A 50520-nucleotide genomic window follows, 5' to 3' on the forward strand; every position below is an offset into this window, starting at 1 on the left:
ACTGCGGACCATTGTTTATATACAGACTGTTGGGTTGAGTCGCACTGAAGTACCAACCTTCACCAGTTGCCCAGCTGAGCCCGTTCGCGGCATCGAACAGCGGACCGCGATTGATTACCTCGTCGGTGACCTTGTTGTATTCAAGCAATGAGGGGCCAACACCGCCGCGGCTTCTGTCCATACCCATGAAGATCAGCATCGTATCTTGACCGACATGGTTGTTGATATTGTTCCAGTAGGAATAGCCAACATAATTGACACAATCGGCGCCGTTACAGTCACTGGCGTTGGTCAAGCGTACGCCTACTGTGTTGTAAGGTTCAGGAAAAGTAAATTTGCCTCTTTCTGGCAGAAAAGCCTCGATCTGCGAGCGCGTCAATTGGGCGCGCGCCTGGGCAGTGCTAGGCTGCTCCAGAAACCCACCAGGAAATTCCTCCGCAGCCACCGGCATTGAAAGCTGGTAGCCCAGGGTCATTACACAAGCGTACAATGAATGTTTTGTGTGTAGTTGCAATCGCATCGGGTACTCCGCTGTATTCATAAGTTGCTTATGGATACTCCGCTCTCCCAGTTATGAGCCCGAATATCCGAAGACAGAACTGTTTATACAGGCGAAGTGCAACAGGCTCGTTTAGTTTATGCAACGGAAATGTAACGGCTTTGTAACGACTAGCGTCAACGTGATGCACGGCCATTAATAACGTGAACCGCAGCGAACAGCCTGTGCAGTTGCACCCTTTTAACCCGTGTTTATCAGTCAAAAATTGGGATGAATACCTGATGGGTAAGCTCAGTACAGAAAGCTAGTATTACAAAAGAGACGGAGAAAAAGTGCCACCCAAGGCATAGAACTTATCAATACTCAGCCGGCAAGGAGCATGCGATGAGAGCTGTCAATACCAATGATTCAACCCCCAGATCTGGACGCGGTCACGGCGCCATTCCTATTAGCAATCCTAAAGTTTTTGACCTTTTGTCGCAGGATAAACTTGCCCTGACGAACGTCAGAGAACCTGAACCCATGCTCATTCGGGAGACTGACGATATTGTGATAGCCCGACATGCTGGACGATGTCTGGGGAAGAGCCTGGGTTGCTCTGACAGCAAAATCGCGCTGTTAACGACGGCCATCTCAGAGTTAGCACGCAATATCATACTCTACGCCGAAAAGGGTGAAATCAGTGTCTCTGAAATACGCGTTGGCCCATCCAATGCTATTCTGATTATTGCAAACGACAATGGCCCTGGCATTGCCGATGTTGATTGCGCCCTCGCTGGCGGCTATTCCACATCAGGGGGACTGGGGCTCGGTCTTAGCGGTCTGCACCAAATAGCCGACCGGTTTGAGATTGAGAGTCATTACGGTGAAGGTACCTGTGTAAAAGTCATTATTCTGGCCGGTTAGTTATAAACAAATCGTCTTACTGGATTTCTCATTAAGCGATTTAAAGATACCCAATAATAAATTGCGCATATAGCACTGCGTTGTGTGTGTTATCGCACAGACGGAATAGTCAAAGAAACGTAACACTGGTGTACCGTAGCCGTAAGGTAGCAAGGCTGCGGTTCCTGTAGTCCACCGCAAGGACTGGTGTTATGCAGTGCAAGGATAATCCGCAGCAAGACCCCGAGGTGCCGCCAGGAAGTCCATCTGACAGCGCTATAGCCTCACGGATCGGTCAACCCACCGATGATTCACCCTGCGATCGTCGCGCCCCGCTAACCACAGAGACTCAGAAGCAGCAACCACGTTTTTTTCAGGTAAGTGTCGGGGAGCTCGACAGTATCCGTCGCGCGATAAAAACCTACGACATCCCCCCGCATGATGACGTTGGCTGCAATGCATTATTGAGCAGTCTGTACGAAGCTCAAGAAGAGTCCGCTCGACGCGTTGCACAACGACTGCATGATGATTCCGCACAGATGCTCGCCACTGTCTACCTGGAATTGGCCGAAATCAGGCGCGAGTGTCCTGAACAGATCGCAAAAAAAATAGATGGCGTCGGCCGTTTGCTTGACGTGGTCTGCGAACAGATCCGTGGGCTGTCCCATGAGCTTCGGCCACCAGTGTTAGACCAACTCGGCCTCATGCCGGCATTACGTTTCCTTGCTACAGGGTTCAGCCGCAGATCAGACATAAAAATAGGTATTGCTGGAAGTGCTCAAGGTCTCTCCAGCGCCATTGAAATCGCACTGTACCGCGTGGTTCAGGAGGCACTGTCCAATATTGTGCGACACGCTGGTGCCACCCAGGCAGAGGTCAGACTATGGATTGAAGCTGATACCGTACACTGCACAATTACCGACAATGGCGCAGGATTTACCGTCCCCGACGAAGCAGCTGACACCACACATGGGCTCGGTCTGCTTGGTATTTACGAACGCGTAACTGCCTTGGGCGGTGAATGCCGGATTGTTTCCTGCCGCCGCAAAGGCACCGAATTCACCGAATTTCAAGTGGAACTTCCGTTATGATGAGTATGAGTAGAGACGTTGTTGTCGCCGATGACCACCAGATGTTCCGACAGGGAATAAAGTCCCTACTGGAAGCCGAAGATTTCAATGTTGTAGGCGAAGCTGTAGACGGTCATGACGCCATTCGCCTGGTACGACAATTTAATCCAGCGGTCGCACTGCTCGACTTCAGAATGCCTCAGTTGAATGGCATAGATGCCGCCCACGAGATTCAGCGTCTGTCGCCTCAAACAAAAGTCGTGCTGTTAACAATGCATGATGAAGAGTCTTTCGCACTTGAAGCACTAAAAAGTGGCATTCGGGGCTATGTGCTCAAGAATCAGGCTGCATCAGAATTGATCTACGCTATCCACGAAGTGCTTAAAGGCGCAGTCTATCTAAGTCCGGGGATTTCGGAAGGTGTTGTAAACGCCTTATTATCCAAGAAAGATCAGCCAGAAGACGTACTGACCTGTCGAGAGAAGCAGGTACTGCAGCTTATTGCTGAAGGCAAGACGACAAAAGATATTGCAGAGTTACTGCACTTAAGCGTGAAAACAGCCGAATCTCACCGATCCCATATCATGCAGCGCTTGGATATCCACAATGTTGCCAGTTTGGTGCGCTACGCCATTCGGCAAGGTCTTATCGAAGCCTGATTGGCTATTCCCAAACAGCTGTTGTCGCCCAACAGCGAGCCGCCTAGTGCCTCAACCAGTCGGGCGATACCTTGATCCGGTACCCCACATTGCGCACCGTAACAATGTTTTCTGCAGACGCACCCAACTTGTGGCGCAAGCGACTCATATGAACATCGAGCGTGCGAGACTCTACCGTACAGGCACGCTTGTACCCCCAAACCCTTTCCAGTAAATCCTCACGGGTCAACACTCGCCCTTCCACCTCTAGTAATTCCTGCAGAAGACGATATTCCGTCTCCGTCAGGTCTACCGGACTCCCATCAACATAAACAACCCACTGCTCCGGAACCATTTGAATGGTACCGGCCTTTAGCACGTGTTGAAGTTGATCTACGCGTCGACGGTGTTGCAATCCAGTAATCTTGCTGAGTAATTGCTCCATGTCGACCGGGCTGACCAGATAATCATCGGCCCCAACGTTTAACGCCAAAACGCGTTCTGAGGGATCATCAACAGCACTGATAATAATGATCCGGAGCTCTCTCATATGCAGCTCTGTACGAATGAATTTGCACAATCGCATACCCCCCATCTCTGGAAGGGAACTATCCAGTACAATAAATGCAGGGCTCGCACTCGTCAGCAGTTTGATAGCTGAGTCAGTGCTAGGTGAGAGGAGGACGTCGAAGCCAGCCCCATCCAGGGCCGACTCAATGGAATGGCTCAACTCCTCGTCACAGACTGCAATAAGTACGGCTTGTGCCGATGCTTTATTCACTCGGAGTCCGCGCGTTGGCTGTCAGTATCTATATGGTAGCGACGCGATATAGCGCAAACAAACGGGTACATACCCCATGAGGCCACCGAGAACACCCTATTTAACGAACGACTAAGTAAAAGTACTTATAGATGACGACTGTCAGGTAGTTGGCGGGGGCAGCAGACTATCGGCCTTTTTCTTAACGACCCGATAGCATTCACAACAAAGCAGTTCGAGTTGAGGCCTGTCTAACAATTTTATATGGCCGCGGTGGTAGTCAATCACTCCGAGGTTTCTGAGTTTACCGGCAGCATCCGTGACACCCTCGCGACGCACACCCAACATGCCGGCTATCAGCTCCTGCGTCATAACGAGCTCGTCGCCGGAAACACGATCGAGCGATAACAATAGCCAGCGGCACAGCTGCTGAAGTATGGAGTGATGCCGATTACACGCCGCCGTCTGCGCCATCTGGATGAATACGGCTTGGGTGTAGCGCAACACGATCGCCATCAGTTCGGTATGACGATTAAACTCCCTTTCAAACTGTTTGCCGCTTAGCTGGTAAAATTGACCCGCACTTATAACCATGGCCTGACTGGTGCTCGGCTGTCCACCCATGATCCGTGATAGCCCGATCACGCCGTCGTTGCCCACCAGGGCGATCTCCGCTGACGAGCCGTCTTCCATCACATGCAACAATGAAACGATGCTATCGACAGGAAAATACACCATGTCTACCAAATCATCTGACTCATGCAACATTTGACCCGCAGAAAAACATACCAGCCCCAAATGAGGCTTTAACCGGCGCACAACGACCGACGGCAAGGCTGCCAGCAGATGATTCTGTTGTGGTAAAGGCTGAGTCTGCACCTTGAGCTCCCGTTAGCAAACGGTTGTCGTTACTGTATCTGTATTTGCGCGTGTATCAACATCACCTATTAGACGACAAAGGGCGCGTCACCAGACGCGCTCGTTGCAGGCCTTTCTATAAGTCTTAAGGTGCACTGCCACTTACCGCTCCCAAGCTTAGAGCCCCGGCGGGCAAGCGCCGTAAATCAAACAATGGAAGTTCAACACCAACAACGCTTACATCATAAGGATTCGGCGGATTCAGCACACTGTCTTGTTCGTTAATCGCCGAAGCGACAGGGTCGGGGTAAGTGGTACCTGCGGCGGTTTGAATCAAGGTAGTTGCGCCACTAGCGGAAGCTCCATTAATTATCGCGCTGAACTGAACATGGCGCTGATAGAAGAATAGTCCTACCTTGTCTCCAGGCTGAAGGCGCTCACCCACACCAGGTAATAGAAACCTGTCGTTGCCCACATTCGGGTTACTGGTGTACGGCTCAGCATTCTCAATCAGACCGGTGACTTCCGCGTCGACGAGGATTTTATCGCCGCTCGCCCGCTCGATACCGACACCAAAAAAGGCGATGGCGTCGCTGGGTGAGCCCACGCCAGTGACGGTGATAGCGTCAATACTGGGGATGCCTGCCAGCACAATATTATCGCCGGCATCGCTCGGTACGGTATACAGCTCCAAAAAGTTGGCACCCAGGTAACTGTCATCTGGTCCCTGACCTACACTGACCTCGGCCGCTTCTAGACGCACAGGCACACCGCCCTTGTCCACAGGCTGTGATCCCGCAGGGAAGTAATCGAGCAGCAGTCCCTGTGGCTGAGCGGTATGTGCGCTTTGCGTATTGGCAACAGAGATACAGACATTGGGTAGCGTGTCCAATAGCGGCGAAGACGCGCCTTTCAGGTGCACCTCAAACCAGGCCTTGATTACTTCGGTACCCACTAAACCACCGCAATCAGCAGAGCCTTCAAACAAGTGGTCAAGGGGATTCATGTGACCACCTTCATTGGTCAATACCGCCACTTTGGTGTTGGCATCCTTTATGGAATCGAAAAACTGGTAATTCCAATAGGCCTCGGTCAAGTGAAACAGCACGTCGCGGTTCCCCTGCAGCAAAAGTGTAGGTACCGGCCTCGCCACAAAAGTGCTCTGGTCATTACAGCCGGGGCGATCGCTGTCACACCACGGACCAACGCCGTTTTGCGCCTGAAAGTGACGCACTTGCCGATTGAACATCTGCAGCACAACATCGCGGTCGTAACCCTGCAATTCCAAAGTCCGCATAAGGTCATCTTTGGTGCGAATAAGGTTAGCCTGAGGGCTTCTGTAGCCGATCTGATTACACATCGCCTCCACTGCGGGGGTATTGGTCACCCCCGGGTCCGGCGGGCCATTTCCATCTGCGAACAGGCACAGAAGACCGTCAAAAGAGAGCTTAACGGCATCACCCGGCAGTAGACTGTTAATCAGACTATGCCAGGTACCCGAAGGCACAATCGTGTCCACTCGCCGATCCAATAACGCCAGAGGAAATTGCCAACCGCCACCGTAGCTATAGCCAATAAGGCCCACGCGGATATCTTTGGCAATGTCGGTTTCTTCGAGATAAATGGAAAAACGGTCTGCGTTTTCCGCGAGCCAATCCAGCAACCGAATGGCATCCTGCGTTTCCGCCTGGGGATCCATCACTCGCGCCAAGCCACCGCCGTTATCGGGCTGCGACTCACCGTGACCACGTTGATCGAAAGAAACCGCAACATAGCCATAATGTGGCAAAGCTTGGAATAGCTCGAGTATCTGAGGGAAAAAGGCTGTCTTATCTACCTCACCATTTTCATCCAGCGTGTTTGACACTTCCCCGCCATAGCCATGGCTGTGAATAACCACCGGAAAGCGATCACCGGGACAGCGTTCCGGCAGGGCGATACTCACATCAAAACTGGTTGAGGGCAGCACATCGCCCGAGTAATTTACGGTGTCGTAAACGTTGGGAAGTTGGCTGGTAACCTTTTCCAGCGCATCAGCAGTAATCAGTTCTGCCGGAAGACGCTCAGCTGCCGCGCACTGTAAAACCGGAGGCAGCGCAGAGACAACCGGGGTATTTGTGGTATTCGTGTCGGCAGCAGGGGAACTACTGCTAGAACTACTGCCATTACAAGCAGTTATGAGTAAAACACTGGTTATCAGCGCTTCCTTAGCGCCCACCGCAAAACTCCGCATACTACACCTCTATTGTTGACGGCGACCACTTTAGCACATAAGAAAAAGAACGACCTAGGGCATCACTTGGTACAACTGGAGCCCAAAGAAGACAACGCGCGTGCCGTCAATGTATCACTCGATCAGGTTGGAAACCCAACGTTGACGCATTAACCACTTAGTTCACACGGTAGAAAGGACATTCACAATACGGGAATGCCGAGGCTTTGATAGCGCCGCTTCTGAAAAACCAGCCTCACACGGCGAGCGGCATTGCGGTAGGACGCGACTTTCGCGCTGGGCGAAGCGCCATTTCATCTTCAACCACTCAGCTCATTGCAGCGTCTATCTTATTAAACAGTGCATTGAGATCTTCTATCCCCAACGCTTCCGCGTGATCGCGTACGCTGTTTACAAGCTTGTGTAAATGGCGACTGGTTTCGTCATCGAGTTGCCCCAGATCACTCAATCGCTTGGTGAGAACCCCAACCATCATTAGGGACAAAATAGCTATATGATCGGTCTGATTGACGGGCTGCATGATAGCGCCTCCTCGGATGTACGAAACATATCAACTTGAGTATAGATCACCAGGCGCGTCTTAGCGGCTGGTTGCCTTCACCGAAAATCCGGTAACAGGGCGCCAGCCGCAGGCGGGTTATGCAATTAATCGTACGCAGCCTTAGAAGAGCTTCGCGGTCACCGTAAGCCCCACCAGCTTATCCGGCCCGGGGATAAAGGTTGGCAAGCCAAAACTGTCACCGGTGTTGCCCGCGTCGAGCAGATAGTCTTTATCCTGCAGGTTCTTGCCATAGAGCTCGACAATAAAATGCCCAGCCACTGTTTCGTATCGCAAGGTCAGGTCCAACAGGCCATAACTGGGCTGGAATTCATCCTGCGTGTCGTCGGTTTCCTGCAGATCAGGTCGATCGTTGTCATCATCGAAGAAGAACTTCGATTTATAGCTGTAAGACGGTGTTATAGAGAATGTGCCAACATCAGTGATGTAGCTATAGGTGGCGCCAATGGCGGCGCTGTGATCCGGGCTTAGTCGGAAACGGTTACCCGCAAACTGCTGCGGCTGGCCTGAGTCGTCCTTACTGGCAAAACGCCCATAATTATAGCCATAACTCATAAACACCTTAAGATTATCGAGCGGCTGAGAATCAAGCTGCAACTCAACACCGTGCGATGTAGCCGAGCCCGCGTTCAGCACTTCCACAGCCGCCTCCCCCGGCACAAAAATGGTTGTCTGAAAATTGGTGTACTCATAGTAAAACACCGAACCGCTTAAATTAATGCGATCGTCCCAGAAACTGGCAAAGCCACCTATTTCATAGGAATCAACGATTTCTGCATCCAGGGTTTCGGCTTTGACAAAGTCTTCTTCGGGCGGCGTATTGAACGCAATCACTTCAGGTCGACGACCGCGCGCATAACTGCCCCACAAATTCACGTCCTCACTCAAATGGTACGACGCTACCATGCGCCAGGAGAGCCCACTGAAGGTGTCACTAGCCTGCTGCAGCTCACCCCCTTCACTGGCGGCAATAAACAGCGTGTTGCCCGGATCGTATACCGTGACACCTGGGATGCCAGGCAACAGCGTGTTGGCCTTGGAACGACCGAAATAACTGGTTTTCTTGTCATCTCGAGTCCAGCGAATACCCGCCGTCAATTCCACTTTCTCGTTCAGGTGATAGGTGGCATCGGCGAACAGGTCTGTCGACGTGGTATCACTGCGGTTGGCAAACTCCTCTTCGTAAAGAATGCCCGAGGATGGAGCCGAGGGCTCACTGCCCCGGCCGGTCGCTAAAAACTCAAGAAAGAACGGCAGCCCCACCCCCGTGTCGGTAGCGAGTGGGACATACTGCTGACCTTCCTCACTCAAATAGTTAGCGCCAAAAAACGCCGACAGGTTACCTCCGGCGTCGAAATTGATGCGCAACTCCTGACTGAACTGCTCGCCATCCGCAATCTCTGATGCCACCAGAATGTCATAGTGGGAACCGTCGCCATCGAAAATTTCCTCTGACTCAAACTCCCGGACGCCAGAAATTGACGTAAACGACCAGTTTTCGCTGAAATCCCAACTGACAATACCCGTTAAAGTATCAAGATCTCGCTCCAGACCCAGATCGCCATTGTCGCGAAAGCCACCAAAGCTGCGTAGCGCCGCACCCGTAAATGGGCTGGTATCACCCCCGGGGGGAGCAAAGCGATTATTCTTGAAGCCAGTGCCCGGTGGCGTGTCGTTCTGGTGATTGGCAATCAGATCAATGCGCAATGATTCCAGCAGATCCAGTCGCAAAGACACACGATACGCACGCAAGTCCGCACCGTTAAAACCGGTTCCTCCCAGCAGGTTTTCCACGTACGGGTCACGCTTTTTATCAATAAAGGCTATTCGACCTGCCAGCCTTTCATCCAGTATCGCTCCACCGAAGTGGCCACCCACTTCGGTGTACTGCGTATCGCGCACGCTTTCACCGTAGCCCAGTTTGAGTTGGCCTTCGGTCTCATAATCTGCCTTGCGCTGGATAACATTGATTCCCCCGATCAGTGCAGCGCGTCCAAACAGCGTGCTCTGAGGGCCCTTCACAACTTCCACTCGCTCCAGATCGTGCAGCTCAAAAAAAGACCCGCGCGATCGCGATGCCGGCACGCCATCCTGGAAAATTGCGATGCGCGGCTCAATATTGGCTTCACCGCTATCGGAGGTAATACCGCGAATGACAAAAGCTGGATTGTTGGCGCTTTGCTCTTGCACCTCCAGCCCCGGCACAAAATTGGCCAATTCATCAAACTGTTGAATATTCAGCTCGGCCAGTTTGTCCCCACTCATGGCATTGATATTGATAGGCACATCGCGCAGTGACTGCTCTCGCTTCTGGGCGGTGACGATGACTTCCTCTATCTGTGCATTAAGCGGCAGAGCCGTGATCCCGAAGATTGCTATCGAGCACCACCTTAGAATTGGCCGTGCAGCCTCGCACCACGATACAGGCGATAGATACTGAGATTTTAGCAAGGACATTTCCGCAGCTCCGCTTGTTGATAATTATTATTTTCCACTGCAACGTTTTCGGGCAGGGCGAGTGCAAAACACTGTTGCGACAATACTGTAAAACGACTCGTTGGTCTAAACCAAGTACAACTGACACCTTAGTCTGCATGGGAGAATGATCAAAGGATCTTGCACTCGTTCACCATTTCCGAAATTGATCCGCAAACACCATTTGGAATATTCAGACATAAATGCTCCAATAGCCTACAACAAAAGTGGCCTAACCGTTTGTAACTTCGCTAAAAAAGTTTGATAACACTATCGCGAACATATTAATTACCCGGATACGACATGAGCCACTCTTGTTACGCAGCACCCTGTGATCAAGGAGTTGATAATGATAAAAGCACTTTGTCGATTGACCGCATGCAGCCTTATATTTTCTGTGAACCCCGCACTGTCGCCCACCGCAGGCGCCCAGGCATTGGAGGAGGTGATTGTCACTGCCCAGCGACGCAGTGAAAGCACCCAGGATATACCGGTGGCCATCACCGGCTTCACGGGTAACTCCATCGAAAAATTCGGCATTGAGAGCACCAACGACGTGGGCGCACAGGTACCCAATATGCAAGTGAGCGGTCCCTATGGTGAGGTTCAGCCCATCTTCGCCATTCGCGGCGTGAGCATGTCGGACTACAACTCCAACCAGGCCAGCCCGATTGGCGTGTACGTGGACGAAGCCTACCAGCCAGCCGTGTACTCCCACGGCGCCAACTTCTTCGATCTGGAGCGCCTTGAGGTCTTGCGCGGTCCTCAGGGAACCCTCTACGGCAAAAACACGACCGGCGGCGCAATCAATATGATTACCCGCACCCCTCAGATAGACACCGAATTCAATGGCCGTATAAAGGTCGGAGTAGGCTCCTTTGACGCCACCATGGCCGAAGCGGCGATCGAGGGCACATTGATTCCCGGCACCTTGTCAGCGCGTTTTGCCACCTTGTTCAAAAAAGACGACGGCTACCAAGAAAACCCCCTCGGCGGTGCCAACGGCGCACAAACTGACACTCGCGGTGGCCGCCTGGCGCTAAACTGGGCAATCAACGACAACGCCACCGCCGTGCTGAAAGTAACGCGCACTGAAAACGACGCTAATACCGCGCAGGTGCGCAATGAACCGGGTGTGGATATCCGCAATACCAGCAGCACTGCCAATTCCAATGGATTTATTGACTACACCGGCTACTCGCGACCGGCACGCGATCTGGACTTCCACGAGATTGAATCCAACAAGGTGGGGCCGTTGATCACCCAGACCGATACCGCCGTGCTGACAGCCACGGTTGATTTTGAGGACTTTTCACTGGTATCAGTCAGTTCATATGGCGATGCACGTTATTTTCAGGACGCCAATACCGACGGCTCACCGCTGCGTCTGCTGGAAATCGACTGGTCGTCTGATACGGTCTACTACAGTCAGGACCTGCGCTTCGTCAGTGAATGGAACAGTCCTTTCCAGTTGATCGCCGGACTGTATTACGGCTTTGAAGATCTGGGCCTGAAAAACATCTACTGCATTTTCGAAGACTTGCCGGATACGCGGGTGGGCGAAGAAAACCCAGACACTATTGGTCTCGCGCCCTTTCTCGTGGGCTTCGGCTGCGTAGACCAGCGCCTGGCCACCGAGAAAGAAAGCCTTGCCGCTTACGGTCAACTCCGCTTTGAGCCCACCGACCGACTCGGCTTTGATCTCGGCCTGCGCCAAACCGAAGATCGCAACGACATGCCCTACTACAATACCTCGCGGCTTGACTACGATGGCACCCCAATCGGCACCTGGGTACCTGGTAATACGACTGGCCGCGACGAAGCATTCACGCCGGTCACGGCATCTCCCAACCAGATCGCCTACTGCCTGAGCAATCCCAGCGCCTGTACTGCGCCGCCCGGCTTTACCCACGGGCCGTACACGCTGGCGTCACAACAGCCACTGAGTGCTGTTGAGAACGAATGGACTGGCAAGCTCGGTGTCGATTACGCACTGACGCCCGACATTCTGCTGTATGCGGCCTACAGTCGCGGCTATCGCAGCGGCAGCTATAATGGCGGCGTGTACTATCTGGAGCGCGATATTGATGACGCGTACGCACGCCCGGAATTTATCGACGCGTATGAAGTCGGTGTAAAAGCGGATCTGCTGGACGGTCGCGCCCGGTTTAACGCCGCCGCCTTTTACTACGACTATACCGATCAGCAGTTTGTTAACGTGGTAGGGATTTCGGTCTTTCTGGAAAACGCGGGCGCTTCGGAAATTCAGGGCGTAGAAGCCGAGTTCCAGTATCAGATTAACGAACGGCTGTTCCTGAACACTGGCATCGGTTTACTGGATACCGCCTACAAAGAACTGATGTTGGCCGATACCACCACCCTCGCCAACCCGGAAGATCAGGTGGATCTGGCGGGCAACGATCTGATCTCAGCGCCCGACGTGAATTTCAGCATCTCGCTGGACTGGGACATGCTGGTCACCGAATACGGCTATCTGGCGCTCAACGTCAATGGCTCGTATCAGAGCAAACAATGGTACAGCGCCTACAACGACAAGGCTGAATACGAAGCCAGTAAGCAGGATGCCTACCACCTGATTAATGCACGCCTGGGCTGGTTCTCAGCTACCGATACCTACAGTGTATCGGCCTTTGTGAAAAACATTGAAGACGTAGAGTACGACTACTACGCCATCGACCTGCAGGCATCCTTCGGTTACACCTACTTTCTTTCCGGGCCACCGCGCAGCTGGGGCCTGGAAGCCAGTTATCGTTTCTAACGCGACAACATAGACGCGGCACCGTGACAGCCTACGCTGTCACGGCTCATTCAGAAAAGCGCGGCGATAATCGCATCCCGCGTTTGCTCCGGCTCGATAACCGCGTCAATCTCCAGATAGCTGGCCGCCTCGATGGCCTTACCTTTGTCGTAGGATTCGGCCAGCAAACGATCAAACAAGGCCTGCCGCTCGGCAGGGTCTGCCACCGCTTCAAGCTGCTTACGAAACCCCAGTTTCACTGCGCCCTCAAGCCCCATGGCACCAAACTCACCGGTGGGCCAGGCAGCCGCGTAGACCGGGCGCGCAAAGCTGCCCCCGGTGAGAGCCATAGCACCGAGGCCATATGCCCGACGCAGGAAAATGGCCGCCCAGGGAACCCTCGCCTTTGCTCCGGCTGCAAACAGGCGTGACATGCGACGCACCGCGCCCTCATTTTCGCTATCTGGCCCCACCATAAAGCCCGGGGTGTCCACCAACGACACCAGCGGCAAGTTGAACTGGTCACAGAGCTCGATAAAGTCGGCCAGTTTATCGGCGGCCTCGGAGTCGATAGCGCCGCCCAAATGCTTACAATTACTCGCTATAAGCCCTAGTGGGCGTCCCGCTATTCGCACCAGTGCGGTCAAGGTTGCAGCGCCGTAATTGGGCTTAAGTTCCAACACACTATCGCTATCGCACAGCTGCTCAATAATCTGACGAACGTTGTAGGCAAAACGGCGATCAACGGGCAGGTGCTCACCAATACCCTCTTGATCCGGCCCCTCGCCATCATCAGTGACACCCCGTTGAAAATAAGACAGAGCTTTGCGCGCCAGCACCGTCGCCTCGGCTTCGTTCTCTGCCACCACATCGATGACGCCATTGCGCGTCTGGCTTTCCACCGGACCAATCTGAGTAGGCAGAAAGCTGCCCAGCCCTCCCCCTTCGATCATTGCCGGACCGGCCATGCCAATCCAGGACGTTTTCGTTGCAATGCGAATATCGGCGGCACCGAATAGCGCTGCGTTACCGGCAAAACAATAGCCATTGTTCACCGCTACACGCGGCACGACGCCGCGAAGTCCGGCCCACTGGGCAAAAGACGGCACGTTCAAACCAGCAAACTGAGTGAGCACATCAGTATCTCCGGGACGACCGCCACCACCTTCGGTATACATCACCACTGGCAATGACTGCTGCTGGGCCAGGCTCAGGGCACGATCGAGCTTCTTGTGGTGAAAGTATCCCTGGGTGGCGGCCAGCACGCTATAGTCATTAACAATCACCACCGCCCGTTCACCGTTGAGGTGGGCAGTACCGGTAACGATGCCATCGCCAGAGGTGTTGCGTTTTAACTCATCGAGGTCCCGGTGCTGACGTTGCGCCGCCACTGCAAACTGGCCGTACTCCACAAAGCTGTCGGCATCACACAGTGCAGCAAGATTTTCACGGGCTGTCCGGTAGCCCTTTACGTGTCGTTTCGATACCGCTGCAGTACGGGATGCATCCTGGGTGAGTGCAACGCGCTCGCGCAATTCCAATAGCGCAGGGTGGTCGATATTTTTCCCGTCTGCTGCTGTCGTGCTCACATTTTCTCCCTGCAGCACAAACTCGCACAGGCCATAGCCCTTTTGCACAGTAGCCCCCGCAATAGCCAACCAGCGCTGCACAACGCCAGAGGCCGGCGCGGTCAAGGGTGTCTGGATTTTCATAGATTCGAGAATGGCCAGTTCCTGACCGGTGGTCACCGAGTCGCCTTCGGCAACCAGATGTCGCACCACCACACCAGCAACAGGCGAGGAGAGTATTTCCATTGGACTGATTCGCTTTGTGTAAAACGGCCACATAAGGTGCCAGCGCTAGAGCTGGCATTCAAGCCTAAATCTGCCGGTGTTTATTTACATCTAGAGCAATGGCTTTAACGCTTCAACCAGCTCTGGAGATGTCGGCCGCACCTGGGAAGGAAAACTTTTGACGAACTGACCGTTGCGATCAATCAAATATTTATAGAAGTTCCAGCGCGGTTCCGCTGCACCGCCACCTATCAGCGAGCGAAAGAATCCATTGGCCTCTGTCCCGGTGACACTGCTGCTTTCCAACATGGTGAAGGTCACCCCGTAATTGACATAGCACACCTTGGCGGTCTGTTCGGCGGCGGCGTATTCCTGTCGAAAATCATTTGAAGGAAAGCCCACAATTTCCAGCCCCTGTTCACGGTAGGTCTGATACAGGGCTTCGAGACCTTCAAACTGTGGCGTAAAGCCGCAGCGGCTAGCCGTATTCACCACCAGTAATACCTTGCCGGCAAAGCGTTCGCAAAAGGACACGCGCTGATCGCTGCGCAGCAAGGGGTGCTGATAATCGAGCAAACCTGTACAGTCCGCCCGCGCCAGTGAACCCACTAACAACGACAGCATCAGCGCGATACGCATCAATCAATTCTCCGTGGCGGCAGATCAGGTTTGGCATAGGCCATTCGGCACAGAGGCTGTGGAGCGTAGTAACTGTCTACGCCTGCCAGCGCTACCGAGCCACTGCGATAGAGGTCAATGGAACCGTCATCGCGCAGCGCATTGTCCGGCACCGATACCCACACAACTTCGCCAATAACCATGTGAGTGCCGTTAATCGCAAGTCGCTGCTCTTCCCGCAGAGACAGTCCCAGACTCAGGAACGCTTCTTTAACATAAGGAGCAGCAAAACCCTCGCGATAGGCAGGTGTCAGGCCGCAGGCGGTAAACTCCGATTGCTCTCGCGGATATCGAGCCGCCGTCTGATGGGCCGGTTCAATCAGGGTTTCATGCACGTGACTCAGAGTGTAATGCCCTGTCGCACGAATATTATCCAGCGTATGCCGGGGTGCAACATCCGGCCGCAGAACCAGCATGATCAGCGGTGGATGAGAACCAAGATGGACAGCAGAACTCATGATCGCCAAATTTTCCTGACCGCCAGCACTGCAGGTGCCCACCAGGTTCGCCGGTTTATAACCGGTAAGGGAGTTAACGAATGCGGCGCGATATTGTTTGTCCCAATCGGCCATCGCTTCGGCACTAATATACAAAGGCGTGTTCCTCTCTTTGTCTGGCCCTGTTACGCACGGGCACGGCTTATGGATCGCTCATCGCCACTCGAAACTGGGCCGGGGTGGTGCCGGACCAGCGCTTGAACGCTTTCACAAAGGCGCTTTCATCAGAGAAACCCAAGCGTTCGGCAGTTTGCGCAATGGTGCCACCATCACGCAGGCACTGCTCCGACAGATGCTGAAGCACGGAGGCACGCAGCAACCGAAAACTAGTGCCTTCATCCTGCAGCTTGCGCACCAGATGACGACCGCTAAGACCAAGCTGCTCGGCCACGCGCTCCTTGCCCCAGCGCGGATGCTGACGCAGCAGCTGCTGCACCTGAGCGCTCAGGCTCGCGCTGTCGAGCCCCGCGAGAATGGCGTCGGCCAGTCGCAACAAGTGATCGCGCATGGCGGCATTGGCCTGAATCAGCGGCGTGGCCTGCAAGCTTTCACTGAAACACAGGGCATCGTTTTGCCGGCCAAACAACACATCCACAGCCAACAGGGATTGATAAGTTTCAGGTGCCGCCGAGGGTTCGCTCACAAACTGAACATGACAGCCTTCAAACTTGCCACCGGACACCCAGCGCGCCAGATTTAGCACACAGGCCATAACGGCCTCCACCCGTTCGCGTCGACACCGGGTGTAATGGGGGCTGTAGACCAGATGACAGCGCGTGCCGTGAAATTCCAGGCTGAAATCCCCCCCTTCACCCACAATCGGGTGGTATTCCACCAGCATATCGAGCGCTTCCCCCAGGGTTTCGCAGCTCATCAACAGCATCCCCACCAGATCGAGATGGCCTACGTGCAGTGACAGACCGAGCCGAATTCCTACCAGCGGGTCTTGCGAGGCATGGCAATAGGCCTCCCATACCTCATCCTGCAGTGCCAGAGGAGTACGCCCATCGCCGGGCAGACGCGCCAACAGGCTGTCTGGCAGGGCAATGCCGGCGCGCTGGGCGCTCTGAAGAATCCCTTGGGTAAACTGTTGGGTTACGCTGGGCTGATCGGCCATGTCGTCCTTAATTAACCTGTGTTCGTCCCGAAAAAGCCATCACCTGCATGAACGGCTCTATTATGCTTATTGGCTAAGCATAACACTGCAAAGGATCTGGTATGTATGCTGTGATTGGCGCGGGCCCAATGGGGCTCGCTACTGCGCGCAACCTGCAGAAATATAATCTCCCCTTTGTGGGATTTGAACTGAATAAAGACGTCGGCGGGCTGTGGGATATCGACAACCCCCACAGTACCATGTACGAATCTGCCCACTTGATCTCGTCGCGGCACATGACCGAGTTCGCCGAGTTTCCCATGGCGAAAGACGGTGCGCCCTACCCCCACCACTCCGAGCTGCGCCGCTATTTCAGGGACTACGCCGCCCATTTTGGGCTCTATGACCACTACCGCTTTAACACCCGGGTGGTTTCTGTCGAGCCCGATGGCAACGGTGGCTGGGATGTGACCAGTGAAAAAGATGGTGTCGAGCACCGTGAAAACTTCCGTGGTGTACTGATTGCCAACGGTACCCTCAACCACCCCAACATGCCCGAGTTGCCTGGCGAATTCGCCGGTGAAGTGATGCACGCCTGCGACTATCGCAGCCCCGAGGTATTTGCCGACAAGCGGGTACTCATTGTGGGCTGTGGCAACTCAGCCTGCGACATCGCGGTAGATGCGGTACACCGCGCCCGTGCCGTCGACCTTTCAGTACGCCGTGGCTATTACTTTCTGCCCAAGTTTATCGGCGGCCGCCCTACCGATACCCTCGGTGGAGCCATCAAATTGCCGCGTCGACTGAAACAGCGTCTCGATGCGCTGCTGATTAAAATGGTCGTCGGCAAACCGTCTGACTATGGTTTGCCTGAGCCAGACTACCGCATGTACGAATCGCACCCGGTGATCAACTCACTGGTTTTGCACCATATCGGTCATGGCGATATCCAGCCACGCCGTGAAATCCAGTCGGTTGACGGTCATACCGTCACCTTCAGCACTGGCGAATCGGCTGACTATGACCTGATTCTGATGGCAACCGGTTACCACCTGCACTATCCCTTTATCGACCAGCAGCACCTGAACTGGAATCCTGGCGAGGGGGCCCCGTCGCTGTACCTCAATATCTTCAACCCGAAACAGGATTCTCTGTTTGTCATGGGTATGATTGAAGCGGCAGGGCTTGGCTGGGAAGGTCGCAACGAACAAGCAGAAATGGTGGCCCTGTATATCAAGCAACGCGAAGCCGGGCGCGATTCCGCAACAACCCTGCAAAACAAAATTCGACAATTTGGCGGCGAGCGGCTTGATGGCGGCTACGACTACCTCGATCTGGAACGGATGGCGTATTACGTCCATAAGGACACTTACAAGCAGGCCATACAGACCCATATTCGCGAACTGCGCCGCGATCTGCCCGCGAACGAGCGCCCCGTATGAGCGAATTCGCTCAGGTAGACGTCGCCTTCAGCGAACAAAGCCTGTTTGTCTTGAACGCCATTCTGGCCGGGATGATTTTCGGGGTTTCCCTGAAGCTGACCACCGCCGATTTCGTGCGAGTGATTCGTCAGCCCCGCGCCCCCATAGCCGGATTGCTGGCTCAATTTGTCGTTTTACCGGCTGCCACCTGCGTGTTTACCGCTCTACTGGGGGTGCAGCCGGAACTGGCGCTGGGCATGATTCTCGTGGCCTCCTGCCCAGGCGGGAGTTTTTCTAATGTAATGACCTTTCTCGCCAAAGCCAGTGTGCCGGTGTCAGTTAGCATGACTGCCATTTCCAGTCTCGCCGCGATTGTGATGACCCCGCTGAATTTCACCCTGTACGGCTGGCTCAATCCGCACACCCGGCCCCTGTTGCGGGAAATTTCCCTCGACCCGTTGGAATTGCTGGCTCTGGTCGGTCTGGTGCTGGTGCTACCCCTAATTCTTGGCATGGCGATAGGCCGTCGTCATCCGGCATTGGCTGAACGGGCCGACAAGCCGATGCGCATTATCACGCTACTGGTATTTCTGTTATTTGTGGCAATTGCCTTCTCGCAGAACTTCGACAATTTCGTCCAGTATGCAGGCGTTATTCTGGTGCTGGTCGCCGCGCATAACATCGGCGCACTGGCCATTGGCAACCTGTGCGGGCGCCTGCTGAAACTGCCACTGGCGGAGCGTCGCGCCGTCACCCTGGAAGTCGGCATTCAGAATACGGCACTAGGCCTGTCGATCATCTTTACCTTTTTCCCACAAGCGGGCGGCATGATGCTGATCGCCGGTTTCTGGAGCTTCTGGCATCTGATTGCCGGGCTGACGCTGGCTCTGATCTGGTCGCGCCACTCACCACCGAGCACGTCACTTACCACCACAACGGAGTCTGCCCATGAGCGCTAGCGACACCAGCGGCCATACAGTGTTGATCACCGGGGCTGCCGGCTATATTGGAGCCCGTCTCGCTGAACGCCTGAGCCACTCGATGACCGTTATCGGGGTCGATATCCGAGTGCCTGAACAACCACCGTGCCCCTTCATTCAGTGCGATATCCGCGACCCCAAACTGGCAGACATTGTTGCTGAAAATAACGTTAGCCACGTGGTGCACCTTGCCTCGGTACTGGAGAGCAAAGGCGATACCGAGCTGGATTACGATATTGATGTGAACGGCACCCGCAATGTCGTTTCGGCCTGTGTAAAACACGGTGTTAGGCACCTGACCGTAACCAGCTCCGGCGCGGCCTATGGCTATCATGCCGACAACCCGCTTTGGATTGACGAAAACGACACACTGCGCGGCAACCCGGAGTTCCCTTACTCACTCCACAAAACGCTGGTAGAGGAAGATCTTGCCAAAGCCCGACAAGAGCATCCGCAACTGCAACAGCTGATCTTACGCCCCGGCACGGTGCTCGGCCGGGAAACGCGGAATCAGATCACCAACCTGTTTGAAAAGTCCTATATTCTGGCCATCCGCGGCTCCGCCTCGCCCTTTGTTTTTATCTGGGATGAAGACGTGCTCGACATCGTCGAACTGGGTATTCGCGAATCAAAGACCGGCATCTACAACCTTGCTGGCGACGGTGCCTTGACCATTCAGGAAATCGCTGGCCGGCTCAAAAAGCGAACGCTGACCCTGCCCGCGGGTTTATTACGGCTGGCGCTGCGGATAGCCAAACCACTGGGGCTGACACGCTATTCACCTTCCCAAGTGGACTTTCTGCGCTATCGCCCGGTGCTGAGTAACCGGCGCTTGAAAGAGGAATTTGGCTACCATCCTCAGCTCACTTCCAGCGAAGTGTTCGAACTGTTTGTAGAAAATGCACTTAAGCGGAGTAAACAATGAAAACCGTGCTGATCACCGGCGCCGCCAGCGGACTGGGCTGGGAACTCAGCAAGGTGTTTCATGCCCGCGGCGACCAGCTGCTGCTTATAGACAGAGATGGGGACGGACTATCGCAACGCGCAGAGGAACTGGGCGAGCGAGTGACCACGCTGGCCTGCGACCTCGTTGCTGACACTGCCATCACCGATATCGTTCGCGCTGTCGAACACGCAGGTGCGCTAGATGTTCTCGTCAATAACGCAGGCATTACACAGCGCTCACTCGCCGCCGAAACCGATCCTGCTGTAATGAAAAAAGTGATGGCGGTTGACTGGCAAGCACCGATGGAACTGGCACTAGCACTGCTGCCCGCGCTCTACAAAACCCGCGGCAGTATCATCAATATAGGCTCAATGGCTGGCTGGATGCCGGTGCCCGGTCGAGCGGGCTATTGCAGCGCCAAGTCGGCGTTGGCTCAGTTTTTTGAAGTGCTGCGCATGGAGGAGGCTGCCAATGGGATCCACGTGCTGATGGTTTACCCATCATTTCTCGATACGCCCATTGAGAAAAACGCGTTGGGTGGCGACGGCAAGCCCGCCAAACACGCGCGCTCTACCGTAGGACGCATAGACAGTGCCGGCGCGCTGGCTCGCGATATTGTGTGCGCCCTGGACAAACGCAAGCCACGGCTGTTCCCAAACCGCTTTACGCTATTTGCCAGTATCCTGTGGCGAGTGGCGCCGGGCTTATTCCAGCACATGGCGGGTAAACGTTTTGCCGTAGAACTGGAGCAGCGCTGATGGCAATTGATCCCGCCGTATTCTTCACAAGCTCGTGGCTGGCTAATCCCTGGACATGGCTCGCCCTGTTTGTGTTTACTGCCTACACCATCGAAACGGTCACTGGGTTTGGCAGCATTGTCATCGCACTGTCTCTCGGCGCATTGTTATTGCCCATACATGAAATGTTGCCAGTACTGGTGCCCCTGAACATATGCATGACGGGCTATCTGGCCCTGCGTCACCGCAACAATATTCACTGGCCAACGCTGCTAAAACTGATTCTGCCGATGATGGGCCTGGGCACCCTGCTGGGCTACGGCCTGCGACCATGGCTGGGCGATGCCGCCCTGCGCGTGGCTTTCGCCGTGCTGATTATTTGGTTTGCCGCGCGAGAGCTCCATTTTATGCTGCGCGCCGGTGCTGGCGCTCAACAACGACAGCACAGCAGCTGGTGGACCCGCTGCTGGATGCTGCTCGCCGGCATCTCTCATGGCCTGTTCGCCTCCGGCGGTCCGCTACTGGTGTATTCACTGTCTGGCGTAGCGCTGGATAAAGCACGCTTTCGTGCGACGCTGATCTGCGTCTGGCTGTCACTGAACAGCCTGCTTACGCTAATCTTTGCTATCGACGGTACCCTGCTACCCGCGCTACCTCGCATCGCCGTCTTTCTACCTGTAGTAATCAGCGGCGTAATTATCGGCGAATGGTTGCACCACCGGATTAGCGAGCAGCGCTTTCGACTTGCGGTTTTCCTGCTACTCTTGGTAACCGGAGGCGCACTGCTCATCGCCAGCAGCGCATCGATAATGCAATCATAACGAGATAAAAACAGAAGCGCCCCGATTGATATCGGAGCAACAAAATATCGGCAACACACGGGTATCCAGTATGACTAACAACAATCGTGTAATCCCGCTCAGCCTCGCTCTGGCACTGCTTTGTTCTCCCGCGCTCGGCCAGCAACCCAGAGTTATCGAAGAGGTGGTGGTCACCGCCCAGAAAACCACTCAGAGCTTGCAGGACGTGCCCATTTCGGTAAGCGCGCTGTCAGGCGAATTCATGCAGGACAATGCGATTGGCGACTTGGTGGAAGTATCGACCTATGTACCCAACGTTCGGGTCGAGTTTACCAGCCCATCGTCGCCGCAGGTATTCATTCGCGGCTTTGGTACCAACACCTTCAACCCCAGCTTCGAGCCCGCCGTTGGCCTCGTTCAGGACGAGATATTCTTCGGCCGCGGCACGTATTTCACGGAATCGATGTTTGATCTCGAACGCGTCGAGGTCTTACGTGGACCACAGGGAACACTGTTTGGCAAAAACACGATTGCCGGTGTCTTCAGTGTGTCGAGTAAAGGCGCGCCCGCCGAAGAGGGCACCGAAGGCAATCTTGCCTACAAGCACGGCGATTTTGGCGATACCCGGCTGGAAGGCGCCATAGGTTACCGGTCCAGTCCCAGCTTCGGCATTCGGCTTGCAGCGATGCTGGCGGATAGGGATGGCCGTATGGAAAACACCAAACTCGATCGTAAGGAAGATACACGCGATCAAGATGCCTTTCGCGCCAAACTGGAATGGAACCCGAGCGACGCACTGGATCTTGAACTGGTGGCTCAGACTTCAGAGAGCAACCTCAACTTCTGGCCACGCCAGCTAATGAATCTCGATCAGGATACCCGTGACTATCTGTCGGCGTTCGATCCCGAGATCGAAGACGACCCTACAAACTTTCAGACCAGCTTTAACACCCCCGGTGAGATGTTTATTGGCTCCGATACGGTGCTTATGCGCGGCAACTATTCATTCGGCGAACTGCTAGGCTTGAATGAGCTTACCTCCACCGTGGTAGTCGGCGTTTCATGGCTGGATGTCGAACAGTTTCAGGATCTTGACGTTTCACCAGCCGACCTGCTGAACCTGGATGAAGTAGACGACTACCGCCAGGAATCGCTGGAGTGGCGTTTTGGCGGCCATGCCGACAGCCTGTTTGGGGTGGGCAATCACGTAGAATTTCTTGCCGGGGCTTATTACTTTCAATCGGATTTTCATATCATTGCCGATGTAATCATCGGTCAGGACATAGCGTCCTACGCCACCACCAAGGACGCCCAACAACTGCTCTCCGGTAGCAATACAGTGCCGGGCAATCCTTTGGGCGGTGCTATCGGTGGTTTTTTACCCCCGCTGACCGGCACTGTTAACCCGACCGACTTCTATCGCTTCGATTTCTTTCAGGATACCGAAGCACTGGCCCTGTTCGGACAGCTGGTGTGGGACCTCACTGAGAAGTGGACACTCACCCCCGGCATTCGCATCAACCGCGAAACAAAACTGTCTACACCTACGGGTACCAGCGTTTGCACAAACAAAGGTACTGCCCCCTGCATCACCTCAACCGTGATCAGCGCTAACGACTACGCGCCGGGCGAGATCGAGCGCACTGAGAACAATCTGTCGCCTAAAGTGGCGCTCACCTACTACATCAACAACGACATCTCAATGTACGGCTCGTGGTCAAAAGGCTTTAAAAGTGGCGGGGTAAATTCGATCTCATTTACCGGTGAGGAACTGGAATACGAACCGGAAAAAGCGCAGAGCTGGGAACTGGGTCTGCGCAGCCAGCTGATGAACAACACCCTCAAGTTCAATGCTACAGCCTACCGCATGGAGTTTGACGACTTGCAGGTGCTTGCCTTTAACGGTCTGTTTTTTGATGTTACCAATGCGGCATCAGCCATTTCGCAAGGTCTTGAGCTGGACATTCAGTGGCTGACTCCCTACGCCCCGTTGACCATCAACAGTTCTCTGGGTTATCTCGATGCGACGTATGATAAGTACCCATCAGCACCCGCCCCGATTGCCGAAGGCCAGGGCGCACAGCAAGATCTGGGAGGCAAGACACTCGCCTTCGCACCCGAATACAACGGCACCCTCAGCCCAGTACTGGAATACACGTTTGGTAATTTCCTGTTAAAAACGGCGCTTAACATTAACTATCAAAGCAGCCACTTTACCGATACGGACCTGGACCCCAACACAGAAATTCCCTCAACGGTCACCTATTCCGCGCACATATCGCTGAAGAGTCTCGACGGTGGGTGGGCCATCAGTATCGGCGGCAAGAACCTGACCGATGAGCGTGAACTCAATCAGGTCATTGATACCGCCATGTTCCCCGGCACCTACAATCCCAGCCAGAATCCAGGACGGGAATTGTTTACCAAAGTTAGCTTTCGCTGGTAGCCGTAGCCGATTGAAGAACCCGCAAAACCGGCGCTACCAGACAGCATCATCGGGTAGGCGCCGGGCTTGCGCCGAACGAGCCAACTACGCAGTGAAATACTGCCGCGCCGCCTGGTTTACTTTGGGCGCCAGCAGCAGGGCAGATATCATGGTGGGAATCGCCATCAGCGCGTACATGGAATCCACCACGCTAACGATTACCTTAAGCGACGCCACGGCTCCCAACACGACTAACACTGCATACAACCACACATAGTGCTTTTGATACTCAGCGCCAATCAGAAAGCCCAGACACTTGCTGCCGTAGTACCAGAACGTAAAGACCGTGCTCATACTCAGCACCGCCACCAAAATAGCCAGCAGCCACGCCCCGCCAACCGGAAACAGCAGGTTAAATGCCTGAGCCGTCATTGTTACACCATTGACATCAGCGCTTTGCCATACCCCACTGATCAAGATTACCAGCGCTGTGCAGGTGCAGACTATGAGCGTGTCGATCACCGGGCCCAGCATGGCAACCAGGCCCTCGCGCACAGGCTCTGCGGTTCTGGCCGCACCGTGTGCCATCGCTTCGGTACCAATACCGGCCTCGTTAGAAAAGGCAGCGCGCCGAAAGCCAGTAATGATCACCGCGCCCAGCACACCACCGGCAGCCGCTTCGCCGCTGAATGCATCACTGATAATTAAGCGAAAGGCCGCGGGCACCGCCTCAAGATGCATTATCAACACCGCAAAAGTCAGCAAGAGATAGCCCGCCACCATCAGCGGCACCATTACCGCCGTGACGCGGGCAAGTCGCGGCAGCTGACCCAGCGCAACCACGATAACCACCAACGCCAACAGCAGCCCCAACGTCAGCTCAAACAGAAAATAGGCCTCGCTGGGCAAGCCCGCGGGAACCGCAATCGTGTCGCGCAGTACCTGAACCAACTGATTGACCTGAAATACAGGCATCGTGCCAAACAGGCCTGCCAGAGCAAAGAAATAGGCCAGCGGTCGCCAACGCGGGCCAAGGCCTTCGCGTACCACGTACATGGGGCCGCCCTGCCATTCACCCAGACTGTCTTTTCCGCGAAACATCACCGCCAGCGAACAGGTATAAAATTTGGTAGCAATACCCAGCAACGCGCTCATCCACATCCAGAAAATGGCACCTGGGCCACCCATCGCTATCGCAATAGCCACTCCCGCCACATTTCCCATACCCAGAGTTCCCGACAGCGCGGTACTCAAGGCCTGGAAATGGGAAAGCTGACCGGGTTCATTATCGTCAGCGCGACGAGCCAGCAACTTTATGCTTTGCGGTAAATAGCGATAGGGCAACAGCCGGGAATAGAGCAAAAAGAAAATTCCACCACCGGCCAGCAAGGTCACCAGCGGCGGCCCCCATAAAAAGCTGGCCAAATCGCTTAAAAAACGCTGTAAATCATTCATGGGGCGCAAAGCTTACGTGAATGCATAACATCGGGCAAAACCTGATGAAGCCCTATCACCCATTGTATACATTCACTTTGCGAACAGTGCAGGCAATTGTCATGGAACTGCAGCATGCCCTTGCGCTTTCCCGGCAAAGCACACAGCAACGCTATCTCCTACGCCGCCTGCATTCGATTGACGCCATCCTGTAACAATTCTGACATCGTTTCCTAAGACAATACGCGCAAATTCACCAATGTATTCGCGGAGATATGCGATGGTTCCCGACTACTCACGCCGCGCGCTACTGCGCAAAGCTTTTTACGCTGCTGCCGCTTCCGGTCTAGCCCCCGTACTCGCCGCCTGTAATAGCTCCAGCTCATCGAGTAGCTCCAACACCGGAGCAACACCAACCAGCGGCGCCAGCAGTGGCGCACCGGAGCTGAATATCCCGCTGGGGCGACTTGCCGGAATCAGTGACCTAGGCTCGCCCGATCCCTTTACCCAGATTGCAGTACCGGCGGGTTTTGCTATTCGCGCCATTGCCACCTCCCAGCTGCCGGTGCAAACGCCTGCAGCCAGTGCGCCCATGAGCAGCTATCGCTGGCACAGTTTCCCGGATGGCGGCGCCTGTTACACCCGACCCGAAGGCGGCTGGATTTACACATCCAATGCCGAAGTTCCGCAATTGCCACTGGGCGGTTGCGGCGCTATCAGCTTTAACGCCGCCGGCGAAACCGAAGCCGCGTACCCAATTCTCACCGGCACCCGGCAGAACTGCGCTGGCGGAAAAACGCCATGGAATACCTGGGTTTCCTGCGAGGAAGTGAGGGACGGACTCTGCTTCGAATGCGATCCTTATAACGAAAGCGAAGGTATCGCCAAACCATCGCTGGGCCTGTTTCCCCATGAAGCCATTGCGGTAGACCCCATCCACAATGTGATTTACCTGACTGAGGATACTGGCGATGGCCGCTTTTATCGGTGGCTCGCAGACCCCAGTGATATTCAACCCGACGGTCGCCTGGCAATGGAAAACGGTACTCTGCAAGTGCTCAATATTGCAGGGCTCGAAGACGGTGGCTACGAAACCGACGACAGCGCATTGAAGCAGCTACGTCCGGTAAGTTGGCGCGATGTGATTCAGCCAGATAAGGCACAACCCGATGTGCGCAGCGAGATCGAAAGCGCCGGGGCTAATCCGCCCGGTACCGTCTTCGACGGCGGTGAAGGGCTGTGGTATTACGAACTAGCTGCGGGCGATATTCCTGCCGGAGGCCATACAGCGACGCGCGGCGTGATTTTCTTCACCACCAAAGGTGACAATCGGGTGTGGGCGCTGGATATAGAAAACGACCTACTGGAACTGATCTTTGACAACAGTCAGATCGAACCGGATTTCGGCGATGTCGATAACTTGACGGTCAGTCCCTGGGGCGACGTGATTGTGGCGGAAGACCCACCGCAGGCACCCAGCTCACGCATCATGGTGGTGTTGCCCAACCAGCAGGCGCGCCCGCTGGTGGAAGTCTTTCACCCCGGGTCGGAAATTACCGGACCGGCCTTTTCCCCAGACGGGTCACGCCTGTACTTCAGCTCACAGCGCCGCAACGGTACCGGCGAAACCTACGAGTTAAGACTGCCGGACGCACTTTTGCTCTAAGCGTTTATCCGCGGCGGTGCGGAGCCGAAAGCTGGGGTATACAGCAACTCGCTGCGGGTAATAACCCCCGCAGCGCGATAATCAGGCTTAGCCTGCTATCGGGATTGAGCCTGATACCGGAGCTTGACTTCGCTATCAGGCGCACAAAAGCTCTCCAACGATAGAAACGACGGAGCCATGCCGCTCAGTTCCTGTACCGTCAGCGCTAGAGTTGCCAGCGATGAAATCGCGCTACCCACTGCAGCAGTTTCTGCGGTGCGTGTGCTTTACCCCACTCACCGGCAGCATACTTGTTAGCCTCAGCCATGGTCGGGTAGATATGAATAGTCCCCAGAATCTTTTTAAGACCAATACGATGTTTCATGGCCAGAACATATTCGGCTATTAGATCACTGGCATTGGCGCCGACTATGGTCACGCCCAGAATACGGTCTGAGCCCGGCGGGGTGAGCACTTTCACAAAGCCACTGGCATTACCGTCGGCGATGGCTCGATCAAGATCGTCAATACCATAGCGGGTAACCTCAAACTCAATATCTTCGGCCCTCGCATCCTGCTCATTCAATCCAACCCGCGCTATCTCCGGACTAATAAAGGTTGCCCAAGGGATAACCGAATAATCTACCCGAAACTTTTTAAAACGACCAAACAGAGCATTGACCGCCGCATACCAGGCCTGGTGAGCCGCGACGTGGGTAAACTGATAGGGGCCGGTAATATCGCCGCAAGCGTAGATATTCGGGTACCGGGTTTGCATAAAGTCGTTAACCGCGACGGTGCCGTTTTCGCGTTTTTCAAAACCAAGCTGCTCGAGCCCAAAACCTTCCGTATTCGCCTGTCGGCCGATCGCAATCAGCACTTCATCAAACACCAAGCGCACTTGCTGATCACCCGTTGTGACGTACAACACCTTGTCCTTGCCTTCCAGCGCAAAGCGCTCAGCTTTGTGACCTGTTAACAGATTCACCCCGCTGTCACGCAGACCACTTGCTGCCGCTTGAGCCACGTCGTCATCTTCTCTGGGCAGTACGCGGGGCAGCATCTCAACCTGACTAACGCTAGATCCAAGTCGCGCAAACGCCTGCGCCAGCTCACAGCCAATGGGGCCACCACCTAACACAAGCAACCTACCCGGCAAGTCTTGCAAGGACCACAGCGAATCCGACGTGAGGTAGCCCACTTCGTCTAGCCCCGGAAATGGCGGCACCAAGGGGCGCGCACCCGCTGCGAGAATAATATTTTTAGCGGTGAGCGTTTCCACATCTCCCTGCGGATTGCGGATTTCAACCGCCCACGGGGAAATCAGGGTTGCCTCACCCTGCCGGCAATCCACACCCAGCTCACTGTAACGCTCGATGGAATCATGAGGTTCGATTTTCTCAATGACCGACTGGATTCGCCCCATCACCCCCGCAAAATCGGTTTGCGGCGACAGCGGCTTGAGGCCGTAGTCCGGGGCATGGCCGGCGAGGTGATGTACCTGCGCACTTTTAATAAGCGCTTTGGAGGGCACACAACCGGTATTCAGACAGTCCCCGCCCATCTTGTCGCGTTCTATCAGGGTTACGCTGGCTTTGACCGTGGCTGCGATATACGCGCTGACCAAGCCGGCAGAGCCTGCCCCAATAACAATCAGGTTGCGATCAAATTTCTTCGGTTTACGCCAGCCACGATACACCCGCACTGCCTGCATCCGATTGACGATGGCACGGCCGACCCACGGCAATAATGCCAACAGGGTAAAGGCCAGTATAAGCTGCGGCGACAACAGGCCCGCTGGAGACTCGATGCGCGCGAGTTGCGTTCCCGCATTCACGTACACAATCGTACCCGCCAACATACCCAACTGGCTTACCCAATAAAATGTCCAGGTGCGAATGGGTGTCAAAGCCATCAACAGGTTGATGATAAAGAAAGGGAATATTGGCACCAGGCGCAGTGAAAAAAGATACAGTGCGCCGTCGCGTTCCACCCCGCGATTGATGGCTTTCATCCTCTCGGCAAAGCGCTGTTGTACCCAGTCGTGGAGCAGGTAGCGCGCCACAAAAAACGCCAGGGTTGCCCCGACACTGGCCGCAAACGATGCCAGAAAAACGCCTTTTACTAATCCGAATATAGCACCCGCCGCCAAGGTCATAATCGCAGCACCGGGCAGCGATAAAGCCGTGATCACTACATAGGCCAGAAAGAAAAGCACGCCAGCAAGTAATGGCTCTGCATCCACATAAGCGCGAATATCGCCCAACTGACTTTGCAGGTAGTCCAGGCTCAGCCAGCGACCGAGATCAAAAAATAACAGCCCGCCAACGCTCAACACGAGCAGCAGTAGTATCAGGGCTTTTTTCGCCATTGTTTCGTCAGCCTCCGTTGTGCGTCGTAGTGCGGGTTAGATTTCGCTGCAAGAAGCACCGTGACTGAAGCAGCTGAAACAGCGGTGGTGGCGCAGCATGACCCGGGTGTCCAGACTCTCCTTGAGCGTAGCGCCAAGGTTGTAGTGCGGGTCGTCATCCACCAGCGTACAGGCATAAACACCAGTTCTACCACTGTGTTTGACCACCATGCGGCTAAATGCACACATAAACTGCGCGCGACTTTCGCTGGTATGGTGCTCGGTCATACAGTTTTCGGAAATCTCTGGCACGTCGGCGGTGGCGCCGGGGGGGAGAAAATCAGGAAATGAAATCAGGCGCAGGTCTGACGGTAGGCCGACACGATGCAATTCATCCCGATAGGCCTGCTCGACCGCTGCCGTGTCTTCGCCCGACTGCCACTGCCGAGCCACCGACACTTCAAAACCCATGGTGTGCAGTTGCTTCAGCGCGTCAAAGGATTCCGCATAGGTGCCTGCGCCACGACCCGCCTCATGACGCGCGGCATCCGGGTAATCAATACTGATTCGAAATCGCAAAGGGTGCGCGGCATTGACCAATGGCTCCAGTTGGCTAAGACGCTGCAACAGTGGCCGGGTGCCATTGGTGAGCACCAGACAGGGTCTATGCCCCAGCGCGTAATCCAGAATATTGTGAAAATCGCGTGCCACAAAGGGCTCACCGCCAGTAAACGAAAAATTCTCCACGCCCAGCGCTACAGCTTCGTCAATATAGGGCTGCACATCCGCCAGCGTCATCAGCTGCAGACGGTCATCGCCGGGTTTAGAGCCCTCCAGGCAAAAGGGGCAGCGCAGGTTGCAGGCCGTGCCGGTGTGAAACCAGAGTTCGCGCAAACGCGGCGTTTCAATATAGCCGCGGGGCTCGCCGGAGGATGTATGGAGCCAGCTGTCGGAACGGGCGATCAATACCATCAGCAGCAGGCTCCGAACTCGTCATCGCCAGTGTTCGCAAAGGGCATCAGATCACCACAGTCAGGAAAAATACCGTAGTGCACATCAAAGTTGCCAATAAATTCGAAGTACGGAGCGAAACGCGACTCCGCCAGCATGCGCCAGGTATTGCCGCATACCGGAAACACCCGGCCTTTTTCAATCTTGTGGTGACCATCCAGTACAAAGACCTGCTCGCTACCATCAACACCGCCACGGTAAATTACCGCTTGCCCGTAGTCTTCGCAGGCGGGTTCCAGGCCATCAATTTTAAACAGACGGTAGGTCGCCGAAAAAAACTGCGCTGGCGCCAGCTTCTGTGAAATATCCGGATTGTTAATACCCAGCGGGCGATCCTCAACCAGTCGCGGATCTGCAAAACCACTGCGCTTGGCAAGACTGAGAAAATCATTCCAGTACAGGGCGCCGCCAAGGCATTCGCCATAGAGCACCGGGTCAGTGCGCAGTGCGTCCGCCAGCCGGCGATCGCAGTAAACGTCAGAAAAGTAGAACTCACCTCCGGGTTTCAGCACCCGATAGACTTCGCGTAGCACGGCATCTTTATCCGGCGACAGATTGATGACACAGTTTGAGATAACGATATCAAAACTGTTATCAGCCAAACCCAGTTCATCCAGCTTCTCGATGTAACCCTCCAGAAAGGTCACATTGGATTGCGCGTAACCAAATTGATCGCGGTGATAATCCTGGTGCGCACGAGCTACCGCCAACTGTTCTGGCGTCATATCCACACCAACCACATGGCCCGACTCGCCTACGAGCGCTGACAGCGCATAGACATCACGACCACTGCCACTGCCTAGATCCAATATACGCATACCACGCAGCGCAGTGGGCGCCACCAGACCACAGCCGTAGTAACGACTCACCACCTCCGGATGCAGCTTGGCCAGTATCGGTTTGAGCCATTCCGGTGGTGCAACATCGCAACAGGCATCGGTTTGCAGGTCACTGCTGGTTTGCAGTTGTTTGCCGTAATAATCTTTAACTTCGTTTTGCATACTGGCCTTGTGTCATGGCGTTTGAAAAAGATAACGAGTAGTTGTCAGGCGTCCTTGTCGTGCTCGCGCACCGCGCGAACGACCTTAGCCACCTCTGCATCACTTGCGCGGCCATGCATCTGTGGAACAGCGCGCAATAGATCCTGCAATTGTCTGACATAACGTCGACAGTGCCGGCACATTAACAGGTGTACGCGCACAGCCATACGCCGCCCTGGCGACAACTCTGTCGCCAGCAAGGCATCAGCATGCTCCACGATTTCACGGCATTTCAGCATTCGCCCGTTTCCTGGTAATGGTCCACAAGTTTGTACAGCTGGGTGCGAGCCCGATGCAGCAGTACTCTAGCATTGGATGCAGAAATGGCCAGTTCGTTACAGATTTCCTCAAATTCGAGGCCGCCCGCGTCGCGCAATTCCAGCATGGCCCGCTGCCGCGATGGCATGGCTGCCAGCAGGCGCCGAAGACAGGCTTCTAGCTCGCGCTGCATAAGCAATCCGTCAGGAGACTCATCATGCCACGTTACCGGCGGCTTACTCCAATGCCCATTGTCTCGAAACCGATCCGCTAAAGGTTGCCCGTCGTCGCCACTGTCCAGTGACATCTCCCGGCGCTGACCGCGCAGCAACATACGACCTTCATTGATGGCAATACGCGTCAGCCAGGTTCGCAGCGCGGCGCGGCCCTCAAATTTCGGTAGCGCCGAGTAGGCTTTAATCCACGTGTTCTGCACTACTTCTTCGGCATCATTGGAACCGACAATGGCCGTCGCCGTTGCCAGCAACGCACGGTGATGCAGGCCGACCAGCGCAGCAAATGCTCTTTCCTCACGGCGCCGCAGAGCCGCCAGATCTATGCTGTCATCAATTGCCATGAGCCAATCCCGTTGTGATCTCGTGTAGTTGTGACCACGCAGCGCATCATTAAATCCGTACTTTCTGACGTGCCACCCAGTCGAAGTGTCGCTGCAGGGCCGGATCGCGGCGTAGTGCATCAAGTGAGTCAAACTGCTTGGCTAGGGTCATTTCGTCATAGAACCGGTGAATGCCATTGTGGCATTGGCGACAGACCATAATGCCTTCATTGAGTTGCTCACGACTGTACTGCTTTTGAAAAAACGTTCGCCGGTGCAATTTGCGGGGAATTAAGTGATGGAAGCTAAGGTGCGTTTCCCGTCCACACAGGCAACAAGGGCCACGCTTTGCCGCCATACCTGCGCTCACGACTGCGCTGGCCGCCACATCAGTAACAGCGGTGGTGCGTCGTCGGCAACCCGCAGCTCTTCTACAATGTCAAAGCCGAAGCGACGATAAAAGCTGGTGTTTTCCGGTTTCGAATTTTCCAGATAAGCCGGCTGTTGCTGCGCATCAATACGCTCCAGTGCCTTAGCCATTAGCGCGCCGCCGTAGCCTTTGCCCTGATGTTCCGGTCGCGCGGCTATGGCAAATAGGTAGTAGTGATCTGAGGTAGGATGCTTGCGTTCCATCGCCTGATCGATGAGCAGTGCGTTGCGCGCCGCACGAACACCACCCTTGCCAAGGATATGGCGCGCCATGGTCAGGGTTGAGCGCAAGCCGAAATGCTTGTGCACCCCCGGCGGCAGCCACAGACTAGCCGCCTTGTCGGCGCAACGGTGGCCGAAACCCACACGAAGGTAAAGCGCTCGCGCCATCTCGGTGTATACAGGCCGCAAAGCTGCCGGGTTGCGAAATGTCCAACAGTTAACGGGGTCATCCGCAAATCCGGCGGCAATTATATCGCCAGCCAAGCGATGCTCGCCCGGACTGATTGTCTGAAGGCCGTTAGTCATTACGCATAGGGTCCTGTTTTTATGATGTGATAGATACGTAACAAAAGCACTGTTCGGTTCACGCTGCGCGGCTAGGTCTCCGCTTTGAGCATTAAGCACTGGGCCTTGGCATAGCGCTTTGCATCCAGACCGTACTGCCAACTGCGGCGGCTCAGGCGGCTGCGATAGCGCGGTCGCATGACGTAGGTATTGGCTTCCAGCTCGCGGCCATCGTCGAGCGTAACCTGCACCGGCTCGCGGCGATAGTATTCCCCTTCGTAGCGATCCAGTGCCTGCCAACCGCCTGGCGGAATATCCCGAACCAGCACACCGCGAACCTGTGCTCCAGCTTGTTCGATAACAGCCGGGTATGCGGCGGCCTTTACCCCGTAGCAGGCAAAGTCTGGCAGTGTTGCCGGCTCTACCGTGCACTCGCGACCAACCAGCGCCTCCAGCAGGGGCGTATACATCAGCGTACCGTAACAGAATAAATTCGCCATAGGAGATCAGTCGTTAGTCCGCCCGCTGTCGCGTTGACCCGGCTCGCCCTCGGCCCGATAACGCTGGGAATCCTGCCCGAACAACATTTTCCGGGCGGACTCGTCCAGGGTGCCAGGCGCAGGCCGCAAATCCTTGCCAATATCCACCCCTCGACGCAGAGCTGGCCGCTGCTTCAGTTCATCGTACCAGCGCTTGAGATCGGGAAAATTATTGAGGTCAAAACCATAGCGCTTGTACGGCAACACCCATGGGAAGCTCGCCATATCCGCGATGGAGTATTCTCCAGCCAGGTAGGGCCGTGATTTCAATGCATAGTTCATCACGCCCAAAAGGCGATCATACTCATTGAGGTAGCGCGCCTTGGCGTACTGGTTTTCTTCGGTATCCTGGTAATTCACAAAGTGGCTGGCCTGGCCGCCCATTGGGCCGAGATTTGCCATCTGCCAGAACAGCCATTGGGCAACATCGTAAAAACCCCGCTGATCGCGAGGCATGAACTGTCCGCTTTTTTCCGCCAGATACATCAGAATGGCGCCGGATTCAAACACACTCAGCGGCCCTCCGTCAGCGTCGTGATCAACAATGACAGGCATTCGCGCATTCGGATTCAGGCGGAGGAAGTTCTCTTCGAATTGCTCCCCGGCGGCAATGTTCAACGGAATGACCCGATAGGGCAAACCGCACTCCTCCAGCATGATGGTGATTTTCCAGCCATTGGGGGTGGGGGCAAAATACAGGTCGATCACGGCGTGGCGTATCCCTTATAGCGAAAACCCGCGATACGCGGCGTTTTCGGCAGGTAATCCATCTGCAGATCGCCGATAGTAAAGCCTCCTTGGGCCAACAGTTCTGGAATACGACGATTGAGATGGCAGCCTCCAGCAACTTTCTTCCACACCGGGTTGATGCGATCTTGCCAGCGCGCCACTGATTCATCGGGGGCCGCCCCATGCTCACAGAACAACAACCTGCCGCCGGGTTTGAGAACCCGGTGCATTTGCTTGAGCGCCGCCTCCCAGTCAGGGATGGTACACAGGGTAAAGGTCAACACCACCGTATCCGCACTGTGGTTGTCCAGCGGGATCTCCTCCCCGGGCAAACCGAGCCATTCCACCTGTACCGGGGAGCGAGCCAGGTTTTTGCGGGCTTTTTTGCGCATACCCTCGGAAGGCTCCAAGCCCCAGACAAAATCCACCTTGTCCGGGTTGTAGTAACGCAGATTCAAGCCGCTGCCCATGCCGACTTCCAGCACTCGACCTTCAGCAGCGCCAAGCAGGCTGCTGCGCTCGTCCATAATCACCTTGTCGCCGCACGCCAGATCGATCACATGCGGCAGAATGTGCTGCTCATAGAATGACATAGTGCCTCCAAAGCGCGCCCTGCTAGGAACCGGCTTATACGCGGGCGATCATTATTTTGGCCGGTTCTTTTCTAATACCTTTTCAACAATCGCTGTGGTCGAGCAGTCATCAAAAAACGATAACACTTTTACCTGACCACCGTAGGATTCAACGATTTCCCAGCCGACAACGCCACGCTTGTCGTAATCGCCGCCTTTCACGAGCACATCGGGCTTGAGCACCTGCAACAAATCTTCGGGTGTATCATCATCAAAACACACTACCCAATCAACGGCCTCCAGGCCAGCCAGCACAGCCATGCGCCTGTCTTGGGGGTTAATCGGGCGCCCCGGACCTTTGAGCTTGCTTACTGACGCATCGCTGTTAACGGCGACTACCAGCCGGTTGCCCAGTTGCCGGGCCTGCTCGAGATAGCCCACATGACCGGCGTGGATAATATCGAAACAACCATTGGTAAATACCACTTTTTCGCCGTGGGCGCGGGCATCTTCCAGAGCTAACTGCAGCTGTTCTACCGTCACTGCACCACGCTCACTGCCCTGCTCGCGTTGCACCGCGCGACGTAATTCAGGCGCACTGATCGCTGCTGTGCCCAGTTTACCTACCACGATGCCGGCCGCCAGATTGGCCAGGGCCACCGCGTTCGGCAGGTCGTCCCCCGCCCCAAGCGCCGCCGCCAGCACCGAGATCACCGTGTCACCCGCGCCGGTCACATCGAACACTTCCATCGCCCGCGCTGGCAGGTGAAACTCCGGCTCGCCAGGCCGAATCAGGCTCATACCATGCTCGCCGCGAGTGACCAGCAAGGCCTGCAGCTCCAGCTCATGAATCATCGACTCGGCTTTTTCTACCAGATCCTGTTCGCTGGTGGTCCGACCGACAATGGCCTCGAACTCATGCAGATTGGGCGTCAGCAGCGTGGCGCCACGGTATTTGCGAAAATCTGTTCCCTTAGGGTCAACCAGCACTGGGATGCCGCGCTTGCGCGCCGCCTGAATGAGGACCTGTGGATCCTGCAGGGCACCTTTTGCGTAATCGGAAATAACCAGCGCTTTCGCCGCTTCCAATTCCTGAAGTGCCCGTTGTGCGAGCGCCGCCGAATCTTCGGGCACGAAGGGGTCTTCAAAATCCAGCCGCAACAGCTGCTGGTGGCGGGAAATCACTCGCAGTTTGGTGATGGTTGGGTGGGCTTCAGCAACCTGCAGGCGGCACAGGATGTTGGCTGCCTCCAGTCGTTGCTGCAGCACCTGACCGGCTTCGTCCCGTCCGACCAAGCCCGCAATCACCGAGGCGCTGCCCAGGGCCGATATATTGAGGGCGACGTTACCGGCACCGCCAGGGCGATCTTCAATCTGTTTAACATCGACCACCGGTACCGGCGCCTCCGGTGACACCCGGGAGGTATTGCCATGCCAGTATCTGTCCAGCATCAGATCACCCACCACCAGAACGCGGGACTGATCAAAACGCGGCATATGTAATTTCATGCAGACCATCCTTAATACAATGGGGCCAAATCATAGCATAGCGCTGACCGGAATCGCCGTTGCCGGGCGTGCAGAAATTGTTTACTGTGCCCGCCTTACGCAATGCTAGTGAGCTGACAACATGGATCTCCCCCTCGATATTTCGGCGATTAAAGGTTTTCTCGGTGACGACGAAGCCGAAACGCTCTATCGCCGGGCATTGGAAGAGTCTGGGAAAGGCCCCGTATTAGAGATTGGCAGCTACTGCGGCAAGTCAACTGTGGTATTGGGCGCAGCCTGCCAGCAACAGGGCAGTATCGTTTTTGCGGTAGATCATCATCGCGGTTCCGAGGAACATCAAAAAGGCGAGTTCTTCCACGACCCTGAGCTGTTTGACGCCGCTGAGCAGCAATTTGACAGTTTTCGGGAGTTCCGACGCAATATCAGCCGCGCGGGATTGAATGACACAGTAGTCCCCTTGGTTGCCGGTTCCGAGGTAGCTTCACGTTGCTGGAACACACCGCTCTCAATGGTTTTTATCGACGGCGGGCATAGTCTGGAAGCAGCACTGACCGACTACCGCTGCTGGGCGGGGCATATTCTGCGAGGCGGCCTTCTCGCCATTCATGACCTTTTCGACAAACCGGAGGAAGGCGGGCAGGCGCCCATTGGCATTTATCGTCTGGCGATTGCCTCCGGCCTGTTTGAACCGCTGGAGCGCACCTCCTCACTGGCGGTGTTGCGCCGCTGCTAGACGCAGACAAACCAGGCGGTAATATTGCTGAATCTGATCAACCTTACCTAACCGACTTCTATACTTAGTACCTCACCGCTGATCATGACGAAATGTGCATCCATGACCAAATCGCTTCCACGGCTGCTCGGACTCCTCCTGCTGGGATTGCTTCAGGGCTGCGATAGCGACGGGGATCGTGATCAGAATCCCGAAGAGTTGATTCGCGAAATTACCATTGTGTCCAGCGCACCCAACGATGGCACGGCAAGCCTGACAACCACACTTACCGCGACACTGTATCTGCCCAAGGAGCATCGGCGCGGTTTACGGTACCCGGTGATCATTCACAGCCACGGCTGGGGTGGCAGCCGGATCTCGTCCACAGAATTCCAGAATCTGAAGCCAGCCACCGCGGCCTCCACACTGGACTACGTCAGCCAGATTGATAGCCAGCTGGTGGCGCTGCGCGAAGCAGGCTATGCAGTGATCTCCTATGACCAGCGCGGTTTCGGGCGCGGCGGTGACGATGGCGATGAAGGCTCTGACGGCGGCAGTCACGGGATGTCGCCGGACTTTGAAATCGAAGATGCCAAAGCGGTGGTCGACTGGGCCGCGTCCAACCTGAACCTGATAGAAGATGCAGCGGGTGACCCTCGCGTGGGCTTGCTGGGTAGCAGCTACGGCGGCGCCTTTCAGGTAATGTTGGCGGCAGAAGACCCCCGCATCGACGCCATTGTTCCCTCAATCACCTGGTACAACCTGCGCGACAGTTTTGCACCGAACACTGTGTTGAAAAAGGCGTGGCTCATCGCGATCTGCAACAAAATTGTCGACGAAGACGGCGCAGAGCTGTCAGTGGAAATGGAAGCTGCCTGCACCCAAGTACGCGTCAGCTTCAATCGCGAACTCGCCGACGCACCAGTCACCGAATCGCTGTTTTTTGACAACAGTCTGGCCTCCTATTTCGCTGACCCCGGGTTTTCCATGCCCAAGGTCGACGCCCTGATTCTGCAAGGCGTACGCGACACACTGTTCCCGTTGAATGAAGGTATCCAACTGTTCAACCAGCTCAGTACTGGTGGCGGTGATGTGCGACTGCTTGCCCACGAAAGTGGCCACGGTGGCGTGCGCTCAGGTTCAGGCTCACAGGGGCCGATTGGTCAAGCCTATTGCGGCAAGCTCGACGCTATTACTGTTCTCCGGCGGTGGTTTGATGAAAAGCTCTACCGCCGCAATGGTGTGCCGATACCGCGCATCTGCGCTGCGCTGGACAACCGCCAGTCGGTCCAGGTTGAATCGCTCACTCCGGCCACTGGTGAATTCAGCGTTTCCATTCCACCCCTGACCACGGTGCTGGGCAGCGCGCACAATAACGTGGCCAGCGCCACGGGCGAAGCACTCTTTATCAGTGGCGTAACCGTTACGCGATCAAATCAGGTATTGCTGGGAACGCCAGTGGCACAACTTCTAGTGCAAGCTGGCCCCGGTAATTTAGATCCGACACCGACCTCTGGGCTGAACGCTGCTGCCGTTTTTATCGGCATCGGGATAGAACGCGAGGGCACTGTGTTTCTTGTGGACGACCAAATACAGCCCATACTGTCCACGGACGAACGCGCCAACGGCACCCCTGCACCCATCGACCTGGTGGCTGTTGCTGAGAAACTGGAAGCGGGTGATAAAGTTGGCGTACTGCTGTACGGAAAGCATGATCTCTACGAGAATCACCCCATCGGCAGCAGTAGCACCGGCACCAATTGGCAAAACAATGTAGCAACTTTACTGGGCAGAGTTGATTTACCCATTGCCACAATGACGGACATCATTACGCGTTAACAGGCTTGCCCAAGAGTTACACTTTTTGACGGCGTTCGATGTCTAACGCCTCGTCCGTCTCGACTTCCAGTAAGGTAACGCGGTTAAACAGATGGTGCGCGGCGGTGTATTCGGTCAGCGCATCTGCCGCCAACAAAATGGCGCCGGCGGTCCAGGTGGGCTTCTCATCGGGCCACATCAGATCTTCCACAAACTGGTAGCCAGTCCAGTATTCGCCGCTTTTCAGGCGCCACTGATGCAGCCAGCTGTAGACCGTTACCGCGCGCGCGTGATCACCCGCTGCCAGTAGTGCCATTACCAGTTCACAAGATTCCGCTACGGTTACCCATGGCTCGTCAGAAACACAGCGACAACCCATGTCAGTCTCGACAAATTCGTGCCAGCGTTTTTGCAAATGCTCTTTGGCTCGCGCCTTGGGGAAGGCCCCGGAAAGTACCGGATAAAACCAGTCCATTGAATAACGCGACTTACTTTCCCAAGTGCGATCGAAGCGCTCCGGCTTATTCCGCAGGGCTTCGCCCAACTGTTCTCGCGCCACCAGCCAATCGCTGCGTTCTTCGCCCAAGGTCACGGCGATATTGTGGGCGCATTCCAGGCTTTTATAAATGGAGCTACAACCGGTAATCAGTGCGTCGCACATCGGCTCACCGTGGGTATCCACGGCCCAGTTGATTTCACCATGGGGTGACTGCTGGGAAAGCACAAAGCGAATAGCTCGATCGACAGTGGGCCACAGCCGACGCAAGAAATGCTCGCGCCGAGTAATCAGATAGTGGTGCCATACCCCGGTTGCCACATAGGCCACGAAATTGGTTTCGCGGCGCTCGCGATTGTCCACCTCACCGTTTTTGTAGGCGGCCCACCAGCTACCGTCAGCCAGTTGATTTTCGGCGAGCCAGTCATACGCTTTTTCTGCCGCGTCATACTCCCCGCCAATACTGAGTCCCATTGCCGCTTCGGTATGATCCCAGGGATCGGCGTGACCACCTTCAAACCAGGGAATCAGGCCATCGTCACGCTGTACCATTTTGATAAAAGCAACAGTCGACTTTAAAAACTCTTTGGGAAATAGCCCCTTACTGAGAAACACACCACTCATTATGCAGCCCCCTCTGCGCCAGCCGGTTTGCGAAAGTACATAACCACACTTTTGCCAACAACCGGATTAAGCAGTGATTCCAGCGTGCGAGTAAAACGCGGACGCTCCAGCAGATCCCAGACCAACAGGCGGTGATACTGCTTCACCAGAAAGTTCTGATCCTGCTTTTCCCAAAACAGACACTTCAGCCACCAGAAAGGCGCATGCAACGCGTGCGCCCAGTGACGGTGGTAAAACTGCAAGCCCAACGCCTGAATCTGCCCACGCAGTTTGGCCGCATCGAAGATACGCACGTGACCGCCCTCGACCTTGTAATACGCATCGCTGAGAGCCCAGCATATTCGCTCAGGCCAGGCACGCGGCACACTGGCACAAAACAGCCCACCAGGCTTAAGCACGCGCTCAATCTCTTTCAGCACAGCCCGATAATCGGGAATATGCTCTAGCACTTCCGAGCAGATGATTTTGTCGAAGGTATTGTCCGCAAAGGGAAGCTGCAGAGCGTTTGCATTCGCCAGCCCAAAGCCCTTAGCGGTATTGTCAGGTTCGGCAAAATCGGAAAATTTTGTTTGCGCCGCTTTCAGGTCATTGAGACACAAATCCACCCCAACAGCGGTGACATCGGCCTCAACGAAGGCAGAGATAACGTGGCGACCTTCACCACAACCCAAATCCAGCACTTTGTCGCCAGAGGCAAGCAGAAAGTGCTTGAAGTCAACGGTTTGCACGATCGATGACCTTCCAGTAGTAGTCTGTCATTTCCAGCGCGGCTTTGCGCCAGCAGAAGATGTTTTCCATGCGCTCACGCCCGGCCTGAGCCAGCGCACGGCGCTTATCGGGATTGTCGAACAAAGTGGCTACGGCCTGCACGATGGCCTGAGCATCTTTGACCGGCACTTGCATACAGGCATCACCCACCACCTCCGGCAAGGCGCCGCCATTGGTAGACACCACGGCAGTGCCGCAGGCCATCGCTTCACCAGCCGGCAAGCCGAAGCCTTCATAAACCGAGGGCACCACAACCACTTCGGCCTCGTTGTAGTAACGCACCAGATCTTCCGTGCTAATCCCCGTCACACACCGGATGCGCCGCTGGACTCCCAATCGCTCTATCAGCCGCTCGGTAGAACCACCTGGCTTGGGTTTGCCTACCAACAGCAACTCGACCTGCGGGTAATGTTGTGCCAAATCGGCCAGCGCACTAATAAGATAATGGGCACCCTTGAGCGGTGCATCTGCTGACACCGTCGCCATCAGCCTGAAGGGCTTTTTGGTCACCTCGGGCATCGGATGGAATACGTCGGTATCGATCCCACAATGCACCAGGTTGATGCTTTCCTGGCTCATCCCAAAAGCATCGGCGATATCCACCTTCGAGCGTTGTGACACTGTCACCACATTTTGCAATTTCGGCGCAACGCTGCGCTGCATGGTGATAAACGAGTGCCAGCGACGAATCAACAGCCGCTGCCAAGCGCTGCGCGCTGCGGCAAGCGCGATGTCGAGGTCGCTAGTAATGGGGTGATGTATGGTGGTGACCAGCGGGAAGCCTTCGCGCTGAAGCTTCAGCATGGACCAGCTAAGGCTTTGATTATCATGAATTATATCGTAGTGGCGGCCATGCTTTCGCAGGTATTTCAACACCCGCCGCCCAAAACAGTGCGGCTCGGCAAAACCACCGGTGAGCTTGCTGGTCCACTCGATGATGTTGGTCATTGACCGCAGATGATGCGGTCGCAACGAGCCTAGCCCGTTCTCAAAGAGGTTGAGCCCGGGCATTTTAATCAGGCGTACCCCCTCATCGAGATGCGGGTAGGGCTGACCTGAAATGACATCAACTTGATGACCGGCCTCAACCAGGGCCTTGCTGAGATAGCGGATATAAATCCCCTGCCCACCGCCATACGGATGGCTACGGTAGCCCAATAGGCAGATTTTCAACGAATGGCTGTGAAGCCCCTCGCTGATAGGGACAATATCAGCGACCTGTTGCCGCGCCTGCGGCTGTGATTTGGCGAGCTGCTCTGAACGCATATTCCGATACTGGCTTTTTTCACAATGACCCCGTCAGCCAGTAACGGCTTTCCGACTTGGTCGGAGGGGAGAAACGTCTTAAAGACACTGATTGTACGTTACAAGAGCCGGAAGTGTAGCGGCAAAAGCGGTCAAAATCTAGTCACTATACGACTGGACAGGGAGGCATCACCAAAGACCACACTCATTACGTCTGACACCAGCAGCGAGGCCCCGAAATTGTTCAGATGATCATCGTCCAGATAGAGCAAGCGGCCGTTAAGTTGAGCATAGCAGCGCGCCTCAGCCTCACTGCAAAACACATCCTCGGGCTTGACTCGCACCAAGTTATCCCACTCACCGAGCGCATCAAAAGCTTCGACTACCGGTGCCACTCGCTCGCGATAGCGGGCCAGGCTGATAGATATATCTCCCTGCGGGTTGTCGCCACGCATCAAGCGCTTAAAATGATAGTGGGGAACATGCCATCCCATCTCGGGAATAGGGTAAATAAGTACAACTTCTTTACCCAACTCGAGCAAGGCCTTCACCGGCGCCACAAAGGATTGAAGCAGTGCAGTCTCTCTGTCCTCCCCAAGCCCGTAGTCCGCAACAGGCTCAAACCATTGCTGTCGCCCAGATTCGACTCCACCCTCGCCATTTTCGTACTTGTCCCGGTCGAGGAAATAAGGATAACGCCCAACAATTACGACACCCTCGATATCTGCCTTGGCCAAGCGCTCCATCAGGCGCATATTGTGGTCTTGGCAAAGCTGGCTATCGCTTCCCACTAGACGACTGCCAAGCGTCAACGCACATGCATTTCTAAAAATGGCGTAGCCCGCAATTTCTCGCTCGCGAAAAGCTTTATCCAGCGCAGTGGTTAGTGCCGCGGCATGACTATCACCCACCAAAGCCCAATTACGCGGCTTCTCTGGATCACCAATTGGGCAAGGACCGCTCTTTAGCACCGTATAGCAGGCCACGCTGTCCGCAGTAATCGCCACACTACGAAAATTCTGCTCTTGGTAATGGGTTCGGACAACCTCCGGCAGTCGCTCTTCAACACCATGTTTACGATCTATATATTTTGCGGTGAAGTACAGAGGGATTGTGGCCAGAAGCAGGACCGCCCAAAAAGCCTTCGGTGATATCTGACGGCGATTTCTAAAGGGCACCTCCACCAAGCGGAAAGTCACAACAGAGAGCAGGGTTGCACCGATCGTAAGCGCCAAATATTCTAGACCTGAGAGCGCTACTGGCGAATACCATCGGCCAAGAGCAAAAAATACTTGGTGCCACAAATAGAGGGAATATGAAATTGCGCCAATCTGCAAGAGAGGTTTTAGGCTCAACAACTTGTAAAACAGGCTAGAACGATTGGCAAAGCCAATAAAAGCAAGCGAGCCAAAAACAGGGGCTATCGTTGCAGGCCCCGGGTGAACCCAGTGTGCCGTGGCAACACAAAACACCACCACAACCACCAAGGCACCTAAATCAGCTATCCTCGCATGCAGCCACTCTGGAACCACAGCTCTCATACGAGCTTCACTCACAGCCAATAGCGAGCCTAGCGCGAACTCCCAAAAACGAGAATACGGGACATAAAAAGCGGTTTGTGCGTCATCGTATACCAATGCGATAGCCGCACAAAATGATGTTGCAGCAAGAAATGCGAGTGCTACGTCAACCCTGAGACGCCGATATACCGAAAAGCAAAGTGCAAACAATAGGGGAATAAAAAGGTAGTACTGCTGCTCCAAACCCAGCGTCCAGACATGCATGAAGGGCTGCAGCCCCATATCCGCATCAAAATAGCCCGCACTGGAATTCGCAAAATAAAAATTACCGGCAAGCCCCAAAATCCAAAGCGCGCTTTCCCCCATATTCTCATACTCGGTCGCCGGCAATAGCGGGTAGGCAGCAATAAGAGATATGAAGACAACGAGATACAGTACGGGAAAGACGCGTCGGACTCGCCGTTCGTAAAATCCCAGGATAGAAAAGCGCTCATTCCGAATATCGGCAAGAATGATAAGCCCCATCAGATAGCCGCTGAGAACGAAAAAAATATCTACGGAGAAATAAACCCCCTCAAAAGCAGCAACCCCGGCATGAAATACGATAACAAGCAGCACGAGCGCCCCTCGGAGACCTTCGATCTCCGGGCGAAATGCTACGCCGCCGCTGTTAGTTGATGACATTCGGACTATTCCGTCGCCAGAAAAGGTTATAACTCGGGCCACCACGAGAGAAGAATTACAAAAAAAGCGGCATTGAGAAAGCAAGGGCGAATGTTAGCCTCCCGACAGAAGGAAGCAACCCTCCATCTGTGAATATTTACTATTTTGAGGGGGCAATCACAGAAAGCTACATGCACCCATATCAGCTTGGCGCAACAGGCTGATACTTACGCAAATACTTAATTCGAAGCTTTTCCCCGAGCTTGTGTATCTGCAAAAGCTCATGGCGTTTTTGCCGTAGGATTTCTCCCAGCGGCTTATTGTAGTAATCCACAAGAAAGCGATAGTAGTCTCTCTTTGTGAGGGTGATGTGCGCAGCAGAGGAATATAGCGCTGCCAGATCCTTGCATCGCCAACGCGCAGGAACACTCGATCTGATTTGAGCCCGGTGAAGGTCTATCAGCGCTAGCTCTGCGCGCTCGAGATCCCCCCCACGTAGCAAAAAGTGGCATAAATAGAGATCACGGTGATTTACGCCAAGCGCATGCATTCGCCCTACCTGCGTGGCAATACGCTTGATTAGCCGGCGCTTCACTACTGGAGGAGGCGCCACCTCACCCCAGTTTGCAGTAACATCCTCAAGACTAGGAGCATCAGCAATCTCCTGCGTGATCAGAAAAGATTGCCGGGTTGCCGGGTTTCGACCACGTCGCCCGAAACCTGCCGCAACCATGGTATCAACGCCGTTTGCCCCCAATAGCTCAACGGCGGCCAACTCATTGTCGGCGCCTAGAATCGGAGGGCGCAAAGCCACTAGGTTTTTGGCGATTTCCTTCCAACCGACCCCCTTGTGGAATTTCAGAAAATAGCCTCGACCCTTACGCTCAAAGCGTAGTGTGGTGCGATCAGGCATAGCGCGGTAGACGTCGCCGTCGAGACTTTCAACAAATGCGAATTCATCGCCTGCGACCCCCAATTCGGGGGCCAGCCAAGCCTTGGGCTTACCGGAATTGCTCAAAGATTAATCCTGCCTGATACTCAATGGGGCGAATCTGCGCCTTACTGCGCAAAAACAGGGCGAAATTATAGGCAATTTGCAATAGAATATGCAGCCCAAAACACAGCAAACGACACGGTACCTCAAAAGCATGACGGTAGACAGCTTTCTTCAAAAGGCGTGGTCGGAGTCCGGCCCCAAGGTAATCAGCGGATTTTCTCGCCCTATTTACCACAATATTGCCGGGCTGCTGCACGGTCGCAAATACGACAAAAAAGCCTATGGCGGCATGATTCGCCACACCGAAGCCGGCATGCTCACTCAGTGGGCCTCGGAAATTCCGCAAGGCGGCGTGGTCGTAGAAATTGGCTGCTATGGCGGACTGTCCACCAGCTACTTGCTGAGAGGGCTATCAAAACGCGGCGGTAAGATCTACGCAATAGACCCCTTCAACTCCGATCTGGACAAGCAGGCGGAGCTGACTGACAACTGCGTACCACTGGAACAGAAGCCCACCAAAGAGCTCGTAGCCTCCCGACTGGAACAGAATGGCTTTGGGGGCATGTTCCAACTGATAGAAGGCTACTCCCAAGAAGCTGCCAAGAATTGGGACCCTAGCGTCAAAATCGATTTTCTGTGGATCGATGGCAATCACGAGCAGGCGTACCAGGATTTCAAAGATTTTGAACCCTTCTTGAACCCGGGCGCGCGAGTTGCAGTGCACGACGCCCATCCTCGCTATGGCTATGAGGCGGTTGTAGAAGATGTGAAAAAAATCTTCAATAGCCGCAAATGGCAAGATCTGGAACACGTTAAAAGCATTATTGCCGGACGTATTGCAGACTAGAGCCCATGTCGGAAAATAGTGTTAAGCCCGCAGTAGCGCCGGGTATCCATCTGGCGCTGGTGGCAGGCTTTTACATTTTTATGTCGGCCTGGTTTATCGCGCCAACGCGCACCGCGCATCACACAATCGTATACCTGGCATTTCTGCTGCCCGCACTATTGCATCTTATAAACAGCTCACTGCGCAAAGACCCAAAGCTGAAGATATTGGCATCTCCAGTCTACCTTAGCCTAGCGCTGTTTTTGATTTACATGGCATTGACCACCCTCTGGTCTGATTTGGCGAAAGCGCCAGAGCATTATATTAAACGCATCGGGCAGACGCTGCTGTTTGTATATGGTGTATACGCCGTCTGCCGCTTTTCTCCTCGACACTTTGAACGAGCAATACTGTGCTCGGTGCTTATGTGCACTGTCTGGCTACTTGTTAACGAGCTGCACTTTCAGGAAGCCGCGTATATGCAAGATCGCTTCCGGGGCGCAAATGCTGGCCTTCACTACCTGCTGACGGGCGCTCTCCTAGGCGCAATACTGGTACTTGGCACCCACCTGCTACTCCAAAGGCTCGCACGCCGGGGGGTTGATTTACGTAATGCGCTACTTTTGCTTTGCCTTGGCGGCGTTTTCTACGGTGTGCTAATTACCGAGTCTCGCTCAGCCCTACTCGCCTTGGCTGTCACTGCAGCGTACTGGTTTTTCGACGCCCCCAGCATCCGGAATTTCAAGATAATCGCCGTAGGAATAGCCATAGCCGCGGCATTTATGCTGGCGCCATACGCGGAATTATTTATTTCCAGAGGGTTTTCTCAGCGCTTCGAGATCTGGCACACGACGCTCCAATGGATTATCGAGAAACCATGGCTCGGCCATGGCTTCGACGCCGAATATGTACTATTTGTTAGTAGTGGCGAGGAACTATACGACGCCCACAACATTCATCTGGAGATACTGTTTGAAGGAGGCCTGATAGGCGGCGCCTTATGGCTAATATTCTTGGCAACACTACTGAAGTGCGGCTGGGAATCTAGGCATAGTGCCATGGGTAAGGGACTACTCGCCCTATTAATCTACTCGATATGCGTAAAATTTTTCGAATCGCGCGGTATTTTAAGCCGACCGACGGAGTTCTGGCACTTGATCTGGCTATGCGCCGGCATAGCCCTTGCGCTGCAGGCATCCGCCTCTAGTAAGCGTTGCGATGCACAAAACCCCGAAAGACCGTCAGAATAATTATTTTAATATCAAATAGCAGCGACCAATGCTCTATGTAGTACAGATCATGTTCGATTCTGGCCTGCAAATCGGTGTCCCCTCGCCAGCCATTTACTTGCGCCCAACCCGTTATACCTGCCTTTACCTTGTGCTTTTGCATGTATCCGGGTATTTCATCCTTAAACCTATCAACAAACACTGGACGCTCTGGGCGCGGGCCAACAATTGACATATCCCCCTTCAGCACATTAAAAAACTGCGGCAGCTCATCCAAACTGGTTCTCCGCAGAAACGCGCCAAAACGCGTGGCTCTCCGGTCATCCGGAGTAGCCCAAACAGCGCCAGTTGACGCTTCCGCGTCGTTGCGCATAGAACGAAATTTATACATTTTGAAACAGCGCCCGTTCCAACTCATCCGCTCCTGACGAAAGAACACAGGGCCTGGTGACGACAACTTCACTCCAACAGCGATCACCAGCAATAGAGGGCTAATCGCCAGCAAAACCAGAATAGAGACCACCTTGTCCTCCACATCCTTTATGAACCTGCTCACCCCATCCATAGGTGTCATTGAAAGATTTACAACTGAAAGACCTGCAACCACACTTGTAGAATGGTTCAGCAGCCTAAAACCATATAGATCCGGCACCAGCCGCAAATCGACGACAGAATGCTTGAATTGCTCCAATACCCCCTCAAGCCGATCAGCCTGATTAAAGGGAAAAGCCAACCAGACCTGATCGATATTATTAGCCGCTGCAAAACTGGAAGCCTCTGATTCAACACCCTGCCAACCTTTGAAATCAGACACCGGCTCGTCGTCGGTGAAATAGGCGACAACTTCAAATTCCCCATCTTTGTGTCTGGACAGGCGAGCCAACGTCTTAGCGCCAACTTCAGCAGCACCAACAACAATGATTCGCCGCCGATCCAGGCCAGCCCGGCGAAGGGAGCGAATCATGCGATACACTCCTCGACGCCCTAACTCCAAAGCTACGAAACCCAAAGCGAGCCACAACCCATACCAAAGCCGTGAAAAATGATCACTGGTTTTAGTGATAAACAGAAACAACGATAGCAGCAGAAACACAAGTAGCCACCCGGGCAACGTTGCACCCAACGGCACCGGATGATTACGGTATAGGCCCAGCTGATTAAAGACGACGCCCGTTGAGAGAACCGCAACCAATGTCAGAGTCAGATATTCTGTCGGGTCCGGATCTACCAGCGGGATAGCATAGTAAAGGACTGTAGAGACACCCGAGACCGCCAAAATGTCTGAAATCTGGGTCAGGATGACAACCAGACTAGAATGGTCCCGACTTCCGGCATTTCCTATCATATGTGGAATATCTTATATCTTGTTTGATTATAGAAGAATGAATGATTCAAAGAGGCCCCGCCCCCAAACGCGCCGACTTTTCCGCCAGCCTCCGCTTAACCAAGGCCTCAAATTGCTCGAGGAAAGCCTGCCTCTCAAAAGCCCGCGCAGTGTTAACCAATATCGCCGAATCGAATGCCTGCTCTATAGATTCGAATCGCTCTACCGCCTCATTTAATGATTCCGCGGTTTGTTGGTCAAAAAACAAACCTGTCTTGCCCTCGACCACCGTCTCAAGCGCGCCCCCCTTACGAAAGGCAATGACCGGAGTACCAGAAGCGATTGCCTCTACGGGCACGATGCCGAAATCTTCGGCACCTGGAAAAATCAGTGCCCGCGCCTCACTGTAGAGCCGCTTCAACACAGAAAAATCCACTTTTCCGAGAAATTCGACATTCGCAGGCGCCTCTCTAGAAAGCGCCTCAAAACATTCTCCGCCTCCTACGACCTTCAGCGGACGGCCACTTGAACCGAAAGCCTCGACGGCAAGATCAGCACGTTTGTACCCCACAAGCTCGCCAACCATCAGATAGTAACCGCCCTTTACGGAAGATGGTGCAAAGTCATCGACCGCTACGGGAGGGTTTATCACCTCCGCGTCGCGATTATAAAAGGTTCTTATGCGTTCCGCGACAAATCGCGAATTGGCCACAAAATGCCCCACCCGTTGAGCGCTAGACACATCCCACATGCGCATATAATGCGCCACCATCGGCATAAGTAGCCGCTTAAACCAGCCAGCATTGCTACGATAGTCGTGGTACATATCCCAAATGTAGCGCATCGGAGAATGGCAGTAGCATATATGCAGCGCCTCCGGATCTGTTAAAACCCCCTTGGCGGGGCCAGACTCGCTTGAGATAACAAGGTCGTAACCTCGCAAATCAAGTTGCTCAAGCGCCAGAGGCATAAAAGGCAAATACATCTGGTATAGCCTGGTTGCGAACGGTAGTTTGCCAACAAACGTTGTACCCGATACCGCATCCAGTGTTTTCCGGCTTACCGCCGAAGGGTCAACTACATGCGTAAAAATGTCTGCGCCGGGATAAAGATCCAGCAACGCTTCGACAACCTTCTCCCCACCACGCATGCCAACCAGCCAATAATGCACTATCGCTATTTTCATATCTAAAACCCTTGAGGAACATCAAATCTTCAAACCAAAGCCTGAACGCTAGCCTATCCGACGTAGCAGTCCGAATCCGGCTTAAAAGGGCACCGCCTGAAATTGCCTAAATTGACCCCTAGTCGCTACAATAGCCCACCTTTGCTCAATCGAAGTCATGCTGGGCCGATGATTATTATAAGTTACTGCACCTCAGTAACTGCTGGAGAGAACTATTGAATCCGCATAAACCACACCCGATATCACCTATCACTCTAGTGAAAACCACCTGGAGGCATCGGCAGTTAGTCACTCAGATGACGTGGCGCGAGATTGCGGGGAGATACAGAGGCTCCATAATGGGGCTGTGCTGGTCATTTGTACATCCCTTACTGATGCTGGCTGTTTATACCTTTGTATTCTCGGTAGTGTTCGAAGCAAAGTGG

The 50520-nt window shown here is 54.6% G+C and carries 44 protein-coding genes and 1 pseudogene; 16 read left to right on the plus strand and 29 right to left on the minus strand.

Going from position 1 to position 50520, the window contains the following annotated elements; translation table 11 throughout:
- A partial coding sequence (locus tag ABYP39_RS00875) for a hypothetical protein (RefSeq protein ID WP_372780784.1) occupies positions 1-475 on the minus strand: 475 nt, incomplete at its 3' end.
- 408 nt (positions 476-883) lie between these two features.
- On the opposite strand from ABYP39_RS00875, the gene ABYP39_RS00880 reads away from it, so the two are divergent.
- From ABYP39_RS00880 to ABYP39_RS00890, 3 genes are all read left to right on the plus strand, one after another.
- Complete coding sequence (locus ABYP39_RS00880; RefSeq protein ID WP_372749298.1) at positions 884-1405, plus strand: ATP-binding protein; 522 nt, start codon at positions 884-886, stop codon at positions 1403-1405.
- Positions 1406-1596: 191 nt separating this feature from the next.
- Positions 1597-2475 carry a sensor histidine kinase gene (locus ABYP39_RS00885; protein ID WP_372749299.1) on the plus strand — a complete coding sequence of 293 codons (879 nt, stop codon included), beginning with the start codon at positions 1597-1599 and terminating at the stop codon, positions 2473-2475.
- 5 nt (positions 2476-2480) lie between these two features.
- The gene (locus tag ABYP39_RS00890) at positions 2481-3113 is read left to right on the plus strand and encodes a response regulator (protein ID WP_372749300.1); all 633 of its coding nucleotides are present in this window, start codon (positions 2481-2483) and stop codon (positions 3111-3113) included.
- 43 nt (positions 3114-3156) lie between these two features.
- Here ABYP39_RS00890 and ABYP39_RS00895 read toward each other — a convergent pair whose 3' ends face one another.
- The 5 genes from ABYP39_RS00895 to ABYP39_RS00915 form a co-directional block, all read right to left on the minus strand.
- Complete coding sequence (locus ABYP39_RS00895; protein ID WP_372749301.1) at positions 3157-3873, minus strand: response regulator transcription factor; 717 nt, start codon at positions 3871-3873, stop codon at positions 3157-3159.
- Positions 3874-4014: 141 nt separating this feature from the next.
- Positions 4015-4731: a Crp/Fnr family transcriptional regulator gene (locus tag ABYP39_RS00900; protein ID WP_372780785.1), complete on the minus strand. Its 717-nt coding sequence runs from the start codon at positions 4729-4731 to the stop codon at positions 4015-4017.
- A gap of 124 nt (positions 4732-4855) precedes the next feature.
- Positions 4856-6943, minus strand: coding sequence for an alpha/beta fold hydrolase (locus ABYP39_RS00905; RefSeq protein WP_372780786.1), 2088 nt, complete (start codon positions 6941-6943; stop codon positions 4856-4858).
- A 307-nt stretch (positions 6944-7250) separates the two neighbouring features.
- Positions 7251-7463 carry a hypothetical protein gene (locus ABYP39_RS00910; RefSeq protein WP_372748519.1) on the minus strand — a complete coding sequence of 71 codons (213 nt, stop codon included), beginning with the start codon at positions 7461-7463 and terminating at the stop codon, positions 7251-7253.
- Between the two features lie 141 nt (positions 7464-7604).
- Positions 7605-9959, minus strand: coding sequence for a TonB-dependent receptor (locus ABYP39_RS00915; protein ID WP_372780787.1), 2355 nt, complete (start codon positions 9957-9959; stop codon positions 7605-7607).
- Positions 9960-10326: 367 nt separating this feature from the next.
- Between ABYP39_RS00915 and ABYP39_RS00920 the strand changes: the two genes are divergently transcribed.
- Positions 10327-12756 (plus strand): TonB-dependent receptor, encoded by a 2430-nt coding sequence (locus ABYP39_RS00920; protein WP_372748521.1) that lies wholly within the window; start codon positions 10327-10329, stop codon positions 12754-12756.
- A 50-nt stretch (positions 12757-12806) separates the two neighbouring features.
- Here the strand turns inward: ABYP39_RS00920 and ABYP39_RS00925 are convergent, their stop codons facing one another.
- From ABYP39_RS00925 to ABYP39_RS00940, 4 genes are all read right to left on the minus strand, one after another.
- Positions 12807-14549 (minus strand): carboxyl transferase domain-containing protein, encoded by a 1743-nt coding sequence (locus tag ABYP39_RS00925; RefSeq protein ID WP_372763866.1) that lies wholly within the window; start codon positions 14547-14549, stop codon positions 12807-12809.
- Between the two features lie 90 nt (positions 14550-14639).
- The gene (locus ABYP39_RS00930) at positions 14640-15167 is read right to left on the minus strand and encodes a glutathione peroxidase (RefSeq protein WP_372780805.1); all 528 of its coding nucleotides are present in this window, start codon (positions 15165-15167) and stop codon (positions 14640-14642) included.
- On the minus strand, positions 15167-15799 hold the full coding sequence (locus ABYP39_RS00935) for a flavin reductase family protein (protein WP_372748523.1): 633 nt from the start codon (positions 15797-15799) through the stop codon (positions 15167-15169). The genes ABYP39_RS00930 and ABYP39_RS00935 overlap by 1 nt, the downstream gene beginning before the upstream one ends.
- A gap of 46 nt (positions 15800-15845) precedes the next feature.
- A complete protein-coding gene (locus ABYP39_RS00940; protein WP_372780788.1) occupies positions 15846-16820 on the minus strand; it encodes an AraC family transcriptional regulator ligand-binding domain-containing protein in 975 nt (324 codons plus the stop codon).
- Positions 16821-16921: 101 nt separating this feature from the next.
- Here ABYP39_RS00940 and ABYP39_RS00945 point away from each other — a divergent pair, with 101 nt between their 5' ends.
- The 6 genes from ABYP39_RS00945 to ABYP39_RS00970 all read left to right on the plus strand — a co-directional run bounded on the left by ABYP39_RS00945 (position 16922) and on the right by ABYP39_RS00970 (position 24129).
- Positions 16922-18241 (plus strand): flavin-containing monooxygenase, encoded by a 1320-nt coding sequence (locus tag ABYP39_RS00945; protein ID WP_372749665.1) that lies wholly within the window; start codon positions 16922-16924, stop codon positions 18239-18241.
- Positions 18238-19179: a bile acid:sodium symporter family protein gene (locus ABYP39_RS00950; protein ID WP_372759558.1), complete on the plus strand. Its 942-nt coding sequence runs from the start codon at positions 18238-18240 to the stop codon at positions 19177-19179. The genes ABYP39_RS00945 and ABYP39_RS00950 overlap by 4 nt, the downstream gene beginning before the upstream one ends.
- Positions 19169-20125: an SDR family oxidoreductase gene (locus ABYP39_RS00955; protein ID WP_372749667.1), complete on the plus strand. Its 957-nt coding sequence runs from the start codon at positions 19169-19171 to the stop codon at positions 20123-20125. The genes ABYP39_RS00950 and ABYP39_RS00955 overlap by 11 nt, the downstream gene beginning before the upstream one ends.
- Positions 20122-20904, plus strand: a complete 783-nt coding sequence (locus tag ABYP39_RS00960) for an SDR family NAD(P)-dependent oxidoreductase (protein WP_372780789.1) — start codon at positions 20122-20124, stop codon at positions 20902-20904. The genes ABYP39_RS00955 and ABYP39_RS00960 overlap by 4 nt, the downstream gene beginning before the upstream one ends.
- A complete protein-coding gene (locus ABYP39_RS00965) occupies positions 20904-21704 on the plus strand; it encodes a sulfite exporter TauE/SafE family protein (RefSeq protein WP_372780790.1) in 801 nt (266 codons plus the stop codon). Before ABYP39_RS00960 ends, ABYP39_RS00965 begins: the two co-directional genes overlap by 1 nt.
- 70 nt (positions 21705-21774) lie before the next feature.
- Positions 21775-24129 carry a TonB-dependent receptor gene (locus ABYP39_RS00970; RefSeq protein WP_372780791.1) on the plus strand — a complete coding sequence of 785 codons (2355 nt, stop codon included), beginning with the start codon at positions 21775-21777 and terminating at the stop codon, positions 24127-24129.
- 84 nt (positions 24130-24213) lie between these two features.
- On the opposite strand, the gene ABYP39_RS00975 is transcribed toward ABYP39_RS00970, so the two are convergent.
- Positions 24214-25563, minus strand: a complete 1350-nt coding sequence (locus tag ABYP39_RS00975) for an alanine/glycine:cation symporter family protein (RefSeq protein ID WP_372759563.1) — start codon at positions 25561-25563, stop codon at positions 24214-24216.
- 259 nt (positions 25564-25822) lie between these two features.
- Between ABYP39_RS00975 and ABYP39_RS00980 the strand changes: the two genes are divergently transcribed.
- Positions 25823-27208: an alkaline phosphatase PhoX gene (locus tag ABYP39_RS00980; RefSeq protein WP_372750476.1), complete on the plus strand. Its 1386-nt coding sequence runs from the start codon at positions 25823-25825 to the stop codon at positions 27206-27208.
- A gap of 205 nt (positions 27209-27413) precedes the next feature.
- Here the strand turns inward: ABYP39_RS00980 and ABYP39_RS00985 are convergent, their stop codons facing one another.
- From ABYP39_RS00985 to hldE, 11 genes are all read right to left on the minus strand, one after another.
- Positions 27414-29558, minus strand: a complete 2145-nt coding sequence (locus tag ABYP39_RS00985) for an FAD-dependent oxidoreductase (protein WP_372748736.1) — start codon at positions 29556-29558, stop codon at positions 27414-27416.
- Positions 29559-29594: 36 nt separating this feature from the next.
- Positions 29595-30509 (minus strand): radical SAM protein, encoded by a 915-nt coding sequence (locus ABYP39_RS00990; protein WP_372748737.1) that lies wholly within the window; start codon positions 30507-30509, stop codon positions 29595-29597.
- Positions 30509-31549, minus strand: coding sequence for a methyltransferase domain-containing protein (locus ABYP39_RS00995; RefSeq protein WP_372748738.1), 1041 nt, complete (start codon positions 31547-31549; stop codon positions 30509-30511). Before ABYP39_RS00995 ends, ABYP39_RS00990 begins: the two co-directional genes overlap by 1 nt.
- Positions 31550-31593: 44 nt before the next feature.
- Positions 31594-31827 (minus strand): zf-HC2 domain-containing protein, encoded by a 234-nt coding sequence (locus tag ABYP39_RS01000; RefSeq protein WP_372780792.1) that lies wholly within the window; start codon positions 31825-31827, stop codon positions 31594-31596.
- Positions 31821-32423: an RNA polymerase sigma factor gene (locus ABYP39_RS01005; RefSeq protein WP_372748740.1), complete on the minus strand. Its 603-nt coding sequence runs from the start codon at positions 32421-32423 to the stop codon at positions 31821-31823. The genes ABYP39_RS01000 and ABYP39_RS01005 overlap by 7 nt, the downstream gene beginning before the upstream one ends.
- Before the next feature lie 49 nt (positions 32424-32472).
- Entirely contained in the window at positions 32473-32760 is a 288-nt protein-coding gene (locus ABYP39_RS01010; protein WP_372748741.1) for a hypothetical protein, read from the minus strand.
- Positions 32761-32768: 8 nt separating this feature from the next.
- Positions 32769-33359, minus strand: coding sequence for a GNAT family N-acetyltransferase (locus tag ABYP39_RS01015; protein ID WP_372780793.1), 591 nt, complete (start codon positions 33357-33359; stop codon positions 32769-32771).
- Positions 33360-33430: 71 nt separating this feature from the next.
- A complete protein-coding gene (locus tag ABYP39_RS01020) occupies positions 33431-33838 on the minus strand; it encodes a gamma-glutamylcyclotransferase family protein (RefSeq protein ID WP_372748743.1) in 408 nt (135 codons plus the stop codon).
- A gap of 6 nt (positions 33839-33844) precedes the next feature.
- On the minus strand, positions 33845-34585 hold the full coding sequence (locus tag ABYP39_RS01025) for a glutathione S-transferase N-terminal domain-containing protein (RefSeq protein ID WP_372780794.1): 741 nt from the start codon (positions 34583-34585) through the stop codon (positions 33845-33847).
- Positions 34582-35199: a class I SAM-dependent methyltransferase gene (locus tag ABYP39_RS01030; RefSeq protein WP_372780795.1), complete on the minus strand. Its 618-nt coding sequence runs from the start codon at positions 35197-35199 to the stop codon at positions 34582-34584. The genes ABYP39_RS01025 and ABYP39_RS01030 overlap by 4 nt, the downstream gene beginning before the upstream one ends.
- Before the next feature lie 51 nt (positions 35200-35250).
- Entirely contained in the window at positions 35251-36687 is a 1437-nt protein-coding gene (gene hldE / locus ABYP39_RS01035) for a bifunctional D-glycero-beta-D-manno-heptose-7-phosphate kinase/D-glycero-beta-D-manno-heptose 1-phosphate adenylyltransferase HldE (RefSeq protein ID WP_372764148.1), read from the minus strand.
- Positions 36688-36808: 121 nt separating this feature from the next.
- Here hldE and ABYP39_RS01040 point away from each other — a divergent pair, with 121 nt between their 5' ends.
- Both ABYP39_RS01040 and ABYP39_RS01045 read left to right on the plus strand, forming a co-directional pair.
- The gene (locus tag ABYP39_RS01040) at positions 36809-37420 is read left to right on the plus strand and encodes a class I SAM-dependent methyltransferase (RefSeq protein ID WP_372780796.1); all 612 of its coding nucleotides are present in this window, start codon (positions 36809-36811) and stop codon (positions 37418-37420) included.
- A 102-nt stretch (positions 37421-37522) separates the two neighbouring features.
- A complete protein-coding gene (locus ABYP39_RS01045) occupies positions 37523-39238 on the plus strand; it encodes an alpha/beta hydrolase (protein ID WP_372780797.1) in 1716 nt (571 codons plus the stop codon).
- Between the two features lie 16 nt (positions 39239-39254).
- Here ABYP39_RS01045 and ABYP39_RS01050 read toward each other — a convergent pair whose 3' ends face one another.
- The 5 genes from ABYP39_RS01050 to rfaP all read right to left on the minus strand — a co-directional run bounded on the left by ABYP39_RS01050 (position 39255) and on the right by rfaP (position 45551).
- Positions 39255-40337 carry a prenyltransferase gene (locus tag ABYP39_RS01050; RefSeq protein WP_372780798.1) on the minus strand — a complete coding sequence of 361 codons (1083 nt, stop codon included), beginning with the start codon at positions 40335-40337 and terminating at the stop codon, positions 39255-39257.
- The gene (locus ABYP39_RS01055; RefSeq protein ID WP_372780799.1) at positions 40337-41065 is read right to left on the minus strand and encodes a class I SAM-dependent methyltransferase; all 729 of its coding nucleotides are present in this window, start codon (positions 41063-41065) and stop codon (positions 40337-40339) included. The genes ABYP39_RS01050 and ABYP39_RS01055 overlap by 1 nt, the downstream gene beginning before the upstream one ends.
- Positions 41052-42371, minus strand: coding sequence for a glycosyltransferase family 4 protein (locus ABYP39_RS01060; RefSeq protein ID WP_372780800.1), 1320 nt, complete (start codon positions 42369-42371; stop codon positions 41052-41054). Before ABYP39_RS01060 ends, ABYP39_RS01055 begins: the two co-directional genes overlap by 14 nt.
- Before the next feature lie 131 nt (positions 42372-42502).
- Complete coding sequence (locus ABYP39_RS01065; protein WP_372780801.1) at positions 42503-44554, minus strand: acyltransferase family protein; 2052 nt, start codon at positions 44552-44554, stop codon at positions 42503-42505.
- 181 nt (positions 44555-44735) lie between these two features.
- A complete protein-coding gene (gene rfaP, locus ABYP39_RS01070) occupies positions 44736-45551 on the minus strand; it encodes a lipopolysaccharide core heptose(I) kinase RfaP (protein WP_372759387.1) in 816 nt (271 codons plus the stop codon).
- Between the two features lie 88 nt (positions 45552-45639).
- On the opposite strand from rfaP, the gene ABYP39_RS01075 reads away from it, so the two are divergent.
- Together ABYP39_RS01075 and ABYP39_RS01080 are read left to right on the plus strand one after the other, a co-directional pair.
- Positions 45640-46377, plus strand: coding sequence for a class I SAM-dependent methyltransferase (locus ABYP39_RS01075; RefSeq protein WP_372780802.1), 738 nt, complete (start codon positions 45640-45642; stop codon positions 46375-46377).
- A 5-nt stretch (positions 46378-46382) separates the two neighbouring features.
- Complete coding sequence (locus ABYP39_RS01080) at positions 46383-47606, plus strand: O-antigen ligase family protein (protein WP_372760369.1); 1224 nt, start codon at positions 46383-46385, stop codon at positions 47604-47606.
- Here ABYP39_RS01080 and ABYP39_RS01085 read toward each other — a convergent pair.
- Positions 47560-48930 carry an undecaprenyl-phosphate glucose phosphotransferase gene (locus ABYP39_RS01085; RefSeq protein ID WP_372780803.1) on the minus strand — a complete coding sequence of 457 codons (1371 nt, stop codon included), beginning with the start codon at positions 48928-48930 and terminating at the stop codon, positions 47560-47562. The genes ABYP39_RS01080 and ABYP39_RS01085 overlap by 47 nt on opposite strands.
- Before the next feature lie 46 nt (positions 48931-48976).
- Positions 48977-50095, minus strand: a complete 1119-nt coding sequence (locus ABYP39_RS01090; protein ID WP_372780804.1) for a glycosyltransferase — start codon at positions 50093-50095, stop codon at positions 48977-48979.
- A gap of 215 nt (positions 50096-50310) precedes the next feature.
- On the opposite strand from ABYP39_RS01090, the pseudogene ABYP39_RS01095 reads away from it, so the two are divergent.
- Positions 50311-50520 (plus strand): annotated as a pseudogene (locus ABYP39_RS01095) (ABC transporter permease); the annotation flags it as partial.

It is taken from the genome of Litorivivens sp. (genome assembly GCF_041625495.1).
In the GTDB taxonomy this organism is placed as follows: Bacteria; Pseudomonadota; Gammaproteobacteria; order Pseudomonadales; family Spongiibacteraceae; genus Litorivivens.

Excerpts from the sequence above, each read along its gene's own strand:
- ABYP39_RS00980 (WP_372750476.1), top strand. The coding sequence starts at position 25,823 with ATGGTTCCCGACTACTCACGCCGCGCGCTACTGCGCAAAGCTTTTTAC.
- ABYP39_RS00885 (WP_372749299.1), top strand. The coding sequence starts at position 1,597 with ATGCAGTGCAAGGATAATCCGCAGCAAGACCCCGAGGTGCCGCCAGGA.
- ABYP39_RS01030 (WP_372780795.1), bottom strand. The coding sequence starts at position 35,199 with ATGTCATTCTATGAGCAGCACATTCTGCCGCATGTGATCGATCTGGCG.
- ABYP39_RS00955 (WP_372749667.1), top strand. The coding sequence starts at position 19,169 with ATGAGCGCTAGCGACACCAGCGGCCATACAGTGTTGATCACCGGGGCT.
- ABYP39_RS01010 (WP_372748741.1), bottom strand. The coding sequence starts at position 32,760 with ATGGCGGCAAAGCGTGGCCCTTGTTGCCTGTGTGGACGGGAAACGCAC.
- ABYP39_RS00910 (WP_372748519.1), bottom strand. The coding sequence starts at position 7,463 with ATGCAGCCCGTCAATCAGACCGATCATATAGCTATTTTGTCCCTAATG.
- ABYP39_RS00920 (WP_372748521.1), top strand. The coding sequence starts at position 10,327 with ATGATAAAAGCACTTTGTCGATTGACCGCATGCAGCCTTATATTTTCT.
- ABYP39_RS00905 (WP_372780786.1), bottom strand. The coding sequence starts at position 6,943 with ATGCGGAGTTTTGCGGTGGGCGCTAAGGAAGCGCTGATAACCAGTGTT.
- ABYP39_RS00970 (WP_372780791.1), top strand. The coding sequence starts at position 21,775 with ATGACTAACAACAATCGTGTAATCCCGCTCAGCCTCGCTCTGGCACTG.
- ABYP39_RS01050 (WP_372780798.1), bottom strand. The coding sequence starts at position 40,337 with ATGAGTGGTGTGTTTCTCAGTAAGGGGCTATTTCCCAAAGAGTTTTTA.
- ABYP39_RS01040 (WP_372780796.1), top strand. The coding sequence starts at position 36,809 with ATGGATCTCCCCCTCGATATTTCGGCGATTAAAGGTTTTCTCGGTGAC.
- ABYP39_RS01080 (WP_372760369.1), top strand. The coding sequence starts at position 46,383 with ATGTCGGAAAATAGTGTTAAGCCCGCAGTAGCGCCGGGTATCCATCTG.
- ABYP39_RS00960 (WP_372780789.1), top strand. The coding sequence starts at position 20,122 with ATGAAAACCGTGCTGATCACCGGCGCCGCCAGCGGACTGGGCTGGGAA.
- ABYP39_RS00880 (WP_372749298.1), top strand. The coding sequence starts at position 884 with ATGAGAGCTGTCAATACCAATGATTCAACCCCCAGATCTGGACGCGGT.
- ABYP39_RS01015 (WP_372780793.1), bottom strand. The coding sequence starts at position 33,359 with ATGACTAACGGCCTTCAGACAATCAGTCCGGGCGAGCATCGCTTGGCT.
- ABYP39_RS01045 (WP_372780797.1), top strand. The coding sequence starts at position 37,523 with ATGACCAAATCGCTTCCACGGCTGCTCGGACTCCTCCTGCTGGGATTG.
- ABYP39_RS00890 (WP_372749300.1), top strand. The coding sequence starts at position 2,481 with ATGAGTAGAGACGTTGTTGTCGCCGATGACCACCAGATGTTCCGACAG.
- ABYP39_RS00985 (WP_372748736.1), bottom strand. The coding sequence starts at position 29,558 with ATGGCGAAAAAAGCCCTGATACTACTGCTGCTCGTGTTGAGCGTTGGC.
- ABYP39_RS00945 (WP_372749665.1), top strand. The coding sequence starts at position 16,922 with ATGTATGCTGTGATTGGCGCGGGCCCAATGGGGCTCGCTACTGCGCGC.
- ABYP39_RS00930 (WP_372780805.1), bottom strand. The coding sequence starts at position 15,167 with ATGCGTATCGCGCTGATGCTGTCGTTGTTAGTGGGTTCACTGGCGCGG.
- ABYP39_RS01000 (WP_372780792.1), bottom strand. The coding sequence starts at position 31,827 with ATGCTGAAATGCCGTGAAATCGTGGAGCATGCTGATGCCTTGCTGGCG.
- ABYP39_RS01090 (WP_372780804.1), bottom strand. The coding sequence starts at position 50,095 with ATGAAAATAGCGATAGTGCATTATTGGCTGGTTGGCATGCGTGGTGGG.
- ABYP39_RS01020 (WP_372748743.1), bottom strand. The coding sequence starts at position 33,838 with ATGGCGAATTTATTCTGTTACGGTACGCTGATGTATACGCCCCTGCTG.
- ABYP39_RS01005 (WP_372748740.1), bottom strand. The coding sequence starts at position 32,423 with ATGGCAATTGATGACAGCATAGATCTGGCGGCTCTGCGGCGCCGTGAG.
- ABYP39_RS00950 (WP_372759558.1), top strand. The coding sequence starts at position 18,238 with ATGAGCGAATTCGCTCAGGTAGACGTCGCCTTCAGCGAACAAAGCCTG.
- ABYP39_RS00995 (WP_372748738.1), bottom strand. The coding sequence starts at position 31,549 with ATGCAAAACGAAGTTAAAGATTATTACGGCAAACAACTGCAAACCAGC.
- ABYP39_RS01060 (WP_372780800.1), bottom strand. The coding sequence starts at position 42,371 with ATGCGTTCAGAGCAGCTCGCCAAATCACAGCCGCAGGCGCGGCAACAG.
- ABYP39_RS00965 (WP_372780790.1), top strand. The coding sequence starts at position 20,904 with ATGGCAATTGATCCCGCCGTATTCTTCACAAGCTCGTGGCTGGCTAAT.
- ABYP39_RS00925 (WP_372763866.1), bottom strand. The coding sequence starts at position 14,549 with ATGGAAATACTCTCCTCGCCTGTTGCTGGTGTGGTGGTGCGACATCTG.
- ABYP39_RS00990 (WP_372748737.1), bottom strand. The coding sequence starts at position 30,509 with ATGGTATTGATCGCCCGTTCCGACAGCTGGCTCCATACATCCTCCGGC.
- ABYP39_RS00940 (WP_372780788.1), bottom strand. The coding sequence starts at position 16,820 with ATGGCCGATCAGCCCAGCGTAACCCAACAGTTTACCCAAGGGATTCTT.
- ABYP39_RS01075 (WP_372780802.1), top strand. The coding sequence starts at position 45,640 with ATGCAGCCCAAAACACAGCAAACGACACGGTACCTCAAAAGCATGACG.
- ABYP39_RS00915 (WP_372780787.1), bottom strand. The coding sequence starts at position 9,959 with ATGTCCTTGCTAAAATCTCAGTATCTATCGCCTGTATCGTGGTGCGAG.
- ABYP39_RS00975 (WP_372759563.1), bottom strand. The coding sequence starts at position 25,563 with ATGAATGATTTACAGCGTTTTTTAAGCGATTTGGCCAGCTTTTTATGG.
- ABYP39_RS01085 (WP_372780803.1), bottom strand. The coding sequence starts at position 48,930 with ATGATAGGAAATGCCGGAAGTCGGGACCATTCTAGTCTGGTTGTCATC.
- ABYP39_RS01065 (WP_372780801.1), bottom strand. The coding sequence starts at position 44,554 with ATGTCATCAACTAACAGCGGCGGCGTAGCATTTCGCCCGGAGATCGAA.
- hldE (WP_372764148.1), bottom strand. The coding sequence starts at position 36,687 with ATGAAATTACATATGCCGCGTTTTGATCAGTCCCGCGTTCTGGTGGTG.